Here is a 57,671-nt window from a genome sequence, read left to right as displayed (position 1 = left end):
CTGTTGCGGCTGGTGGAAAAGGAACCATCTTTGAAAGGGCAGCACGATATTGCCGCAATTAAGGCTTGCCGTAATAAGGCAATTGCTCCCAGATTCGAGATTGTCTTTGCGGGGACGTACAGTGCTGGTAAGTCGATGCTGATCAATGCTTTGCTAGGGCAAGATTTGCTTTACAGCAGTACAGGTCATGCTACTGGCATCGAATGCTACATAGAGTATGCCAAGTCGTCCGAGGAAGAACGAGTTGATCTTACCTTTCTTAGCACCTCAGAAGTGCAGGAAGAGGTAAATGACAGGTGCAAGACTCTGAAACTACAGTCAGTTGACATTACTCAAGAGGGGGCAATTAAAAAGTTAAGGGAACAATGTGAAAAAATCACTCAAGAGCATAAGGGATCTGGCAAAACCGAGAAGGAAGGCGAAGCAGATGGACTGCTGGCATTACTTAAGGGATTTGAGGAGAACCGCGAATATATCGACTCATCGAACAATAAAACCTATGGGATGGAAGAGTTAAATCTTTCCAACAAGAAGGCACATGATTATGCTCGTCGTGGCAAAAACAGTGCTGTTCTCAAGCGCATTAAATACTACTGCCATTATCCCCTGTTAGAGGATGGTAACGTCCTAGTTGACTTGCCAGGGATTGATGCTCCAGTGCGAAGAGATGCAGAATTAACCTATCGCAAGGTTGAAGATACTAACACCTCTGCTGTCATCTGTGTGATGAAGGCTGATCAAGAAGGGGAGGCAATGCAAGCAGAACAGAAACTAACAGAAGCAATACGGGAAAACTCAGGAATTGGCGATCGCGTCTTTTACGTCTTTAACCGCATCGACAAAACTTGGCGTGACCCCAAACTGAAACAAGAACTGGACGATCTGATTAGTGAAGATTTCAGTAATACACGAAGGGGAATTTATGAAACTAGCGCATTGCTGGGTTTCTGGGCTAGTCAACTCAAAAATATAAGTGAAAGCGATGATCGCTGGGGACTAGATACTATATTTGAACCCGAAACCAGTAAAGGCTCAGATGGGGTTGAAGGAACCCCTTCATTTGTCTTGGAGTTCCTTGATTATTGTGATTCCGATAAACTACCAGTTGATAAATTTACTGATATTGTACGGCGTAAAACTCAAACTAAAAATGAGCAATATTTGGAGATTATTAATCGTTATAAAACCAGTATAATCGAGCAGTTAATTCAGGATAGCGGTATTCAGGAATTTAGTAATGCTATCACCCGCTATCTAACCGAAGAAAAGCGACCCGAACTATTTGCCAACCTAGCTAGCGATATTAGTGAACTCTGTAACGACTTGCGTGAATTTTACTTAGAAGAGCGCCGTCAGTGGAAAAAGAAACCTGCAAATATTGCAGAAATGACAGAACGAGATTTGGTACAGATCGAGAAAGAAGTATGGGAGGTGGGCGAAGCATTTTACCGACAAATAGAAGAAGAAATTAAACTATTGGTGATGGATAGTTGCGAAGATTTTCAGCATGATTTTAACAACCTTCGCCAGAATATGCAGGAAAATCTCACCGAGTTGATAAAAAACTTTTCTATATTAGATGCCTTCGCCAATACCTGCCGCAATCATCGTCATGTCACAGCACCATTGGTAGCCATTTTGGGACAAGCCTTTTATGACATTGCCAATGGATTAGAGGATGTTCTGGTTAAGGAATCAGAAATTTTGATTGTTAGCTTTTTCCAACGCTTGATTAAGCGAGTCCGTAAGCAAAAATACCACCGTCAGCTTGGTAATTTATTGTTAGGTGATGATTGTGGAATTGTCCAAGATATACAGGATATACAAATAAAAATTATCGAGGGAGTAAAGGTATTGGCGAGTGCAGAATGTGTCTTTTATATCATCGAAAGCCCAGATCTTTATGATTACGAAGATAGCGTTTGGCTCTATCAATTCCGGGAAACTTTGCAAGAAGCATCTAACAGTCGAGATGTCAAACGCATGGTAGAAGCAGAAGAACCTATACGTCAACTGCTAGAGATTGATTTTCAAGCTAAATTCAAACAAACAATAGAAGTAAATTTTGGTTCAAGAATTATCAAAATGCTGAATAAATATCTGTTGTCGATGGCTGAAAATAAACGGCAATTGATTTGGCAGCAATCCGCTCGCGCTCGCGCCAACAAACGGCAAGCGATAGAAAAAGAGGCTCAAGCTAAAATCGACGAGCGTAACCAGAAGTTGAGAGAAGTGGAGCTAAAGATTTCCGACTATAACCAAGCTGTTGAAGGTATCAATAGCTGCTTAGAGGCTATGAAATTAGACGACTACAAGCTGGGTATAATACCGGAAGATAATTCGAGCGTAACATCAATTCTCACTAACACAAATTCTGTTGATTCAAATAACATCCCACCAGAATCGGCTTCCAGTTTCGACTCAGAAAATGATTCGAGTGCTACACAAAGTTATAGTGAGATAAATCCTGTAGAGTCAGATGACAGCCCCGAACCTGAAGCGAGTGCCAATCAGCTAGCGCGACCTAATTACCAGGCTGCTCAATCCGAAAGTTCCAAAAAATTAGAGAGGGGTGAACTTGTGGAGGGGAGAGTTACTAAAGTCACGCCAGATGTCGTAGTCGTCGATTTGAATGGTACAGTTGGGTTGCTCCACATAAAGAACGTTAGCGACGCCTTTGTTAAATCTCTCCCGGATCTATTTGAGGAAGCTCAGCTAATCAAGGTAATGATTGTTACACTGAATGATGATAAGGGTCGGATTTCTTTGTCTACTAAGGTTTTGGAAAATTATAAGGGGGAGATCCTGGAAAATATGGAGCAGGTGATGGCTGATGCAGAGGCTCGTGTTCCTAAAGCCCTTAAAAAACTGCCTAAGCCATAAGCATTTGTACAGGGGCGTATTGGCAATATGCCCCCACATAACCAGCCTGGAAGTGTCTGATTTTATAATCTCTACCAAAAATGTCTTTGACGAGAAAAACTCCGCGAATTTTAATTCCACCAAAGGTGAGAAAACTTGTTTTTGAGCGCGATGAAAATTGCTGCAAAAGCTGCTGCAGAACAGACCAAGAGACTAATCTTACGATCGATCACATCATTCCCTTAGCTCTTGGAGGCTCAAATGACATCAGCAATCTGCAAACGCTTTGCTTCGATTGCAATAGACGAAAAAAAGACCGTATTGACCCCCGGTTCAAGCGTAGATTCAGCAAATGAGAAGGAAAAAGTATGCCTGAAACAACTCCTAATTATTCGCCTGCTATCTTGGGTACAAGCATAGCTGTTTTATGGTTTATTCATACAGGATTATCCATTGGATTTAGCAAACAGTATAATAATTATTTATCAAAATCGAGCGATTTTTTTAATAAAAAACCGATAATATTACCTTCATTAATAGTGTTAATATCTCCGTTTATATTGACTCGTCTTGCGCTGCCTGAGTATGAACTAACCGGAGCGTTTAAACAAGTTTTATCAATATTTACTTTTCTTCTAGGTGTAGTGATTGCCCGGGGAAAAGAAAAATCCGACTCAATAAAAAGAGATAAGATTTTAGCAAACTCTCTTTTACTAGAGTGCTGGGAGAACCTTAAGATATTGAACACAAATACAACAAGAATTCAAGAGAAAGTCGATTCTCCCTTATTAGTATTAAATCTCATTAAACTAGAATCTCTAGTTAATCTTATTGCTGAAACGCAAGAAGTGAATTCAATTAAATTGGTAAAACTATATTTTAATACAAAAAAATATATTCAGCCTCTGAAACTTCTCAACTCTAAAATTAGAAAATACAACGCTCAACTCTCTAAAAAACTTGCTAACTCTCCAGAAGACTCCCAAGAATTACTACCTCAAATTTCTGAAATCCGAGAAAAAATATTGAAAATTATAAAGGTTTTAAGTAGCTTTTAGACTAATTAGCGACGACAGCAAGGGGAAAAAATCAGAGATTCGCGCAAAATATAACACGATTCGCCTAGCAGCAAAATTGCGCGAAATGGGGATTAATCCTGATGAGGTGTGATTATTTTTAGGTTGTTAAATGGGGTGCGATTCCCTTCGGGATAGCTTCGCTGGCGTGTACTTTTTAAACAGCAGAAATATCAGAAACCCCAAAAGGGATCTCGCACTTTCGATCTCCTCACCCCATTGTTTATATTAAGATTTCCTTAATTGCTTTGATCTGGTACAGAAATCGGTGATACAATCAACAGCTTAGCTAGGGGTGCCCGAATATCCGGGCTGAGAAAACACCCTTAGAACCTGAGTCTGGGTAATACCAGCGGAGGGAAGCTGTTTATCAAGGAAATTAAATATGCGTACCGAATGGATCGCTAAGCGTCAGGGCCAGAGCAATGTATCTCAAATGCACTACGCCCGTCAAGGTGTAATTACTGAGGAAATGCACTTTGTTGCTAAGCGAGAGAATCTCCCGCCCGAACTTATCCGCGCGGAAGTAGCGCGGGGACGGATGATTATTCCCGCTAATATCAATCACCCGAATTTGGAACCGATGGCGATCGGCATTGCGTCTAAATGCAAAGTCAATGCTAATATCGGTGCATCTCCCAACTCTTCCAATATGGAAGAAGAAGTTGACAAGCTTAAATTAGCAGTGAAATACGGCGCTGATACCGTGATGGACTTGTCCACCGGTGGCGGTAATTTGGATGAAATTCGCACTACGATTATCAAAGCTTCACCAGTGCCGATCGGTACTGTACCAATTTACCAAGCTTTAGAAAGCGTTCATGGTAATATGGAAAGTCTGACGCCCAATGACTTTCTTCACATCATTGACAAACACGCTCAACAAGGCGTTGATTACCAAACAATTCACGCCGGAATTTTGATCGAGCATTTGCCGTTGGTAAAAAATCGGTTGACTGGGATTGTCTCTCGCGGCGGCGGCATTTTGGCGCGGTGGATGCTGCATCACCACAAACAAAATCCCCTCTACACTCACTTTAACGACATCATTGAAATCTTCAAAAAATACGATGTTTCGTTTAGTTTGGGAGATTCTTTGCGCCCCGGTTGCACTCACGATGCGTCGGATGATGCTCAATTAGCTGAACTCAAAACTTTGGGACAATTAACTCGCAAAGCTTGGGAACATGATGTGCAGGTAATGGTGGAAGGGCCCGGCCACGTGCCGATGGATCAAATTGAGTTTAATGTCAAGAAACAAATGGAGGAATGTTCGGAAGCACCCTTCTATGTTTTGGGGCCGTTGGTGACAGATATTGCGCCTGGGTACGACCACATTACCTCAGCAATTGGGGCGGCGATGGCTGGTTGGTACGGTACTGCAATGCTGTGTTACGTGACACCGAAGGAACACTTAGGATTGCCGAATGCTGAGGATGTCCGAAACGGGCTGATTGCTTACAAAATCGCGGCTCACGCTGCAGATATTGCACGGGGCCGTCCGGGTGCGCGCGATCGCGATGATGAACTCTCGAAAGCGCGTTACAATTTCGATTGGAACCGTCAATTTGAGCTGTCATTAGATCCAGAACGGGCAAAGGAATATCACGACGAAACTTTGCCGGCGGATATCTACAAAACTGCTGAATTCTGTTCAATGTGCGGGCCTAAGTTCTGTCCGATGCAGACTAAGGTTGATGCCGATGCTTTGACGGAATTAGAGAAGTTTTTGGCTAAGGAACCTGTAGCCCAAAGCTAATTGGATTAATTCGTAGGGTGGGCATTGCTCACCTTACTTAATCCTAAAGCTGTTTCGTTTCTTGTGGGGCGGCCATCCTGCCCGCTCAAAAGTAGGGTGCTGATGGCGCACCTTACTTAAGGTTAGATTAAAAGCAGTTTCCGAAAAGGAGAATTGCGATGTTCCCTTGCAGGTACTTTTTTGTTACCCAGGAATCCAGAATTTTATCGAGATTGGGAAGAGCAAAAAAAGTAGCTATTTGCTCTTTAGTTAATAGTTTGCCATCTTAGTCATGCCCAAATTCTTTATTTCGCCTTGTCGATATAAAACTCTTCATCAACTCAATTTCGTCTAAACTGCACTAGCCTCGCAAACCCAGTTTGCAAGAATGAAGAGAATTGCTACCGCGATAGTCAATTAGCGGCCTACCCTGTACTGGTAAACTAACTGAGCGTCGGGATTGATTTCGCTGCTTAAGAGGCATTCCGTTTCCCGATTCAAGGAACTAGCGGCGGCTTCAAACGCTAATCTCATGCCGCCTCTTCCTGAGAATAAGTCAATAAAACGGATTTTTTTCATGGCTATTAAGCCGGTGGTGAAAACTCATATTTTGTGCTATTTTTTAAGGGAGGCAGAGCCTCTAGATATTCATTACCAGGCAGAGCCTGGTAACGAGAAATATGGAGGCAGAGCCTCTAGATATTCATTACCAGGTAGAGCCTGGTAACGAGAAATTTTCAATTCGTAGGGTGCGTTAACGCCGTGTAACGCACCGCCAGCCTCATGCACCATTTGAGCTAGGTAAAAGATTTACCTGGATATGTTAGCTCGCGCTGTCTGTTGACACGTTGAAAGAATGCGGCGATCGTTTGCGCTAATTGTGCGAATAGAATGCAGATTTGTTAGCTGAGTATTGACTTCAACTGTTTGAATTTGTCCGCCTGACATGGTTTTCCCGTACAGTGTATTTCCCTCAATTTTACCAGTGAAGCACGCAAAGTCCGATCGCGGCGCGTAGATTGCACCAACGACGCGATCGTTCTGACGTTGAAACACGATATAGTTTTGAAGAACTTGGTTGGGCTGTGGCGAATCTCCGTACAGGTAAATACCATCTGGCAAAGCAGCAACATTAGTCTTAGATGGATTTTGTTGTGCTTGAAGCGGTTGTTGCTGAATCCCAACACCAATTAGTGTCAGAGGACAAATAAAGGCTGTTGCCAGTAGTTTCCATTTCCTTTTAATAGATGCAGGTAAAATCATTACTGCTTCTCCTTGCGCGTCATCTAACATATTAAAACAGTCTTCTCTAGTTAATATCTCGCTCAGGTTATAATTTCCCTCTGCTAAAATCAGCCGATTGGTAGAGATTCTGAACCTGAAAGCTTGCGCTTGCTTAGCACCGAAAACTTTATTTTCCCTTGTCCTGCAAGTGCCTGAGCTGATTTTGATAAAATTAGAGCAGGCATAGTTTCTAATGCCACCCCATAAAATACCGATCTAAGGTTGATGCCGATGCTTTGACGGAATTGAGAAGTTTTTGGCTAAGGAACCTGTAGCGCAAAGCTAGTTGATCGGGTGGGCGGAAATACTCGGATCACCCTTCCCAATTAACCAGGAGCTAACTTTTTGTTTGGTAGAGTACAAAACATTCTGAATAACTTCTAGAGCAACAGCTTTAACTACATTAATACTTACACTATTACCCAGTTGATGATAAGCTTTATCATCATTAGGATGCAAAATAAAACTATCGGAAAAACCTTGTAACCGCGCCGCCTCGCGGGGAGTAATCCTGCGGACTCGGTTATGAGAGTAAACTCCTAATCTATTAGCATCACTGGCAACAATTGTTACAGAAATTTTATGCAGATCGAGAAATTTATAGACTTCAAAGGAAAAGTTACCGGATACAGGTTTGTATTGATTGTTGTTCCGTTGCAGGTACTTTTTTGTTACCAAGGAATCCAGCATTTCATCGAGATTGGGATGAGAAAAAAAAGTAGCTATTTGCTCTTTAGTTAATAGCTTGCCATCTTGGTCAGCTCCAAATTCTTTATTGCGCCTTTTCAATATAAAAAGATTCATTAATTCAATTTCGTCTAAACTGCACTCGCCTCGCAAACCCAGTTCCCAAGAATGAATCGAATTGCCACCGCGATAGTCAATTAGCCGCCTACCGTGCAAGCGACTGAAATCATTGTTAACTATTTGTTTCAAGGCATTAACAAATTCTGGCGAACAATCATATTTTGGATCTGGATTGTCTTCCAAAATATCTGCAACTGTAACAGGTTGACTTAACGGGGAAAATAACGATAGCTGTTGATGACTAGAGGAATGCGAATCTTTTGGGCCTAAGTCAGAAATTAAGCCAAATTGGGGCGAAGCATTTAAAATTCCTACTAGGTAAACTCGGACACGGTTCTGAGGTAAGCTAAAGTTAGAGCTGTTAAGCAAGAAATAATCGAAGCTGTAACCTCGGCTTTTGATTTCGCCCTTAATAGTTTCGAGGGTTCTGCCGCCGTCGTGGCTGACAAGCCCCCGCACGTTCTCGAAAATAAATGCTTGAGGTTTAAAGGTATCAATTAACCTTGCAATCTCAAAAAATAGGGTGCCTCTGGTATCTCCAAAGCCCTCTTTTTTGCCAGCATAGGAGAAAGACTGACAAGGAAATCCCGCTAGTAAAATTTCATGTTCAGGCAGTTTGTCAATTAATCGGATGTCGCCTAAAGGTGTGTCGGCAAAGTTTTTCTGGTAAACTAATTGAGCGTCGGAATTGATTTCGCTGCTTAATACGCATTCTGTTTCCAGATTCAAGGAACGAGCGGCGGATTCAAAGGCTAATCTCATGCCGCCTATTCCTGAGAATAAGTCAATAAAACGGATGGTTTTCATAGCCTTATTCTCGCTGGTTAAGATTGATATCTTGCACTATTGTTAACATGAGGCAGAGCGAAAATATCTGCGTTACCAAGTTCTACCTGGTAACGAAGGGAATCGCACAAACTGCTATTTCTTGCTACTAATCCATTCCTTAAGATCGTTAATCGTAAAAACTGTTTCAAAGTCCAATCCAACAGATTGATAAAACTGGGCACCACCTTGCTCCCTGTCAATCAGCGACAACACGCGATCGACTTTATAACCCGCACCGCGCAACCGTTCCACCGCCTGCATCGCCGACTTACCCGTCGTCACCACATCCTCCAAAACCGCCACATTCGTCCCCTCTGGCAACAGCGGCCCCTCAATGTACGCCATTGTCCCGTGTCCCTTCGTCTCCTTTCTGACAATTAGCGCCGGAATCGATCGACCTTCCAGAGCCGAAACCACACTCACAGCAGTTACAATCGGGTCAGCACCCAAAGTCAAACCGCCCACAGCTTGCACCTCCGACGACAACATCGACAACAGCAAACGTCCCGTTGCCAAAGCACCTTCAGCGTGCAGCGTCACCGGTTTGCAGTTAATGTAATAAGAACTTTTCTGCCCCGAAGACAGCACAAAATCGCCTTCGCGATAGGCAAACTCGCACAACAAATCTAGAAGTCGATCGCGCAACACCTTTAAATCCGCAGCATCCATAACTCACACCCTATAAAAAACACAAATAATCCGCCGATAATCAGTTTATCAAAAAATTGGGTTGAAAATCCCGTCTTTCGCTTGACCGAAGGCATCCAGGATAAAAGCCCCCGGATTCATTCCAACGCGCCAACTCAGGACCGGTGAAATAAAAAACCTGTCTCCGATGAAACTTGCCCCCGAATTTATCCGTGGGGTCAATGCTTCAATTCTAAAATCTAAAATCTAAAATCTAAAATCGCTTGACGGCTTTTTGATAGAATACACATGGTTGTAATTCCCAAGGTGGGCGGTTGTGAAGCGGCTTTTAGTCGGCACCCTCGAACCTGAAAGCTTTTTAAAAGCAAAAAGAAGGGTAGCGAAAACCTTGTAAAACAGAGCTGGGGAATCAACGCATTCTCACCCACCAGAAAATCAATAATTTGTTTCAATCAAGTAGGGTGGGGCACACCCGAACTCTAGGTTCGTACCCTAGTACGCTTTTGGAGATAGACCCTCTGGGGTGGTTGTGAGTTAAGCTGGTCAATTGGTGCAATTGCACGGTTGAAAAGTTTGAGTATTGCCGAAAGGACGCAACATTTTAAGGTCAGTCGCTGAATTAAGAATCCCTGTCCTTTAGGTCAGGGAGTGTCAAAGTGGAATCGGAATTAATTAAGGAGGCCCAAATATATGAGTCAAAAGTTAAAAAGCCTGAGCGGCGCGTTGATTCTCGCTGTCGCCTCTGCTGCAATGGCATCCGTCAAACCAGCTCAAGCACAAACAGAGCGATTTCATCCAATTGCCGACGACTTCAACCGACAATTTTTTCAAGCTTCAGGAGACTTTTACCACAACGTCAGCTTGCAAGGTTACTTGGGCGACTATTTAGGCATCGGTTCCCCCAGCGGCGTCGTTGCCTTTCCCGAAAAAGAAATTGAGCGGGATGCTAGTCGCGTCAACGGCTTCTACCGACGAGTAATGCAGCGGCAAGTTTCCAGCGATCCGATTCTGCGCGTCCCAGATGCCGTCAATCCCTTCGATGCCTCAATCATGGCACTGCCTCCAGCTTGCCAGCTAGCACCTCAACCGAGCGGCTGTTTCCCCACTCCCGCCGGACTCCAAGATCAGTTTACACTTCCAACACAGCAGGAAGGTTCACCGACTGATCAAGGGCCCGTTAGAGGACTTTATCAAGTATCGCCCCCTGGCAAAAATTAATCGATCGACAGTTGCGAGTTTTGAGCCGAGGCGGGTTTACTCTCATCTCGGATTTGTATTAGAGAGAAAGTCTGAACCCGCCCCAAAAATTCATGTTTTGGCAATCCTTTCGGTAAACGCGCCACTGGCTTTCTTTTAACTATCGCGGTTATTTTACAGGACTAAATATTATCCAATATTTATCGAACAATGCTGCCGTCAGGCATGATTGTTCCTTTCAAAATAGCTTCCCCCAAAATCGCTCCCGCCAAGTTCGCTCCCCTAAGATTTGCCCCGGTCAAATTCGCCCCTCTCAAATCAGCTTTGCCAAGGTTTGCCCACCGGAAATCTGCCGCGCTCAACTGTGCAAAACTGAGATTTGCCCGGAAAAGATATGCTCCAGTGAAGTGAGATTCTCCGAGGTTAGCTTTAGAGAAATTAGCTGCATAGCAATGTGCTTCAATCAATTCGGCTTGAGTCAGATTAGCTTGACTGAGATTAGCACAGTTGAGGTTCGCGCCCATCGCATTAACTCGAAACATCACCGCACCGATTAAATTCGCATCTGCGAAATCGGTTTGTTGGAGATTTGCACCGCTAATATCCGCCCCAATTAAATTAGCACCGCTCAAATCAGATCCTCTGAAGTCAGCCGCTTGGAGGTTGGTTCCCGTTAAATTAGCTTTAATTAAATTAGTTTCGAGCAGTTGCGCTCCAGCAAGATTTGCTAAACTGATGTTGGATTCGGCGAGGTTGGCCGCAATTAATTTAGCCTTAAACAAATCGGTCTTAAAAAGGTTAGACCGCCAAAGATACGCACCTCTGAGATTTGCTTCGGCGAGGTTAGCTTCGCTGAGATCCGGTTCTATATTTGGGTTGAGAGTTCTCCATTCAATCCAAGTAACTGCACCTTTTTTTAACAGCGCTAAATGCTGTGTATTTGCCATAATTGCATCTCCTTTAACGGCTATTCCTTGCGACCAAAAATTGTTGGATTTTCTCGACCCGTCACGTTTTCCACCGCCGCAATTGCTGCCTGGGAACCTGCTATAATATCTCGTTCTGCGCCGCCGAGGTACAGCCGTCCGAAACTGCCTACAGCCTGAACCTCTAAGATGTTAATAGATGCGCCTTTTTCTGCTTCATTGGCCGCCAGCGCTGCATAGGCCGCCGGTTCTACTTCTAATACGTAAAGCGTTTGTCCCGCCAGCAGCAACTGTCCGCGGCGGGTGCGGTTGATTAATTGTGTTTGGTGGGGGTCAATGTTGCGAATAATTTGACTGGAAATCACTCGCGGTTTGATACCTTCTTCTCTGCGGACTCCCATGAATTCTAGAATTGCTTTGCCTGCGGCCCGCGTTTCCCCCTGCTGGCCCGAGTGTACTTCCAGAAGGCCGTACAAGCGTTCGACTATCTGCACTCCTGGGCGCACGGAGGCAGATTTGAGGGCGACATCGGTAATTCGGTTAATTTCGATACCGGGGGAGATTTCTATCCACAGCGACGCATCCCCCGGCAGCGGCAAGAATCCGGCGGCGATGGTGCCGATGTATGCTGCGTGCTGCGGCTGCAAGTTGTCTAGAAATACGTAGCTGCGTAGCTCTATACCCAAAAGTTTTTATCTCCGTCGATCGAGTTCCAACACTTATCTGTGCAATATCTGAGTTTACCTTTTTTTGTAAACAACACCTTGTCTATTGTCGGGACTGCCGGAGTGCCTCATAACCGAGTGAGGTGCCAGACCCGCGATTTCTAGTGCCGGAGTGCCTCCGCGAGCAATCTTATATTTTGTGCGCCCGCTAAAAATTTGATATCAATCTCTAGTTATACGTAGAACCTAACAATGTTTACTGCTAGAGGTGGATTTAAATTTAAAAGCCAATCGATATAGTTGTGATAGTTAAAGATTTTAGCCAACAGAGAGCATTTGAATTATGAAACGTTCTGATTTATCCAAAGCAATCGGTGCAGGTATTATAGCTGCTGGTTTAGCCATAGCACCAGCTCATCTGCCTGCTTCAGCTCAGACAGATACAACTGGCGGTACTAACAACACTACAACCACCACCACTCCTCGCTCCGATGTCTACAATGCTGAAAGCGATCGCGATTTTGATTGGGGATGGTTGGGCTTACTCGGCTTATCTGGCTTGTTAGGTTTAATACCCAAAAAACGTGAAGAAAATGTCCGCTATACCACTACAACAGCCGATCGCGACCCAGCAGTCCGCACTGACTACCGCTAAGAATCGAGTCTTAGTGCTGTGGGCATCCTGCAGGGACAGGATGTTTTACCCTGTCCGACGATAGCCAATAATAATCAAAAAACCTCCATCTGTGGGGTTTTTTTATTGGAGATGATGCGCGATCGAACGACCATAAAATTGGTTAAATCTGAGATATGGCACTATTGTCAATAAGCTTTTTATGAACAGGCTTTCCGGCCTGTTCCACAAGAAAATTCACTTTTTGTGGAACAGGCATCTTGCCTGTTCCTGACAATGGTGCCACATCTCAGATTTAACCGAATTGAGATTATTAAATTCTTCCTTTCTTCTTCCTTTTTTCCTTCAAGTTCTTAGCGCCTTCGCGGTTCATTAAATAAAGACTTTTCAGACACAAAAAGAGCTTAAATAATGTTTTTGCCCGATCGATCGAGTACCTCCCCAATCGCCTGCACCAACTTGTCGGGGTCTAAAGGCTTACAAATGTGTCGCTGGAACCCCGCAGCCAGGGCCTGCTGATAGTCAATTTCTCCAGCATAAGCCGTGAGGGCGATCGCCGGAACCAGTCCCCCTTTGTCAGGCGCCAGAGCCCGAACCTGTCGCATCAACATATAACCGTCGGTATCGGGCATTCCAATATCGCTCAACAGCAAATCCGGCACAGACTGGGTTAAAAACGCCAAGGCATCGGCGGCGTTAGCAACTGCTGTCACACTTGCCCCACAATCCTCAAGCAGAAAAACCACTAAATCTCGCGCATCGGCATCATCATCCACCGCTAACACCTTGATACCGCTCAAATTGAAGGATTGGCCCGGCGACGCAGTTCCCACAGGACTTGTCGGAGATTGCACGGGCATCAGAGGTATCCTGACAGTCAAGGTTGCACCTTGTCCTTCGCCGGCACTGTCGGATTTCACCGTGCCGCCGTGGAGTTCGACGAGATGGCGGACGATCGCCAATCCTAAACCCAATCCGCCAAACTTGCGGGTAGAAGTGCTGTCAGCTTGCCGGAAGTAGTCGAATACATAGGGCAGAAAATCAGGTTCGATACCTTTTCCCGTATCAGTTACAGTAATTTGGGCCAAGGTGTCCACCCGATCGAGAACGACTTCGATTTTGCCTCCCGGCGGGGTGAACTTGACGGCATTTGACAGCAAATTCCAGACTACCTGCTGAAGTCTGCCCGCATCGCCCAACACCGGGCCGAGATTCGGTGCAAATTGAGTGCTGATTGGAATCGACTTGACTTCCGCCGCCAGACGCACCGTTTCAATAGCAGCGCCGATGACCCCGGCTAAATCCACAGGTGCAATATTCAAGCTGACCTTGCCTTGTAGAATCCCCGACACGTCGAGCAAATCTTCGATAAGCTGGGTTTGCAGTTTGGCGTTGCGCTCGATCGTCTCTAAGGCATAACGCTGCTTTTCCGGTGTCAAAATGTTCGATTGAAGCAGCTTCGCCCAGCCCATAATCGGGTTTAAGGGAGTCCGCAATTCGTGGGACAAAACCGCCAAAAATTCGTCTTTGACGCGGTTAGCCTGTTCTGCCTCTTCCCGCGCTGCCTTTTCCCGCGCTAGAAGGCCTTCCCGTTCCGCTTCTGCAACTTTTCGATCGGTAATATCGGTGTTGGTGCCACACCAGCGCATCACCTTGCCTCGATCGTCGCGAATCGGCACGGCGCGGGAGAGAAACCAGCGGTACGATCCGTCTTTGCCGCGCAACGGGAAAGTATCTTCCCAGAGTTCGCCTGTTTCAAGGCTGCGCCTAAATTTTTCGACAACGCGATCGAGGTGTTGTGGGTGGTGTACCTTTTGCCAGCCCCAGCCTCGCATTTCTTCTAGGGTGGTGCCGGTGTAGTCAAACCAGCGCTGGTTATACCAGAAAATCCCCCCTGCAGCATCTGTCATCCAGGCCAACTGAGCGATGTTGTCAGCTAGAGCGCGGAACCGAGCCTCGCTTTCGTGCAGCTCATGCAGGGCTCGCGCGTGCAGGATCACCGTCCAGAGGCGAGCCACCACTTCTTGCATCAGCCAAACTTCATCAGGCCGCCAGTGCCGAACCACCCTTGATGTCACCAGCAAAAGAGCCACCCAGCGCCCTTCCTGAAGGCAGGGAACATCGACCAAAGCGCGAATTGACACGGCACCGTAGTTATCGAATAAATGCGCTGTATGGGGGTAAGTAGCGATATCTGAGATGACAAGGGTTTGACCTGCCATAGAGAGAGCTTTCAGTTCTGGCGTCTTAAAGTCTGAGATTTGATAGGTGCCGACGGTGCTGGCGAGGTCGGACTGGTGCCAGTCTTGCTGGACAATTGCCCGATCGGCTTCTACATCGATTTCGTGCCACACGCAGCGATCGACCTTTAAATATTCTCCCAGACTTTTCATGGCTTCCCACAACATTTCTGCGGGGTTGAAGCGCTGCCGCAAGCGGGCTTCGAGATCAGAGAGAAACTGCTCGTTGAGTTGGGCTTGTTTGCGATCGTGAATATCAGTATTCGTGCCGATCCACTCGACAATCTGGCCCGCTGCGTCGCGAATTGGCACGGCGCGGGACAAATGCCAGCGTTCCATTTGGTCTGCTGCCCGCCGGAGGCGCAGCTCAACTTGATAAACTTCTCCGCTGATTAGACATTCTTGCCAGCGGGCCCAAGATTCTGCCAAATCCGAGGGCGGGACTAGGGATTCCCAATTGCTTTGAACGGCTTCCTCGTAAGACATTCCCAGATATTCCAACCATTGTTGTTGATTGGTAAAGCGAATTTCCCCGGCGGAACTTACGTTCCAAATCAGGTGGGGCAGCGACTCAGCCAGGAAGCGAAAGCGGCGGTCGCTTTCTGCTAAGCTTTCTTCTGCTCGTTTGCGATCGTCAATATCAATCCCTATCCCGGCCCATTGCACCACCTTTCCCCCCCTGTCTTTGACGGGAACAAGTCGCGCTAGATGCCAGCGATAATTACCATCAAACCTGCGTACCCGACACTCGAATTCGTAGGCTTCCCCTGCTGCAATCGCAGGAGTGCGCGTGGCGACAACTGCTGGCAGATCATCAGGATGAAATAATTGCAGCACCGGTGCAGCCAGCGGCAATTGTGCTGGGCTCATGCCCGTATAGGTTTTCCAGTGTTGGTTGGCAAACTCTAACCTGCCGTCGGCGGTGTTGATCCACATTAATTCCGGAACCCCATCGGCGAGGGTGCGGTAGAGATTTTCGCTGTGTCGCAGTGCTTCTTCTATTTGCCGGCGCTCGGTTTTGTCCTGCATAATTTTCAGGAAACCTTGCACCTCGCCGGCTGCGTCGCGCAGGGGTCTCACCAGCCCGCTGCCCCAAAAGCGACTGCCGTCTTTGCGGACGTGCCAGCGCTCGTTTTCTGCCTTTCCCTGAGTCAGGGCGATGTGCATTTCTGCTTCCGGCTTTTTGGCTGCAGAGTCTTCTGGGGTGAAGATGATTCGTCCGTGCTGCCCGACGATTTCAGCTTCGGAATAGCCCAGCACTCTCTCGGCCCCTGCGTTCCAACTGGTAACGTGTCCGCCGATGTCGAGGGTGATAATGGCGTAGTCTTTGGCGCTGTCGAGAATCAACTGCAGGTGGGTTTCACGATCGCGCAGTGCTGCTTCTGTTTTTTTGCGCTTGGTAATGTCGCTGGTGAAGCCGACAACTTTGGTCACTTCACCTTGCTGGTTGCGGATCAAACAGCCGCGTTCCCAAACATCGATCCAGCGCCCGTCTTCGTGCCGGACTCGGTACTCGATTTCATAGCGATCGGGAATATTCAAGATTGATTGCCCCCCGGCTTGGATGCGTGCCAAATCGACGGGATGGATGCGTTCTCTCCACCACTCTGCTGTTGCGGGTGCATCCTCTGGGCAGACACCGACGATCGAGCACAGTCCCTCGGAACGGTAAACTGAGTTTGCTACCAAATCCCACTCAAACACCATGCCGTCGATCGCTCTTGTAGCTAACTGAAAGCGGTTGTTGCTTTCTTCCAAAGCGAGTTCGGCCTTTTTGCGATCGGTAGCATCAAATAATACTCCGATAAACCGCACTGCTTCGCCTGCCGCGTCGTAGAGATAGCGCCCGAACGCTCTCAACCAGCGGATTTCTCGTGTGTCGGCCCGGATGATCCGGTATTCGGGGGAGTAGAGCGTTCTCGTTTGCCGAGCTGTTTTGGCTGCTTGCATGACTTGCTTTAAGTCGTCTGGATGCACGCACTTTTCCCACACATCCGCGCTTGCTTCGCCGCCCGGTGTCTGTTCGCAGCCCAAAATGCTGAAATGGGTCGCCGACCAAATTACTCGATGTGTTCGCACGTCAAAATCCCAGGTTGCCATGCCTGAGCCTTCGATGGCGACGCTCAAACGTTCTTCGCTTTGTTTCAAGGCAATTTCAGTTTGTTTGCGATCGCTGATATCTGTCAGGGAACCCACGGCCCGCACGGGATTGCCTGACTCGTCCCAAATTGCTCGCCCTCTGGCTAAAACCCATTTGTAGCGCCCGTCCCCACAACGGATGCGGTACTCGCAGCAGTAATGTGAGGTTTCTCGATGCAAGTGCTGCTGCCAATTGCTTTGCATTATCTCCACATCATCGGGATGAATGTAGCTCAAAAATTGGCTGAAGTTTTTGACTTCTTCGGGCCCACGTTCCAAAATCTCTAAAAAGCGATCGCTCACTACAGAGCAATTTGTTTGCAGGTTGTGATCCCAAATGCCGTCGTTGTTGCCGGCACAGGCTAGCTGCCAGCGTTCTTCGCTTTCTCGCAAAGCTTCTTTGGTTCGATCGGCGCGATCGATTTGTAGGGCGGCAACGGCAAAGTCTGCTAGGGCGATCGCAATCCGCAAGTCTTCGGCATCGAATTGGCGATCGGAATCGTGAGATACAATCCATATTGCCCCCAGCGTTTGATTTTCTGCTTGCAGCGGCACAACTAACGCTTCGGCGATCGGCTTTTCTAGCTGCTGTAAGTCGGTGAAGTATTTTTCTGGAGCGAAGTAAAGCTGGGGAGTTTGGCGATCGAGACCGACTCCCGACAAACGCAATGTGCGGGGTGTGTTTCTGTGTTCTGCGGCTTCCCACGCGCCCGCCAAGGCTTCCCACCGAAAGATTTGTTCTGAACTGGCATTTTCTTCTAACAAGCAGACTCCGACGCTTCCTGCGTCGCACAAATCTTGAGCGATCGCAACCAGTGTTTTGAGCAGCGTGCGGGGGGAGGTTGCCAGTTGTCGGGCCAGCGTTTGCAGCGCTCGGTTTTCTGCTTTGCAATCGTGGGATCGAGGGATGCGGCGCGACAGTTCATCGGCGATCGGAATGTCGGTTAAATTAGTTTGTGGGGTTTGCCAAGCTTCCATCAATTAGTCATCTCTACGTCTTTCGGTCTGAGCTGGCGAGCGTATATTATCAGCGCCCTCTTAAAGCATCTGCTATATTATAGGCTCTACCCACATACAGAATATGCGCTCTATCTGGGAAATTACTTTTTAGTTTTCAGGCTAGGGCGTGTTTTCTCTCCCCAGAATTGCCTTAAATTGTAGGTTGGGTTGAGGAACGAAACCCAACATTTTTCGTAGATTTGTTGGGTGGCGCTACGCTTAACCCAACCTACAGAATAGGCAAGAAAACACGCTCTAGTTGACTGCCTTGGTTGCCTATGCTCTTGCCGCCACCTTATGCACAATTTTATTCCAGAATCGCGCTTTTTTCCATATCTGACTTGGACAGAAATTGAGTCTATGCCGGATAAGGAAAATATAGTTATCATTCAGCCGCTAGGTGCGATCGAACAGCACGGCCCCCATTTGCCTTTAATTGTAGATGCGGCAATTAGCGCGGCGGTGATAGGCAAAGCGCTGGCCAAGTTAGACGCAAATATTCCCGCGTATGCTTTGCCGCCTTTGTACTATGGCAAGTCGAACGAACACTGCCATTTTCCCGGTACAATTATGCTCAGTGCTCAGACACTTTTAACAGTATTAGGTGAAATTGCTGACAGTATTTATCAGGCAGGATTTCGGAAATTAGTGTTAATGAATGGTCACGGCGGACAGCCGCAGGTAGTGGAAATTGCGGCGCGGGATATTCATCAAAAATATCAGGATTTTTCGGTTTTTCCGCTGTTTGTTTGGCGGGTTCCGAATGTGGCTGCTGAATTATTAACTGCGAAGGAGTTGGAGTTGGGAATTCACGCGGGTGATGCAGAAACGAGTTTGATGTTGTCAATTTTGCCGGAACAGGTGAAAATGGAACTGGCTGTTTGCGAGTACCCGCAGGGTTTACCAACAGACAGTTTGCTGAGTATGGAAGGGAATTTGCCTTTTGCTTGGCTGACGCGAGAGTTGACACAAAGCGGTGTGTTGGGCGATGCGACGGCGGCGACGAAAGAAAAGGGAGCTCGTATTCTCGAATCTCTCTCTGACGGTTGGGCACAAGTTATCAAAGATGTTTACAAATTTCGCCAGCCGCGTAGTAATTAAAAATTAAGAATTAAAAATCAAAAATTGTTCTAATTTGTGTCAAAATGAGTCTAAGAAATTTTTTGAGTTGGAAAACTAACGATGAGTGTAAATTCTAAATTGCAGCGCGCTTTTGAGCAAGGTCGCGCCCTGAAAATTATCAGCGGTTTAAATAATTTTGATGCTGCCAACGTTGCGGCTGTCGTCAAAGCAGCGGATCTCGGCGGTGCTTCCTTTGTCGATATTGCTGCAGATCGAGATTTGGTATTGATGGCAAAACAGTTGACAAATTTGCCAATTTGTGTATCGGCAGTGGAACCGGAAAAGTTTGTGGCTGCGGTAGAAGCCGGCGCTGATGTGATTGAAATTGGTAACTTTGATGCTTTCTACGCAGAAGGCCGTCGCTTTGAAGCTGAGGAAGTTTTGCAGTTGACTCGCGAAACTCGATCGCTATTTCCGAACATCACTCTTTCTGTGACAGTTCCCCACATTTTGGCACTCGACAAACAAGTGCAATTAGCAATTGAATTAGTCAAAGCTGGGGCTAATATCATCCAAACCGAAGGTGGCACCAGCGCTCAACCAATTCACGCCGGCACATTGGGATTAATTGAAAAAGCAGCGCCTACTTTGGCTGCAGCCTTTGAAATTTCCCGCGCCGTATCCGTCCCCGTACTCTGCGCTTCCGGTATCTCCAGCGTCACCGCACCCCTCGCTATTGGAGCCGGTGCTGCAGGTGTTGGTGTCGGTTCTGCTGTGAGCCAACTTAATAGCGAAGTGGCGATGATTGCGGCTGTTCGCAGTTTGGTTGAAGCTTTGGCTTTGGTTTCGCGATCGCACTTGTCGGCTTCCATTTAATTAAGAAGGAAGTTCGGCAACGGATTCTGTAACGGATGTAACGGATGTCAGGGAGAAGGAAGAAGGATGTTCGGCAACGGATTCTGTAACCGATGTCAGGAAGAAGGAAGAAGGAATATTTTTTCCATCCCCACTCTCCCCTTCTCCCACTCTTCCCCTCTTCCCCTCTTCCCCTCCTCCCCTCCTCCACTCTTCCACTTTTCCACTCTTCCTTAATAATTGATAAACCACACGGCATAATCATCTAATAACTGATTGTTGCGGGAGGTTACATCAACTGATTCTAACTCAGATAAAGGCAACATAAACTTTTGGCGATCGCTGACGCGCTGCACTTCCACAAATATGCCTTCTTCCTGAAGCACCAAATCCTCCAACCGATTAATTGTGAATCTATCAGTATAAGAAGGTTGAGTTTTTTTGAGCCGTGCATATTCTTTTTTGCTGCCCCCACCCATTGTATATTCTTCTTCCCATTCAAACTCTTCTATGCCGGTAACGTGGCAGGGTAGTTGAATATTTTGCTTGATGTAATCTAGATATTTGACGGAATTTTTTAGGCTGAAATCAATATTTTTTGACCCCAAAATCTTGCTGATTTTAGTTTCAAATTGCGTATTATTAAATGGCATATTTTTATCGATATGCGCTAACATTTCTGGATCGAACCCCGCTCTCAATTCGGATAATTCCTCCAGCAGGCTCTGAAAGTCGTTGACCGGTTTCGGTCTTCTGCCTGCTACAATGGTTTCATCAAGCTGAACTGGAGGAAGTTCGGATGGTAAAGGAAGGGATTGGCTTTGATCGGGGCGATCGTCCACTTTAGGCTTGTTAACTTTAGACTTGTTAACTTTAGACTTGTTAACTTTAGACTGGTTAAGTTTAGGCTTGTTAAATTTAGGCATCGCTCGGTCTCGCTGGCTCGGTTTATCAATAAAGTATATCTTGGCAGAAGTACATTCGTGTATGATAGGAGGAATCTGTAATGCAACTACTGAAATCACCTGATGAATCGCCAGTCTATCAAGGACAATTCGGCGAATTTACAATTACTCAAAACGATCGCACGGGAGTGTTGATTTACCGCGCTGGATTGGGGGTGGCGGCGCTGTGTTTTGCGATCGGCACTACTCTGGTGCTACAACAGGGCGACAACCCGATGGCAATCCAAGCTGTAACGCCTGTTTTTGCTTGTTTCTGGATAGCTTTAGGCGTCAGCTTAGCAACTATTCACATTTACATGATTGCGCTGCACCGAACACTACAGGCGTTTTGGGCGATCGGCGGCGCGGCAGCATTGTTTGTCGCCCTACAAAGCAGCCAACCTCTAGCTTTAGCAGTGTACGAACATCCCGCGACTTTGTGGGGAATTGGCTTTACTTTTGCGGCCTTAAATGGCATTTATTTTAAGGAAGCATTCTGCTTTAATCGCCTCGAAACTAAGTTTTTGACTCCGGGAGTTCCTCTCTTAATTTTAGGACATATTTTCGGTTTTTTGTCAGCCGAAAATGAACAATTTTTGCTGGCTATTTGGGCGGCTTTGTTTATCATCTTTGCTGTACGCAAGTTTTTTCAACCAATGCCGCAGGATATCGGGGATAAAAGCGTTTTTGAGTATCTGAAACACCAATAATTTGGGAATGAGGCATTGGGAATGGGGCATTGGGCATTGGGAAATTCTATCACTTTCCCACTATTTACCTCTTCCCCAGTCTCGCCGCATCTGCCTCCATACCCGAAAACATCTAGATCGAGTTAAAATGAGAATTCGTCTAATCCGCCGCCGAGAAATGTGGGCAGTTACCAGGGAAGGTTGGGTAATTGCTCTGATGGGGTTAATAATTGCAATGATCTTAATTCTCACAAAGATCCATCCATTTTTGGCGGTAAATGCGCCGATTAAAGCAGATATATTGGTTGTCGAAGGCTGGTTGCCCGATTATGCGATCGAAAGTGCGATCGCCGAATTCAAAAAAGGTGAATACAGCCAATTAATTACCACAGGAATTCCTTTAAATAAAGGTTACTATCTCGCTGAATATAAAAATTATGCCGAACTGACTGCCGCGACTTGTATTGCGCTAGGATTTGATAAAAATAAATTAGTAGCAGTACCAGCCGCGAATGTTTTGAAACACCGCACTGCAGCTTCTGCGATCGCACTTCGGGATTGGCTGGCTGCTTCTGCTATAAAAGTTGACTCAATTAATCTTTATTCTTTTGGCCCTCATGCCCGCAGAAGTTGGATTGTTTTCAAAGAAGTGCTGAATCCTGAGATTAAAGTCGGGATTATAGCGGCGGAACCGCAAGATTATAATTCCCAAGAATGGTGGAAATCGAGCGAAGGTTTTCGGACTGTGATCGGAGAAATTATTGCTTATATTTACGCCCGTTTTGTTGATTGGAAAACCTAGCCAGTAATTGTCAAATTTTCTCTTAATTCCCTTCGCGTTCTTCGCGCCTTCGCGGTTCGGAAAAAAATATTTATATAACAGTTTGAAATCCGTGTAAATACAGGACACGGCAGTGCTATTTCTGTACCAGGCTATCTGTGAAAATACAGGCCACGGCAGTGCCGTTTCCCTACCCAAGAAATAGAGGACACGGCAGTGCCGTTTCCCTACTATATTTAACCGAAGATGATAAAATTATTCTCAGATAAGTTGAGGGTAACTCGTTGCTAGAAGAACGCGCTTACTGGTTGGCATGGTCGCAGATTAACGGTATCGGGCCGATTTTGTTGCAAAGATTGCACCAAAATTTCAATAGTTTGGCAGAAGCTTGGACGGCAAGATCAGTAGATTTGATGCGAATCGAAGGCTTTGGCAAGCAGATAATTGAAACCATTGTGCAAGAACGAACTAAACTTAATCCTGAAGAATTTATCGAAAAACATCTTATAAAAAATCCCTGTTTTTGGACGCCTGCAGATCCAGATTATCCCCGCTTATTATTGGAAATTCCCAATCCGCCACCAGTGTTGTATTATCGCGGTTTAGTTGATGTAAAAGAGAATCAAGGAATTACGCCGACGGTGGCAATGGTTGGTACTCGCAGCCCTTCGGAATACGGCAGAAGGTGGACTCGCAAATTTAGTACGGCTTTGGCTAGAAGCGGTTTTACTGTGGTTTCGGGATTGGCTGCGGGCATTGATACAGAGGCTCATATAGGCTGTTTGGAGGCGGGAGGAAGGACTTTCGCAGTGGTGGGGACGGGAGTAGATATTGTATATCCTAAACAAAATGAGAGGTTGTGCGATCGCATTTTGCAGCAGGGATTGGTAATTAGTGAATATCCGGCGGGGACTCAACCGAATAAAACTAATTTTCCCCGCCGAAATCGCATAATTGCTGGCTTAAGCCGCGCTACAATCGTGATAGAAGCTCCGCATAAATCGGGTGCTTTAATTACTGCTTATCAAGCTAATGATTTTTGCCGGGATGTGTATGTTTTGACGGCAAGATTGGATGATGAGCGTTCGTTTGGGTGTTTGGAGTTGCTGAGTAAAGGTGCTCATCCGATTCTGCCTGGTCGCGATCGACTGTTAAGCGAAGACAGGTTGTTGGAAATGCTCGGAGCTATGCCAAAATTGGATAGAGCCGAGCAGTTGTCGCTATTTCCTCCAAATCCGACGGTTGAGAAGCAAGGGCCGCCGTTGGAGCCGGAATTGGCTAAGGTGTTAGGTGCGATCGTATCTGGGCCGATTTCTTTTGATGTAATTGTGGAAGCAGCGGGATTAGAAGCGGGAACAGTTTCTAGTATACTTTTGCAGTTGGAATTGTTGGGATTAGTTTCGCAGTTACCGGGAATGCGATATCAGCGGTGCTGATGTGAAAGAAAACTGGGCGGTTGAAACGGCGTCTACACAGACAAAATCCGCCTGCGCGGATTGAAGGCAACGGAGGACACGGCATTGCCGTTTCCCTACCCCAAAATAATCAATTTTCGTCGCTCGGATGTAAGCATCACGCGATCGATTGTAGGGACACGGCACTGCCGTATCCTGATTTCGGGTAACGGGTAAAATCAACCGGATTGGATGATGAAATTGCCCGATTGGGCGATCGGATATAACGATCGAGAACACGGCAATGGAGGACACGGCAACAGCGCAACTGGTGTCAACTTAAGGTAAAACCGATAGTCCGACAGGGAATGAATTCCCTGTCTCAAAGCTAAAGTCCTCGCTATGAGGACTGAAGAACTCATTAGTCCTCATAGCGAGGACTTTAGCTATTAGACAGGGGTTTCAACCCCTGGCTGGCGGACTGACGGATGAGCGAGAAGACTAACGGACTAAAAGCTTAAGTTGACACTAATGGGCAATGCCGTTTCCCTACCCAATCTCAAATCAATCCGAAATTAACAGCACTAATACTGCTAGCAGAAACACCATTGAGAGAAGCTAAAATCTCCCCAGTCTGTGCAAACCGGATTAAAGTTGCACCGCTATCTTGAACAATCGCCAATTGCGAGAAACTCAACCCGTTACCCAATACTAACAAGTCTTGACCGACTTCAAAATCATTAATCGTATCAGTACCGGAATTGGTAGAGAGTAGGAACTTATCTACTCCCATTCCTCCTACCAAAGTATCAATTCCCAAACCGCCATTGAGTAAATCATCTCCCTTACCTCCGTAAAGAATATCATTACCATCATCGCCGTTCAAAATGTCAGCACCACGGTTGCCAAATAAGGCATCATCACCGCTACTTCCCAGGATTGTATCGCTACCTTTGCCACCGAAAATAGTGTCATTCCCCAGAACTCCGTCGAGGGAATCATTGCCCCTCATGCCCATTAACACATTATTTGCGCTGTCGCCAGTCAGGATATCGTCGCCATTAGTACCGAGAATTGCATCCGGGGAATTGCTGCCCAAATCTGCATCGCCGCTGACAACAGGAGTGGCAATCCCAACAGGCAATACTACAGCTTCAATTCTGCTATCTAAAGCAGTACCAGTATTGTCAGCAACTAGCTGGGAAATAGGTTTATTTCCCGTACCAACTTCTTTGAATTCTTGAGTGGTTGGGCCCAAGGCTACTTGTTGGAGGCGGGCAAGTGATTCAGGAATTGATGTTCCTGTTGGGTTGGAGACAGCCGCATCAATGCGCTGATTGGCTGTTGCCATTACTGTCGCGGATTGCGATGTAATTTGGCTGACTGTTTGACTGTTGAAACTGGGGTCTATTTGCTGGATTTTCGCGGCTGTTTGCTGAATGATTGGTTCTAAGGCTGCGGCATTGCTGAGGTTTAAGACTGTACCGGATTGAATTTGAGCCGTAATTGAACTGACAACAGCTTTGACAATATCGGTATTGACTGCACTGGAAGCACCGTTAATCAAACCGCTGGTTTGGGTAATGAAGTTTTGGACTTTCACCATTTCGGATAAGACTTGGACGCCGCCCGGTTGATTGTTATTGGTCGCTAAGATTGGATCTAAGCTAGTTAGGTCAACATCGGCGGGGAGAGAAAGGGCGGCTTTGACTAAAGATTGCGCTTCTTCTTGTTCAATTCCTTTGTCGGTTAAGTCGGCGACTAAGCTGGTTAGGAGGGTGACTACACTAGAATCTGGGGGTGCGGTGACAGGTGTTTCTAGGGGTAAGCCGGTGGCGGTGTCAATGCCTCCTATGGCTACTAAATTGCCTTCTGATGGGTCGATTTCTCCGTTTTTGTTGGTGTCGAATGTCTCGAAGGGGATGTTGAGATTGAATTTACCGCCTGTATCGGTTGTGGTGGATGGTTCGTTGGTGTCGAGGATGCCGTTTTTGTTGGCATCGAGGAAGAGAGTTGCACCGGAGATATAACCGTCAATGACAGTACCTCCAAAGCGGCTGTCATTCATAATCAGTTGGATCGTATCGCTGGCAGTTGCACCGGCTCTGTCTGTTGCTGTTAACTTAATATTGAAATCTTGAGGTTGAGAATTTGTGCCATTGAAAGTGCGAGTATCTGGATCGAAAATGAGCCAATCAGGTAAAGGATCGCCATTTTCAAGAGTTGCTGTGTAGGTAAGCGTGTCACCTAGATCGGGATCTGTGAAAGTGTTGGACGGAAATTGGTAGTTGAATGTCGATGGGCTGTTGCTTACAGTTTTGGACTCGTAATGCCAAGGGGTTGTATCGGGGCCGTAGTTGAGGACAGGCGGGGTGTTGGGGTCGTTGTCCGCGATCATCACAGTAGCACTAGAGGACTCGCCTATCTGGCTGTTGTAGTTGCTGATAGGATCTAAGCTGATAAACACTTTTTCGTCGCCTTCTACTAGGTAGTCGTGGTTGACATCCACATCTATGTTGACGCTGCGCTTACCTGCTGGGATGGTGATCCTGTTGCTGCCAGACGGGTTGATAGTCAACGCCTGACGGGGTTGGGATGGCTGACGGGACTCGGAGTCGGAATACAATTGGTAATCTCCATACATACCGATACCTGGTGTGGCAGTACCGGGTATAGGAGTGTAGCTATTATCGGATAGATTATCGAACTTGTAGTAGACATCCAGCGGACCAGCTAGGCTGCCACCAGTACGGGTAATAGTGAATTTTCCAGGATTGGGTTCTTCGGGTGGAAAGATGGTTTCCGCAGCATTAGCATCCGTAGCGCTGATGGTAAGCGTTGGCTTGATATCGGGGGCTGTAAATGTAAAACTTTGTCCTTCAACAAACGGGGAACCAGCCCAAGCACTGTCGATCGCCTGTACACTCCAGTTATAAGTTTGTCCAGGGATTAAGTAATCTGGTTTTAACAGCCAACCAGGCGAGTAGTAGTTACTGCTGCTGTTGGCTTGGTTGGCATTTCCCAACTGCACTACTTGCCGAGTCCCATCATCCAGGGACATCGGGCCAACAATGTACTCTTTAATAGGGTCGCCACCGGCGGGATTGAAACGAGTAGTCCAAACTCGCAGGTTGTAGCTTAAACCCTGATTTGGAGTTTGAGCGTCGATCTGATTCCCCCATCCTGGGGGCAAACTTAAGATAACTCCTTCGGGAGTAATCTGAGGGAAATTGAAACCTTGAGTTTGAGGTGCAGAGGGTGGCGTGTTCGCATCAGGGGTGTTGTTGCGGTAGACTTTGACAAAGCTGCCACCGCCAACAGATGAATCATCTCTTGTCGTGAGTGCAATATCCAGTTTGTCATCTTTGTTGTAGTCTCCCCAAGAACCATTCGCGCTGGCAACATTATTAGGTAGCCCTGTATCGTCGATGGGTTGAAAATAGCCAGACTCATTTTGTCCGTAAACTTTGGGGAAATTGTAAACAGACGAATAATTTCGTTCTGTCAGCAGGATATCCAGCTTGCCATTGTTGTCGTAGTCTCCCCAAGTACCGGAACCAGCACCAAGCCCCCATGTAATTCCACGTTCCTCAAACGTAGTATCTCCTCCATAGTTTGTGTTTTGGAGCAGCAGCCTGGTAGAGCTATTAGGAATCGGCGACTGATACTGATTTAGACGCTGCTGTGTACCTGTAAGCAAGATATCGAGTTTGCCATCGTTGTTGGAGTCTCCCCATGCACCGTAATTAATAGGTTCGTTGGGGTTTTGATTTTGCAGCAATGGCTTGCTCTCTTCAGTAAAGCCATTGCCAGTGTTGCGATACAACTTTGCGACGTATGCTGAACCGGTATCGCCTGTCAGCAAGATATCTTGTTTGCCATCATTGTTGTAGTCTCCCCAAGCCGCATTGCCAATAACACCGGGCAAGTTTACCCCAGTCTCCTCCTCAAAGCTAGTGCCGTAGTTAAAGGGAATGCCACCGCCAAAGTCAATGCGTTCGTTACGGAACACTTTGGCGATGTAGCCTGAACTCGTATCGCCTGTGAGTACGAGATCCTGTCTGCCATCATTGTTGTAGTCTCCCCAAGCTGCGGAACCGTTGAACAGACCAGGCAGGTTTGCCGTGCTTCGCAAAAAGAAATTGGGGTTGATCTGCTGGGTTTGGTAAGAAGGGCGCAGATTGTTCTCAATCTTTTGGTTCACGTACAGTGTGGTGATGGGGATGTAACTCGGCGTAGCATAGGGGTTGGTCTGTGTTGGATCAGTTCTTACACCTGTGAGCAAGATATCGAGATCACCATCATTGTCGCTGTCACCCCAGGTAGCAGAAGGCTTGGAAATATGCTCCTTCCCATTTTCCTGAAGTACACCTCCGTAAACGGGAGGCAGCCCTATATCAATTGGTTTAAAGCCTTGATCACCTTCGTTGCTGTACACTCTGGGGATGTATTGCGATCGGGGAAAAGATTGATAATAGTTGTTTTGTAAACTACCTCCTTCCATCACCAACAGATCCAAATCGCCGTCATTGTCGTAGTCTCCCCAGGCATTAGGGCCGACAAAACCAGGTATCGTCAGATCCGCGAGTTCGTTGGTGAATACTGGGTGGTCATCCGCTTCCCCCCCATGCCGAGCCTTAGAGTCCGTTATTCCCAAGGGAGTTTCGTTAGAGCTCGGTATTCTGATCGGGAATATGTTTGTGCCGCCTGTTCCTGTAGTGACTGGCGGTTGCGGATTGACGACTACTGGCGGATTGACGACTACTGGCGGATTAACAACTACTGGCGGATCGACGACTACTGGCGGATCGACAACTACTGGCGGATCGACGACTACTACCGGATCGACGACTACTACCGGATCGACGACTACTGGCGGATCGACGACTACTGGCGGATCGACGACTACTACCGGATCGACGACTACTACCGGATCGACTACTACCGGATCGACGACTACTACCGGATCGACTACTACCGGATCGACGACTACTACCGGATCGACTACTACTGGCGGATCAACGACTAATGGCGGATCGACGACTACTGGCGGATCGACGACTACTGGTGGTGCAGTGTCGTTATCCGTAATCGCCACTGTCACCCCTGGAACCACGACCACATTATACTTAGCATCACCCCCACTCACACTGTGAGTGATAGTACCGCTGTGCGCGCCTTCGACAATCGTATCGTCAACAGCTTTCACCGTAACGGATTGAACGACATTCCAGTTATCGGTAGTGAAAGTGATAGGCGCGATCGCCTCTATCTCATTACCTGTTGTGAGAGTGATAGTTACAGGGGCGATCGGCTGCGATGTTAATTTGATGCCATAACTGCCATCCGCGCCACCTTCTGTAGCCGTTGTTTGCGTGGGAGAAATGCTGACACCTGCTGTCTCGTTGTCGGTAATCGCTACATTGACATCCTGAATTGTTGTGCCGCTATACTTAGTGTCTGTACTGGTAACAGTGTGAGCGATCGTGCCGCTGTGCGTGCCTTCGGCTTTGCTATCGTCGGTAGCGGTGACTGTGACTGTTTTGGCAACATTCCAATTCGTGCTGTCAAAGGTAACAGGCGCGATCGCATTTATTTCACTTGGGGCATTAAAGTTAATGGTAACAGGCGCGATCGGCTGGCTGTTGAGTTTGACTGTATAACTGCCATTCGCCCCGCCTTCTGTAGCAGTTGTGCTCGTAGGTGTAATGCTGACACCTGCTGTCTCGTTGTCGGTAATCGCTACATTGACATCCTGAATTGCCGTGCCGCTATACTTAGTGTCGGTACTGGTAACAGTGTGAGCGATCGTGCTGCTGTGCGTACCTTCGGCTTTGCTATCGTCGGTAGCGGTGACAGTGACTGTTTTGGCAACATTCCAGTTAGTGCTGTCAAAGATAACAGGGGCGATCGCATTTATTTCACTTGGGGCATTAAAGTTAATGGTAACAGGCGCGATCGGCTCCGACGTTAATTTGAGCTGATAACTGCCCGCGGCCCCGCCTTCTGTAGCAGTTGTTTGCGTGGGAGAAATGCTGACACCTGCTGTCTCGTTGTCGGTAATAGCTACATTTACATCCTGAACCGTCTGACCGCTATACTTAGTGTCGGTACTGGTAACAGTGTGAGCGATCGTGCCGCTGTGCGTGCCTTCGGCTTTGCTGTCGTCGGTAGCGGTGACAGTGACAGTTTTGGCAACATTCCAGTTAGTGCTGTCAAAGATCACAGGGGCGATCGCATTTATTTCACTTGGGGCATTAAAGTTAATGGTAACAGGGGCGATCGGCTCCGACGTTAATTTGAGCGCATAACTGCCATTCGCACCGCCTTCTGTCGCAGTTGTTGCCGTGGGAGTAATAGAAACACCAGCGGTATCATCGTCCTTATTGCTGAGGCTAACATCCGTTACATCTTTGTTGCTGTAATTCGGATCTGTACTAACAGTAGCCGCCGTGACAATGGTGTAATTAATATCGCCGTCACCAATGCTATCGTTAAGCCCTGTTACTGTCACCGGCTGCGCTGTATCCCAGTTAGCAGAAGTGAATGTTAAACTATTAGTTGAAACAGTTCCTTCGGCAACATTGTCACTGGTCAAACCGATAGTCACATCAGCAGTCGGCTGAGTATTTAGAACCACAGTAAAGTTGGCCTTGGTGCCATCTTCACCAGTAATTAATCCCGCCGTCGGATTCACCGTAATTCCCGGAGTTTCGTTATCACTGTTGGTGACGGTGACATCATCAGGATCGAGGTTACTGTAATTAACATCGGTACTCACAGCAGCAGCCGTGACAATCTTGTAAGGTATAGGGCCATCAGCTACTAAATCGTCAACACCACTGATCGTTATTGGTTGCGGTTGATCGTAGTTAGCGGTAGTGAAAGTTAAGCTATTAGTTGAAACTGTTCCTTCTGCAAGATTGTCACTCCTCAAACCGATGGTTACGTCAGCAGTTGGTGCAGCGTTTAATTTGACTGTAAATTCTGCCTTACCGCCAACTTCTGTGGTTGATATTGCCTTTGGAGTGACAGTGATGCCGGCAGCGTCATCATTTTTGATAGTAGCCGTAGCGGTAGCCGTCGCAATAGTCGGTGCGCCACCGGGTGAAACTGAATTTGATAAAGTAATGGCAACAGTTTCATCCGGTTCTATATTGCCATCTCCCAACACATCCAAAGTAATAGTTTTGGATGTTTCACCCTCTGCAAAAGTGATTTTGCCAGTGGCAGCCGTTGCGCCCGAAGTGCCGGCGATATTGTTGTAATCAGTGGCGTTGGTCGCAGTGCCGGTAATGGCATAATCTACGGTACTCCAAAGTTCCGTGCTACCGCTGCGAGTAATAGTAAATGTGGCAGGATTTTTGCCGGTATTGCCTTCGGTAATGGTGGGATTGTCGGCGACAATTGAGTAAGAACTATTCCTATCCAATATAGCCACTTTCGCTTGACTCGTACCGCCGACAACACCGCCTGTAATCGCACCCAAATTGAGAACTAACTGTTCGTTACTGTCAACGATATTGTCAGCTTTAATAGTTACTGCAATATTTTGGGTGAGAGTAGTAGTGCCGGCAGAGAAAGTAAGGGATGTAGTTGAAATAGTGTAGTCTGCATCTTGAGTAGCTGTGCTACTGGGGTCGATGACAATGGGTACATTTAAATCAGTTAAGGGAGTGCCACCGCTGATAGTAACCGGGACATAAATTATTGTGTCGGTCGTGCCTTCAGTGACGTTGTAAGTGTTACCTATTTGGGGAGGAACGAAGGATACTGTAGTGGGTGTATTCAGCAGCACCGAAACGTTGTCTGAACCGTTATTCGCTACTGCAAAATCCGGGAGAGTATCAGCATTAAAGTTGCCTGCAATAATGGAAGTTGGATCTGTGCCCGCAGCAAAGTTAATGGGTGCACTAAAACCGCCATTGCCGTTGCCTACTAAAATTGCAGCGCCGCTGGTTCCTGTTACTGCTAAGTCAAGTCTGCCATCTCCGCTAAAGTCTTTCACCACAATGCCGTTAAGCCCTGCCCCTGCGTTAACAGTAGTAGCCGGGCCAAAGCCGCCAGTGCCATTTCCCAATAGAATTGACACACTGTTAGAACCGCCGTTAGCTGTGGCTAAGTCGAGGAAATTATCTCCGTTAAAGTCCCCAGTTGCGATCGCATTTGGATTTTGCCCAGCCCCAAAATTAGTAGCTGCACCAAATCCGCCCGTGCCATTTCCTAACATAATTGAGACATTATTAGAGAGGCTGTTGGCAACGGCTAAGTCAGGTAAACTGTCAGCATTAAAGTTCCCTACAACAACGGAACCAGGAATCGCACCAACATTGAAATTAGTGGCAGCGCCAAAGCTGCCAGCACCGTTTCCCAACAAAATTGAGACACTACCCGTACCTTGAGGGTTAGCATTTACCACTGCTAAATCGAGGAAAGTGTCGCTGTTAAAGTTCCCGACAGCTATTGAAGAGGGAGTGTTACCCACACTAAAGGTGCTGGGTGGACTAATGAGTCCGCCCGTGCCATTTCCTAACAGAATTGACACACTGCTATTACTGCTATTTGCTACTGCCAAATCGGGGAAATTGTCAGCGTTAAAAAGTCCTGATGTGACGAAAACAGGATCCAAACCTACAGCCAATTGGGTAACTGTTCCAAAATTGCCATTTCCATCTCCCAACAAAATTGAAATGTTTTCGCTTGATAGGTTGGTCACTACCAAGTCTGGAAAGGTATCAGCGTTGAAAAACAATACATTAATACCTTTGGGATTTGTCCCCGCGCCAAAATTAGTCGCATCACCAAAACTATTCAAAACATACTCGTAACCCGCTAACACTTCGGCTTCAAATACCAGCGGCGTTTCTCTTGAACCGGTTCTGACTTCCAGTTCCCAGTCGCCGCCTTTTGCTACACTTCCGGTGAGGTTTTTGGAAGCGGCAACATTGGTATTTGTCAGTTGGGCAATGCGTTGGATGAAGGCTACACCGTCTATATCTCTGGCGTGTCGATCATCTATGGCGTATTCATTATCTATGGCGTATTCATCCGATCCGCCAGGGAATGAATTCCCTGTCTCATAGCGAAAGTCCTCTGAAGAGGACTGTTTATTGAGTTTGTTTTCAGTCGGTTTCAACCGACTTGAGCTTTGAGCCGGGGAATTCATTCCCTGGCGGACTTTCGGGTAAGCAGTCGGTTTCAACCGACTTTCGCTTTGAGACAGGGAATTCATTCCCTGGCGGACTTTCGGGTAAGCGCGAGGTGATGATGCGACATTACAACCGTAAATGAGAATGTCCGCATCAACACTTAAAGCACTCCGCCACTGCTGCAATTTCTCGGAATAAGTTTCCACATTATCTGCACTCAAGCAGCCATTACCCAATTGCAAGCTGCCCGGAGCACCGTGAGAAACTATGTGAATGCTGTCAATATTGGTACGAAGAGCTAAAATATCAGTAATTTGGTCGATCGCATCCCGGTTCCCATCCAAAACGACTACTTCCGTACCCGGTTTTACCCCAGCAATCAAACTTTGATAATTTTCTACTTTAGTATCGATAAAGGCGATCGCACTTGGTGAAACTTGATTATTTAAATTTGACATAATGCACCTACTAATAGCTAAAAAAAGACAATAGTTTCCCTGTTTCGCGACTTGCATCGGAAACTATTTCTGAAGGTTGTAGTAACCATAACTGTTTTTTTAGAGAATATCTATAAAGTTTTCTTCATAAACACCTTTTTATTTAAAGTTTTGATAAAGATGGGGAATTTTATTAAGTAATATTACGGGTTAGCCAGCGCGATGTGGATGAGATAACACAAAAACATTTCAATAGCAAGTATCATTATACTGAAATATTTTAGTCCCCGTGCAGAGTATGGGAAGGAGAATATAGGAGTAGAGGTTCAGAGGTTTAGTACCAGAGTTCGATCGATTGGTGGAAGACGCTGTGCGATCGCCTCTGGGCCGATTTCTTTTAATACAATTGTGGAAGCATCTCGATTAGAAGCGGGAACAGTTTCTCGTATACTTTTGCAGTTGGAATTGTTGGGATTAGTTTCTATGAGACAGGGGTTTTTAACCCCTGTCTTACTCTCGCGCTCACGAGTTTCTCGGAAGGCAGAAATCTGGGTAATAAACCCGAAATCGCTCTTAAATCAATCCGAAATTAACGGCACTGATACTGGTAGCCGAAACTCCGGCCAGAGAAGCTAAAATCTCCCCGGTTTGTGCCAACCGGATTAAAGTTGCACCGCTATCTTGAGCAATTGCCAATTGCGAGAAACTCAACCCATTACCCAATACTAACAAGTCTTGACCGACTTCAAAATCAGTAATCGTATCAGTACCGGAATTGGTAGAGAGTAGGAATTTATCTAATCCCATTCCTCCAGTCAAAGTATCCATTCCCAAACCGCCATTGAGCAAATCATCGCCCTTACCTCCGTAAAGAATATCATTACCATCATCGCCATTCAAAATGTCAGCACCACGGTTGCCAAATAAGACATCATCACCGCTACTTCCCAGGATTGTATCGCTACCTTTGCCACCGAAAACCGAGTCATTTCCAATGCCGCCGTCGAGGGAATCATTGCCCCTCATCCCCATCAACACATTATTTCCGCTGTCGCCAGTCAGGATATCGTCGCCATTAGTACCGAGAATTGCATCCGGGGAATTGCTGCCCAAATCAGCATCGCCGCTGACAACAGGAGTCGCAATCCCAACAGGCAATACTACAGCTTCGATTCTGCTATCTAAAGCAGTACCAGTATTGTCAGCAACTAACTGGGAAATAGGTTTATTTCCTGTACCAACTTCTTTGAAGTCTTGAGTGGTTGGGCCCAAGGCTACTTGTTGGAGGCGGGCAAGTGATTCAGGAATTGATGTTCCTGTTGGGTTGGAGACAGCCGCATCAATGCGCTGATTGGCTGTTGCCATTACTGTCGCGGATTGCGATGTAATTTGGCTGACTGTTTGACTGTTGAAACTGGGGTCTATTTGCTGGATTTTCGCGGCAGCTTGCTGAATGATTGGTTCTAAGGCTGCGGCATTGCTGAGGTTTAAGACTGTACCGGATTGAATTTGAGCCGTAATTGAACTGACAACAGCCTTGACAATATCGGTATTGACTACACTGGATGCACCGTCCATCAAAGCGCTGGTTTGGGTGATGAAGTTTTGGACTTTCACCATTGCGGCTAAGACTTGGACTCCGCCCGGTTGATTGTTATTGGTAGCTAAGATAGGGTCTAAGCTAGTTAGGTCAACTTCAGCGGGGAGAGAAAGGGCGGCTTTGACTAAAGATTGGGCTTCTTCTGGTTCAATTCCTTTGTCGATTAAGTCGGCGATTAAGCTGGTTAGGAGGGTGACTACACTCGCATCTGGTGGTGCGGTGACTGGTGTTTCTAGGGGTAAGCCGGTGGCGGTGTCAATGCCTCCTGTGACAACTAAATTTCCTTCTGATGGGTCGATTTCTCCGTTTTTGTTGGTGTCGAATGTCTCGAAGGGGATATCGAGATTAAACTCACCGCTGCTGTTAGTTGTGGTGGATGGTTCGTTGGCATCGAGGATGCCGTTTTTGTTGGCATCTAAGAACACAGTAGCACCGGAGATATAACCGTCAATTGCGACGCCAGAAAGGCTGTCGGCGCGGTACAGGTGGAAGAAGTCACTGACACTGGCACCCGCATTGTCCGTTGCTGTCACCTTAATTGGCACATAGAAGAATGAGGGAACATTGCCAGCATTCAAATTCACGCTAAAGGTCAGAGTATTCGGGTCGAAGGTCAGCCAATCGGGTGCAATGAAAGTGCCGGTATTGGGGTCGAAGGTCAGCCAATCGAGACGGTTGGGGCCGAAGGGTCCGTTGGGATCCGGCTCTGGAATTATTGAGTAGGAGTAAGTGAGGCTGTCACCGGGATCGGGATCAGTAAAGGTGTTGGGAGCAAGAGTCACACTGAAGTCGCGGCGGGGATTGGGACCACGTTGATTCAAGAGGGGATTAGTCACCACCGGCGGGTTGTTGTTGAGTGTAGATTCAGCATCGATAATTTTCAGACTGGCAGTGTTTTGGGTGCCAATAATGGAATTATCCCGATTGGTGATCCGAAACGCAATTTCTTCTGTTCCCTCAACTTGAGCATCCGGAAAAACGTCAATTGTGAAAGTTTTGGTCTTTTCGCCTGGGTTAAATGTGATTTCAGGAAAGAAATTGGGGGTATTCCAATCTGTTCCGAAAGTCGCTGAACCAGTAGGAGGTTCTAGGTACACCCTGGAAAAGCTGTCTATATTCCCCCCTGTGCGAGTGAGGGTAATTTGTTTCTGAACGATTCCTGTGCGACTTTCATTGACTTGGTAAGTAGCTGGGGAGAAATTAATTGTAGGAGGCCCCTCAGCATCGAAAATTTGCAAGGTAGCAGTGTTTTGGGTGCCGATATTGACATTAACCCCCCCATTGGCGATCCGAAACGCAATTTCTTCTGTTCCCTCAAACTGACCATCCGGTAAGATGTCAATTGTCAAAGTTTTGCTATTTTCGCCTGGGTTAAAGGTGATTTGAGGAGAGAAATTGGGCGGAACGTTCCAATCTATTCCCAAAGTAGCTGAACCAGTAGGACGTTCTAGCCACACCGTGGAAAAGTTGCTTTGATCCCCAGTGCGAGTGAGGGTAATTTGTTTCTGAACGGTTACTGTGCGACTTTCATTGACTTGGTAAGTAGCTGGGGAAAAATTTACCGTGGGAATACTAAGAATCTGATCGTTGCGAGGACCACCAGCAATCAGATCGTTAGATGGCGGTATGGTGTTACCCCTGTTAACAACAGTCGCATCCGGTGCATTGAGGCCGTTGTAGTTACTATCGGCACTCACAGCAGGGGCAGTCACAATCTGATAAGTCTTATCGCCGTCAAATACTCGATCGTTGACACCCGTTACCGTAACCGGCTGCCACTGATTCCAATTAGCAGAATTGAAAGTAATTGATTCCGTCGAAATTACTCCCTCTGCCTCATTGCTGCTACGCAAACCAATCGTTACATCCGCAGTCGGTTGGCGGTTGAGTTTGATGGTGAATTGGTCTGTGCCACCTGCTTCTGTAGTTACTAATCCCGATGCCGGACTAATAACAATGCCAGGACTTCCAAGTATCGGCGTGGGCGTCGGTGTTGGAGTACCAGTTGTCGGCGTCGGCGTCGGAGTGCCAGTTGTCGGCGTCGGCGTCGGAGTACCAGTTGTCGGCGTTGGCGTCGGAGTGCCAGTTGTCGGCGTCGGAGTTGGAGTGCCAGTTGTCGGCGTCGGAGTTGGAGTGCCAGTTGTCGGCGTCGGAGTCGGAGTGCCAGTTGTCGGCGTCGGAGTCGGAGTGCCAGTTGTCGGCGTCGGCGTCGGAGTACCAGTTGTCGGCGTCGGAGTCGGAGTGCCAGTTGTCGGCGTCGGCGTCGGAGTACCAGTTGTCGGCGTTGGCGTCGGAGTACCAGTTGTCGGCGTTGGAGTCGGAGTGACTGGCGTCGGCGTCGGAGTCGGCGTGACTGGCGTCGGCGTCGGAGTCGGCGTGACTGGCGTTGGCGTCGGTGTTGGCGTGACTGGCGTTGGTGTTGGCGTGACTGGCGTCGGCGTCGGCGTGACTGGCGTCGGCGTCGGCGTCGGCGTGACTGGCGTCGGCGTCGGCGTGACTGGCGTCGGCGTCGGCGTCGGAGTGACTGGCGTCGGTGTTGGCGTGACTGGCGTCGGCGTCGGCGTGACTGGCGTCGGCGTTGGCGTGACTGGCGTCGGCGTTGGTGTTGGCGTGACTGGCGTCGGTGTCGGCGTGACTGGTGTCGGTGTCGGCGTCGGAGTGACTGGTGTCGGCGTCGGCGTGACTGGTGTCGGCGTTGGCGTCGGTGTCGGTGGCGCTACATCATCATTAGCAATAGTTGTGGTAGCGGTAGCAGTGGTAAGTGTCGGTGTAGAATCTAATACCGAGGGATTTGACAGCGTAACCTCAAGGGTTTCATTGGCTTCGATCGCCGCATCGCCTAAAACATCCAGAGTAATGGTTTTCGAGGTCTCGCCCGCTGCAAAATTAATCGTACCAGTCGCAGCAGTTGCACCGGATGTGCCGCCGATGTTGTTGTAATCGCTGACGTTTGTAGCAGTACCTGCGATCGCATAATCTACTGTGCTCGCCAAGTCAGTGCAACCGCTGCGGGTAACAGTAAAAGTGGCAGCAGTTTTGCCTTCATTGCCTTCTGTAACGGTTGCAGTACCAGCGCTAATCGCGTAGTCGATCGGATTGAGCAGAATTGTCACCTTGCTAGCACCCGATCCGATGCGATCGCCTGGCCCTGAAATCACCCTGTTAAATCCGGCGTAAATCTCGGAATTGACTGGCCCAGTAGCATCAGGTTGACCGTTGAGGGCGTAAAGATATGGGGAATTCAGGCTATTTTTTAGCCCGCTTTTGTTATCCCACGCAAGTTGTTCGTTGCTCACTTCTAACTCGACGCGGGAACCATTACTCACAAAGTTAGGCACATTTCCTGGGGTAAGTTCTCCGCCAGGGGGTGTATTGTAGTCATTCCCAAAAACTGCCATACCCCCGTTAACAATCTGCATCTCGGCATCGCGGCTGTTAGTGCTGGCATCCCCTCCATAGCCATCGTTTGACGCTGAGTCGCCGAGATTTACCGTCCATCCTGACGGAGTTTTGTCGTATTCAACGATGAATTTTGCTTTTTTGATCTTGCCGTCAAAATTGATTTTGGCTACCGCTTCTAACCAACTGTCTGCGTTTGAGTCGGTCGGGGTATTTACTAGAGAAATAAACGGGTTTGGCCCACCGGTAATTGCGCCTGTTTTGAGGTCTATTTGGTACGGACTCAGGCTTGAAGGTTGACCGTTAGCCGCAATAGTTAGTGTGGTTTGTTTGGTTGTACCGGCAACGCCACCGATGATTGTGCCAAAGTTGAAGATTGCGGTTTCGGCATTTTCAACTATGTTGTCGGGTTTGATAGTAAATGCAACATTCTGGGTGAGTGCGTCACCTGTTGCACCTGCGGGGAATGTAATCGAGGTAGGCGAAAAGGTGTAGTCTGAATTTTCGGTGGCACTGCTGCTGGGGTCGATGACAATAGGCACTGTTACAGCAGCGTCAGGAGTGGCGCTGATAGTAACGGAAATATTGACTACTGTATCTGCGGTTCCTTCACTGCCACTGTAAGTTGCAGCCCCGAAATTTACCGCCGGGGTTGTATTAAGCAGAATCGAAACGTCGTTAGTCCAATAGTTCGACGTGGCTAGGTCAAGATTCCCATCCGCATTCAAGTCTGCCGCAGTGACAGTCCAGGGATTTGACCCCAAGCTATAGTTGGCGACAGGGCTAAAAGTACCAGTGCCTGTCCCCAACAGAACCGAGAGGTTATTAGCCACAGGGGTCGAGCTGCTAACACCGTTCGCTGTAGCTAAGTCAATTTTGCCGTCGGCGTTAAAGTCACCTACAGTAACGGAACGAGGCCCTGTCCCCACAGCAAAGTTAGTGTTAGTCCCAAAGCCACCTGTGCCATTCCCTAACAGTACCGATACATTATTAGAGCCTTCGTTGGCTGTAGCTATGTCAGGGTTGGCATCCCCATTAAAATCTTGCACAGCAACAGAATAGGGGTTTGTTCCCACACTAAAATTAGTGGCAGTGCCAAAGCTACCCGTGCCTGTCCCCAATAGAATCGAGACATTGTTTGAGGTAAAGTTCGCCGTAGCTAGGTCAAGTTTGCCGTCTTTGTTAAAGTCGCCTACAGATACAGACTGGGGTTTTGTCCCGACGATAAAGTTCGTGGGATCACTAAAGCTGCCTGTACCTGTCCCTAATAGAATAGAGACATTGTTTGAGTCAATGTTGGCTGTGGCTAGGTCAATCTTGCCATCTCCATTGAAGTCGCCGGACGTAACTGACCAAGGACTCGACCCGACGTTAAAGTTGGTAGCTGTACCAAAACTGCCTGTCCCTGTTCCTAACAAAATTGAGACGTTATTACTCCCCCAGTTGGCAACGGCTAGGTCAAGCTTGGTGTCTCCATTAAAGTCTGCCACCGTCACAGCAAAGGCATATTGTCCCACAGGAAAATTAGTGGGAGCACTAAAGGTGCCTGTACCTGTCCCTAATAAGATAGAAACGTTAGCGACACGATTCGGCACGGCTAAGTCAGGCTTGGTGTCGCCGTTGAAGTCTCCTACGCCGACGAATTGCGGCTGCCCCCCCGCGCCAAAATTAGTTGCAGCACCAAAACTATTCAAAACATACTCGTAACCTGCTAATACTTCGGCTTCAAATGCCAGCGGCGTTTCTATTTCCCCGGTTCTGACTTCCAGTTCCCAGTCGCCGCCTTTGGCTACACTTCCCGTGAGGTTTTGGGAAGCTGCAACGTTTGTATTTGTGAGTTGGGCAATCCGTTGGATGAAGGCTACACCGTCTATATCTCTCGCCTGTTCATCATCTATGGCGTATTCATCCGATCCGCCGTTCGTTTCAACCCCCGTCTCATAGCGAAAGTCCTCGCTTAGGGACTGTTTATTGAGGTTGTTACCAGTCGGTTTCAACCGACTTGAGCTTTGAGACAGGGAATTCATTCCCTGGCGGACTTTCGGGTAAGTGCGAGGTGATGATGCGACATTACAACCGTAAATGAGAATGTCCGCATCAACACTTAAAGCACTCCGCCACTGCTGCAATTTCTCGGAATAAGTTTCCACATTATCTGCACTCAAGCAGCCATTACCCAATTGCAAGCTGCCCGGAGCACCGTGAGAAACTATGTGAATGCTGTCAATATTGGTACGAAGAGCTAAAATATCAGTAATTTGGTCGATCGCATCCCGGTTCCCATCCAAAACGACTACTTCCGTACCCGGTTTTACCCCTGCAATCAAACTTTGATAATTTTCAACTTTAGTATCGATAAAGACGATCGCACTTGGTGAAACTTGATTATTTAAATTTGGCATAATGCACCTACTAATAGCTAAAAAAAGACAAGGATTTCCCTGTTTCGCGACTTGCATCCGAAACACTTTCTGAAGGTTGTAGTAACCATAACTGTTTTTTTAGAGAATATCTATAAAGTTTTCTTTATAAACACCTTTTTATTTAAAGTTTTGATAAAGATGGGGAATTTTATTAAGTAATATTACGGATAAGCCAGCGCGAGGTGGATGAGATAACACAAAAACATTTCAATAGCAAGTGTCATTATACTGAAATATTAAGAACGGGATTTTTGATACATATCTGCCATGCGGTTGGGCCGTTCGTTTCAAGCCCTAGCGGACTTTCGCAAGGGTGGGGGCGGGTTTACGGGATAATTGGTATTAGGCAATTATTTCCCGTAAAACCCGCCCCTAAAACTTATTCGTTACCATCTTTACGGGCGATTCCCTACGGGATAGCTTCGCACGCGCGGACTTACTTCAAACTCCGATAGAATAAGTGCTTGAACCCACATCCTTCTTAAATCAATCCGAAATTAACGGCACTGATGCTGCTAGCAGAAACTCCGGTGAGAGAGGCTAAAATCTCCCCTGTTTGTGCAAACCGGATTAATGTTGCATCGCTATCTTGGACAATGGCTAATTGCGAGAAAGTCAACCCGTTACCCAACACTAACAAGTCTTGACCGACTTCAAAGTCAGCAACAGTATCAATACCAGAATTGGTAGATAATAAGAAGCGATCGCTCCCTACATCCCCTACTAAGGTATCATCACCCAAATCGCCACTGAGGAAATCGTTACCCTCACCTCCTACCAGAAAATCATTGCCTTGACCGCCGTAGAGGGTATCGTCGGCTTTTTCACCAATTAGGATATCTTCACCCCGATTGCCAGAAAGGAAATCACTAGCCGCACCACCAGTCAAGGTATCAAAACCCTTTCCGCCGTAAAGCGTATCGTCACCAATTCCACCATCTGTTAAGTCGTTCCCCTGATTGCCATTCATCCAATCATTGCCATCAAGGCTAAACAGCAAGTCATTTCCTTTTTTACCGCGCAATATATCATCGCTAGCGCTGCCCATGAGGGTATCATCGCCATCGGTGCTTTCGGTAGTATTTTCCCCATCTTTAACTAATTCAATACCGCTTTCTGGGAATGGTTCATCGGGTGTAGATGGTGTACTGGAGTCATCAGTATCTAAAGTATTACGGACTGTTGGATTGTTAGCTGTCGCCGACTGAATTTTGGTATTTAGAGATGCACCAGTATTTTCGGAAATTGCCGACTGAATCGTTTTATTCCCGGCTGCAACTTGCAGTAAATCTTGGGCTACTTGTCCTTGTGCAACTTTTTGGATGCGGGCGATTTCTGTCGCGGCATCTGAGGGCGAGGAATTGCTGGATGCGATCGCCTTTATTCGCTGATTTCCCTCGGCAATAATTTGGGCAGCATCCGAAGCAATACTAGAGAGTTGCGGTACTTGCAGTTGACTCGTCGCCGACTCAATAATCGCCTGCACTTGTGTGGAATTGCTGAAGTCGAGAGTGCCAGATTTAATTTGATTGGCAACCGCAGAAATTACGCTCTTGGCAATCTCATTTTTCGCGGTAGTTGAAGCACCGGTAATTAAATCGGTGACTAAAACAATGGTATTTTGTACCTGAGCGTGTGCTGCATAAACCGCCACACCCTTGGGATCGTTATTGGCGATCGCCTCCAAAGGATCGTAGCTGCCCAAATCAACATCAGCCGGCAGACCCAGCGCTGATTTCACTTGAGTTTCAGCAGTTTCAGGGTCAGTGCCTTGCTGGGCTAACTCAGCGATGACGGTAGTTAAAGGTGTCACCACCTCTGACTCTGGAGTAGAAGACAACTGTGTCTCTAGGGGCAAATAGGTCGAGATATCTATCCCGTCGGTGATGACAATTTTACCTTCGGTATAGTCGATCTTGCTATCTTTATTGTTGTCGAATTTTTCTAGTTCTATCGTGAGGTCGAAGCTGCCATCAGGGTTGGTAAAAGCGAAGGGTTCATTATCATCTTGCAGCCCATTGAAGTTGGCATCGAAGAAGACTGTTCCACCAGTGATGTAACCATCAATGGCGCGACTCTTGCGCGTCGAACCACTTCCCAATCGGAAGTCAGCCAGTTTTATTTCACCTAGGCGCCTCTTGTAAGCTGTTTCCCAGCCATCCCAGAAAGTCCAATACTCAGCCTTAAAATCTAGGGCAGCTTTCACGTCACCATTAACTTCAAACAGGCTCAGGGGGTTGCTGATGCGGGAAGTAATTTCGGAACCGCGAATTTTGCCATCACCCGTTCCTCTAAAGGGAACAAACCCTTCTCCCACGTCGAGCAAGTCTAATTTAGCATTAGCCTTAATTCCACCCGTGAGGTAGGCATTTGCCACTGCAATATCAACTCCGCCCCCAGCCGAAATACTAGCATTAAGCTTGAGTTCATTAACATCCGATCCTGTACCATCTGCATTTTCGCGATCGCTTACATAAAAACCATCAAGAACTTTATAGGCATCTGAGGCATTAAAGCCAGATTGTTTCCATTGAGAAAGTCCAGAGGTATCAAAGCCGAAACCAAAGTTAGCTTTAGCTTCAAAGTTTCCCTGTAACTTGCCGTTGACACCTACATCTACAACAGGAATGGAGTAGATAGGAAACTTTCTATTAATACTGAAATTAAAATCGAGCTTTGGCACTTTATAGTCGAACAGGTTGACATCTGGTTTACCCATCAGCAAGTCGATGGCAACTTGAGGCTCTCTCAAGATAGGAAAACTCAGCCCATCCATCTTGTCAAAGAGGGAAAGCAACTCTTGAGTGTTGCCCTTTGAATTTGATTTAGCTTGGTCAGTGGGAGATGTGGCGGTTTTGGTTTGAGTTGTATTAGCAGTTTTGGTATCAGCATTGGGATCTGTGGCATCGAAATCGATCGCGTAGTCACCTAAATCTATAGCAATTTTCTCCTCTTGAGATGAAAAACTATTGAGCAAATCACTTGCTTGGCCGATGTACTGAAGGGCATCTAGGAATCGATCATCGATCGTTGTGCCTGTGAGAGTCGCACCCATTTCGATCAGCGTCACCTTGCCATCGCGGTCTTGGTCGAAGAACTTCCTGATCGCCTTGAATTCAGACAGCAGTTTAATATCCTTCTCCAGTGCATTGATTATAGGAAGAGCCGGCTTCACAACATCATTGACTTTGGTGATGACAGGTTTAGCAAAACCCGTAATAAAGCTTCCCAAGTCGAGCTGCATATTCTTGAACTCAACACTGGGTTTTTGCGGCCCGGTTAATTCACCGTTAGCGTAATTGACGATCGGCCAATTAACTCCAAGGTCAAAGTCAAAGGAAGGGATAGCCGGATTGCCGTTAACGCTAGTTTTAGCTTGCAGACCGAGATTAGCACTACTATTTAAGGTAGGATTCAATAAGTCTGACAACTGATAGTTGCTAGTCAGTTCTGGGAAGGTTAGGCGAGATCCATCATTCGCACCTCCCAAATTATCTAAATCTTTTAATTTGACGGCAAATTTTGCTTCAACTTTGGTAGGATTGTCCTTATTGTTGGCAAGGTCTACTTGGAAAAATCCTAATTGACCTTTGGCATTGAAATTATTATCTAGACCAGCTTCTACATTTGCGTCCAGTTTGGTTTTGTTGGTGTCAACATAGAAGCCAAAATCTTTATTGACGCCAAATCCTAATGATAAGTTACCGTCAAATTTGGATTGTGCTTTGCCATTTACGTCCAAACCTAATGCTGGAAGTCCTAAGTCTCCAGAAAGGTTAACATCTGGGAATTCATAGTTTTTGTCTAGGGAAATTTGCAGATTAATGTCATCTGGAGTACCGTTACCAATTACCCTCAAACTAGGCCAATCTAAAAAGCCAAAGAGTTTTTTGGAAGGAAAATATTTGGTTAATCCTGCTTGTAGGTTGTTGGCAATTTGTTCAGAAAATTTCTGGGCAAATTGAGAAGTTAATTTTGCCCCTAATGCTTCGGAGTTGAAATTGCCATCTAGCGAGTCTTGGACAAGAGAAGTGAGGGTTGAACTGAGAGTACGATCGCTAACTAACTTCAACTCATTTATTGTACTCTCCTTGACTGTATTCAGGAAAGTCAAAGCACTAGAATCTCCGGGAATTACATCTTTTAATTTCCCTAAAATTGGCAGTTTTACTTCCAGTAAATTTTGATTGAGACTGTCTTGAAGCTGAGTCAAGCTTGTTTCCAACCCTTGTAATGTTTGCCCCCAGTTAAAAGAGGCGTTATCGATGTTAATTGTTGGATTTTGCGGTGCAGTTAATTGACCGTTGGTATAATTAATAGCCTGCCAATTAGCGCCCAGGTCAAAACTTAAGGAAGGAAAAGCAGGATTGCTGTTAATGCTAGTTTTAGCTTGGAGACCGAGATTAGCGTTAGCAGTTAAGGTAGCATTGAACAAATCTGCTAACTGATAGTTACCACCAAGTTCTGAGAGAGTTAAGCGAGATCCATCATTCGCACCTCCCAAATTATCCAAATCCTTCAAATTGACGGCAAGTTTAGCCTCAGCTTTAGTGGGTTTTTGAGGATTATTATTCAGGTCAAGTTGTAAAACGCCTAAATTAGCTTGCCCCTTAGATTTGTCATCTATTCCGGCGTCAAAATTAGCTGTAAGCTTGGTTTTGTCGGTATCTATGAAGCAACCAAAATCTTTATGAACACCCACAGCGATCGCCAAATCAAAATTTGCTGTGGATTTAGCTTTCCCATCCGTAGTCAAACCTAATCCAGGCATCCCTAAATTTTGGGCTAAATTAGCATCGCTTTGATATGCTTTACCCAGAGTAATTAGTAAAGTGCTTTCCTCTTGAGTAGAATTGCGATCGACTTTGACGTTGAAATCAGCTCCAAGTACATTGCCCAAAGTAGTTTCTAACTGCTCGGTAGTTTGATTTACCCCATTTTTAACCGCATCGACTAACTTATTTTTGAAGCTGTCAATAAAATTGGGGGCAATGTTCTTGAGGGAACCAACTATGGGTAGTTTAATTGTATTTAGCTGGTCGTCAAGGATGTTTTCAAGTTTGTTCAATCCAGCTTCTAAGCCACACCAATTATTCTGTGTGTTGATGATAGCAGGGGGTGTCGGTGTCGGCGGCGTCGGCGGCTTGACTATAACTGGTGTCGGTGTCGGTGTCGGCGGTGTCGGCGGCTCGACTATAACTGGTGTCGGTGTCGGTGCCGGCGGTGTCGGCGGCTCGACTATAACTGGTGTTGGTGTCGGTGTCGGCGGTGTCGGCGGCTCGACTATAACTGGTGTTGGTGTCGGTGTCGGTGTCGGCGGCGTCGGCGGCTCGACTATAACTGGTGTTGGTGTCGGTGTCGGTGTCGGCGGCTCGACTATAACTGGTGTTGGTGTCGGTGTCGGTGTCGGCGGTGTCGGCGGCTCGACTATAACTGGTGTTGGTGTTGGTGTCGGCGGCGTCGGCGGCTCGACTATAACTGGTGTTGGTGTCGGCGGCGTCGGCGGCTCGACTATAACTGGTGTTGGTGTCGGTGTCGGCGGCGTCGGCGGCTCGACTATAACTGGTGTTGGTGTCGGTGTCGGTGTCGGTGTCGGCGGTGTCGGTGCAGTGTCGTTATCTGCGATCGCCACTGTCACCCCTGGAACCCCAATCCCATTATACTTAGCATCAGTGCTACTCACATTGTGAGTGATATTACCGCTGTGCGCCCCTTCCAGAATTGTATCGTCAAAAGCTTTCACCGTAAGGGTTTGAGCGACACCCCAATTTTCCGCAGTGAAAGTCACAGGGGCGAGCGCCTCTATCTCATTACCTGTTGTGAGAGTGATAGTTACAGGGGCGATCGGCTCCGACGTTAATTTGAGCGCATAACTGCCATTCGCACCGCCTTCAGTAGCAGTTGTTGCCGTGGGAGTAATAGAAACACCAGCCGTATCATCGTCTTTATTGCTGAGGCTAACATCCGCTACATCTTTGTTGTTGTAAATCGGATCTGTACTAACAGTAGCCGCCGTGAGAATCTTGTAGCCAATATTGCCGTCAACAATGCTATCGTCAACCCCTGTTACTGTCACCGGCAGCGGTGTATTCCAGTTAGCAGGAGTGAAAGTTAAGCTATTAGTCGAAACTGTTCCTTCTGCAACATTGTCACTGTTCAAACCGATAGTCACATCAGCGATTGGCTTAGTATTCAAAACCACAGTAAAGTTAGCCTTTGTGCCAGATTCACCAGTAGTTAATCCCGCCGTCGGATTCACCGTAATTCCCGGAGTTTCATTGTCACTGTTGGTGACGGTGACATCTTCAGGATCGAGGTTAGTGTAATTAACATCGGTACTCACAGCAGCAGCCGTGACAATTTTGTAAGGTTTAGGGCCATCAGCTACTAAATCGTTAACACCACTCACCGTTATTGTTTGCGGTTGATTGTAGTTAGCAGGAGTGAAAGTTAAGCTATTAGTTGAAACTGTTCCTTCTGCAACATTGTCACTCCTCAAACCGATGGTAACGTCAGCAGTAGGTTGAGCGTTGAGTTTGACTGTAAATTCTGCCTTGCCACCAACTTCACTTGTAGTTAATCCCGATATTGGGTTAACTGTGAAACCGGCAGTGTCATCATTAGTAATAGTTGTGGTAGCAGTAGCAGTGGTAATTGTCGGTGTTACGCCTGGGCTGGTGGGATTTGACAGGGTGACGGCAATAGTTTCGTCCGGTTCAACTAGGGTGTCGCCTAATACATCGAGAGTAATAGTTTTGGATGTTTCATCGGCGGCAAAATTAATGGTGCCAGTAACAGCAGTTGCCCCTGAAGTGCCACCGATGTTGTTGTAATCGCTGATGTTTGTAGCTGTGCCGGCGATCGTATAATTGATGCTACTTGCCCCGCCTGTGTTGCCGCTGCGAGTGGCGGTGAAAGTCAGAGGTTTTGTGCCGCTATTGCCTTCAGGAATGCTGGGAGTATCGGCGGCAATGGCATAAGAAACTGTACCGTTGGCTGCAATAGTTAATGTTGTTTGTTTTGTTGTACCGGCAATGCCTCCGGTGATTGCGCCAAAGTTGAGGATTGCGGTTTCGGCGGTTTCAGGGAGATTGTCAGGTTTGATAGTAACTGCAATATCCTGAGTGAGAGTAGTAGTGCCGGCGGGGAATGTAATCGAGGTAGGGGAAATAGTGTAGTCTGAATTTTGGGTGGCTGTGCTGCTCTTGTCGATCGCAATTGGTACAGTTACATCGGCAAAAGGAGTGCCGCCGCTGAGGGTAACGGGAATATTAACTACTGTGTCTGTTGTTCCTTCTGTGCCGCTGTAAGTTGCAGCCCCGAAATTAACTGTATTGGGTGTATTCAGCAGAATTGAGACATCTTTAGAGGTAAAGTTCGGCGTCGCTAAATCCAACTTGCCGTCAGCATTAAAATCTCCCGCTGCGATCGAACGGGGAATAGTTCCTACACTAAAATTGACTGCAGTACCAAAACTGCCAGTACCATCTCCCAACAAGACTGAGACATTGTTATCTCCGCCGTTAGACGCGGATAAATCGGTTTTGCCGTCGCCATTAAAGTCCCCCGCAACCACAGATTCGGGAGATGATCCGACACTAAAGTTGGTAGCAGTACCAAAATTACCCGTACCATCCCCCAACAAGACTGAAACATTCTGAGAAAGACTGTTCGATGCAGCGAGATCGAGTTTGCCGTCGCCATTAAAGTCGCCTGTAACGACAAAGTGCTTCCCTGTTCCCGCGCTAAAGTTAACGGGGGCGCTAAAGTTGCCCGTACCATCTCCTAACAAAACTGAAATATTGTTAGTGGCGCTATTGTTCGAGGTGACTAAATCGAGTTTGCCGTCGCCGTTCAAGTCGGCTGTGGCAATAGTAAGAGATGCTCCTGTATTAATGGTAGCGGGAGTGCTAAAGCTACCGGTATCGTCTCCCAAAAGAATTGAAAGGTTGTTGCCACTCAAAGGGGCTGTGGCTAAATCTAACTTGCTATCTCCATTAAAGTCGCCCGCAGCGATTGATCGAGGATTTATCCCTTGACCGAAGTTGGTAGGATTGCCAAAAGTGCCAGTACCTGTCCCCAGCCGGATGGAAATGAAATTCCCGTTAGCGCCACTAAGAGGATTGGCTACAGCTAAATCGAGTTTGCTGTCTCCATTAAAGTCGCGCACTGCAATGGAATTGGGAATCTCGTTACCGGGGTTAAATAAGTTAGTAGCAGTACCAAAGCTGCCCGTACCCGTCCCCAACAATATGGAAATATCTCTGGAGTTGAGGTTGAGCACGGCTAAGTCGGAGAAACCGTCGCCGTTAAAGTCGCCCGTACCAATTGATAAAGGAGTGGCCGTCGGGGCCAAACCCGCACTAAAGTTAGTAGCCGTACTGAAGCTGGAGAGAACGTGGTTGTAAGCCGCCAGCACTTCTGGCCGAAATACTAAAGGTGTGGCAATTTTCCCTGATGTTACTTCTAGGAACCAGTCGCCGCCTTTTGCTGCACTTCCGGTGAGGTTTTGCGAAGCAGCAACACTAGCGCCGGTTAACTCACTCAGGCGTTTTATAAATGCTTTACCTGTCTCGCCTGCTGCTACGTTGCACCCGTACAAAAGAATGTGAGGTCGATTGTTGGGGATTGAGTCGGTTCGTGGGGAAAACCACTGCTGTAGAGAATTCCGATCGCACTCTATATCATCTAAACTAAAGCGAACGTCGCCGAGTTGCAAGCTGCCTGGACTGCCGTGAGAAATGATGTGAATGCTGTCAATATTTGTCCGAAGAGCTAAAATTTCAGTAATTTGGTCGATCGCATCTTTATTCCCATCCAAAACGACTACTTCTGTACCCGGTGTTACTCCGGCCATCAAACTTTGATAATCTTCAACTTGAGGGTCGATAAAGGCGATCGACCTTACTGAAACTGGAATATTTAAATTTGGCATACTGCACCTACTGGGGTTTCAAAAAAATACAAAAATTCCGCTATTTCGTGACTGGCGTCCGAAACTATCTATCAATTTTTATTTATAGAGACACACCCTTTCTCCGTACAAACCCGGTGAGTCCTCATCTTTTGTCGTAACCATAACAGTTTTTTTACAGAAAATATGTAAATTTTTCTTAAAAAATACCTGGTTAATTAAAATTTTGATAAAGATATGGAAAATACTTAAGTATTATTACTGTAACGAATGCTAGATTGATTTACCACAAATATTTGTGAAACGTAAGTACAATTGTACAGAAATTTCAAACTCAGCAATTTTGATACATACTTTAGGGTGCGTCAGCAATTAGTCGTGCAGAAAATACACTCTTCTAACGCACCTACGAAACTTGTGACTAGCCCAAGGTCCCATCTATCCCCGCTAAAATCTCATCCGCTTGCCCGCACAAAGCAGCGTGACAGCAACCGTTACTCGCCAACAATCCCCCCCACTGACTCACATCTCCCCGGTTATATTGCAAAGTAGAACCGTCAAAACGAGTAAATTGACCCCCCGCTTCAGTCAAAATTAATTCCGGTGCAGCTAAATCCCAATCCTTCGGCGCAGACTTGCCCGAAAGCGCAATATAAACATCAGCCTTTTGTTCGACAATTGTCGCAATTTTACAGCCGATACTACCGACAGCTATTTGATTTTGACAAGGCAGTTTTTGTAACAATTGATTAAAGCGATCGCCCCGGTGACTGCGGCTGGTTACTATAGATAAATCTGCCACTATATTTCGCGCCGAAACCTGCAATTTGACCGTAGAACCGTCCCGACTTTCCATAAAAGCACCCGCATCGCGGATTGCGTAATAAATCTTTTGCTGTTCGGGCCAAGCCACAACTGCCAATACCGGTCTTCCCTTGAAGGCTAAAGCAATGTGAACGGCAAATTCACCTGTCCTGTCAATAAAATCTCGCGTTCCATCCAAAGGGTCAATAATCCAAACCCAACTTTGAGGTAAGGGAATTTGACCGTTTTTTTCTAAATAAGATTTGTAAGTTTCTTCGCTGAGATAGCCAAATTCTGCATTCCCTAAAGCCGACTGCAATTCGTCGAGGATGTAAGAATTGACAGCGACATCGGCGGCGGTGACGGGGCCATCTTTTTTCTCTTGGATGTCGAGGTTAGGAGTGTTGGAGTCCTGCCGATAATAGGATTGTAGGATATCTGATGCACTCCAGGCGATCGATCGGGCAATTTCGCTGATTTCTTCGAGAGTTTTCATGAATTTCTTTTTTTTGAACTGCAGATAAACGCCGATTAACGCAGACTTCTGTAGGGGCGGTGCCCCCGTGCCCGCCCCTTACTCGTTCCCAGGCAGAGCCTGGGAATGCCTACCCGGAGGCTCTGCCTCCTTCTTCCTGTTTACTCGTTCCCAGGCAGAGCCTGGGAATGCCTACCCGGAGGCTCTGCCTCCTTCTTCCTGTTGGCAAAATCAGGCGCAGAGCTTTCCTTTTCCTATTAGTAGAATCGGAGGCAGAGCCTCTAGATATGCGTTACCAGGCAGAGCCTAGTAACGAGAGAACGAGAGAACGAGACATCTTTTATTCTCTTAGTCCGCGTAGGCGGACTTTGTATGTGTAGCAGCGAATTATATTCGCCAGCTTGATAATTACCAATTAATATGAGGATATTTCCATTCATAATAATTAGGAAACACAAAATTAGTAAACGAAACCGAAATACTAACCTCCAATGATTTTACATGATGCCACCAACCAACAGGAATAAAGATAGCTTCTCCCGGTTCCAAAATTACTTCGATGATTTTTGCATCTCTGTAAAGCGGGTATTTCTCATAATCTGGATTTTCGCCGTCCACCTTGCTGAAAACTCCGACGTGATTGTAAAGCAGAGGTGTTTGCTGCGGAGAAATCAATTTAATTAGTTTGCGACCCGACACTTGAGCTAAAATTAAATTAACTGGGTCATGGTGCAGCGGTGTAATCGTGCCTTTCGGGCCGAACCAAAAGAAAACTCTGCCTTTTGTATCCGTTGGATTGAGGTATTCTGGGAATATTTCAATGTCGTTGAATAGGGGTTTAAATTCCTCTCTTTCAAGAGTTTGGTTATTAGCAACCATGTAGTAGTCGTTGCTAGGCCCGCCCTTGACCACCATGTCTACATATTTGCGGAACAAAACAATTTTTTTGTGATTTTCTATCTTAATTTCGTAATTCGGGTCGGAATTGCGGTTGGCTTGAATTTGTACCTCTGCATTGCCGTATTTTTCTTGCAAATACTCCGGCGTCCACAACTGCAACGCTTTCCAGTTGTGCATGATATTGGTAATAATTACTGGAGTATTTTTGGCGTAGTAATTTTCGAGAAAATACTCTCTGGAAAGGCTGCTTTTGCGTTCGATTGTGCCAAACTTGGAAGACAATGCAGCTAATTGATTGTTAATCCTGAGATGCGATTCTAATTTCTGCAATAACTGCACGTAATGGCTACCTGCTTGGAAGTAGGGATGAGAGGATATTTCCCTCACTTCTGCGGTGGCTGTTTCCGCATCTATGCCGGTATTTATTAAGGCTTGAATGATTTCGGCGTCGGGTTGATTTAATAATTTGTTAGCCGCCACCCACTGTTTCATATTGTCGGGGACTTCTTGTTTGCTTGGGGTGAGTAGATTTGGCAAGTTTTGTGTCAGCCATTCTAGGTTAACTTGCTGTTGTTCTGTTAGGGTAATCCGCAAAGGGGGAAGGGTGATAGTTAGAGGTTGGGTGTCAGACATGATTCGGGTATGTTGTTTTGGGAGTGTTTTGTGTGACTTTAACTTGTCTTACTAATATAGCAATTTTGTTAACGAACCGCGAAGGCGCAAAGGGCGCGAAGGAAGAGAAGAGAGAAGTTCACAAATTTTGTCGAGGTTGCTGTCAGGATTTTAACTCAACAAGTGTTGCTAGTTCAACTTTTCTAGCTGGGAGGGGTTTTCCCCGGATACTTTGCTTAATTTTTAATTAAAATTAACCCTTATTCATCCAGTCGCGGGTTCCGAAGTTTTTGCAGGAATGGGAAGCGATTTTAGCCGCTGCGGTGAGAGTATCTGTAAAGTTGTTATTTTGCAAAATGTAGTGACAGAAAGCGCCGTGAAAGATGTCGCCGGCGCCTAAAGTGTCTGTGGCTTGGATTTGAGGTACTTCTATACTGCCGTAAGTGCCATTGCTGAGGTATAAAATTGATTTTTTGCCGCGAGTGATGGCAATATGGGAAATTCCGGCTGCTGACAGGTAAGCAAAGACTTGTTCGGAATTGTCGCAGTTGGGGGGATGAAAGTTATCCGAACATACAGCCCATTCAACGAAAGGCAATATTTCTTCTAATCCGGGTTTCCAACTGCCGCCGTCGAGGAGAATGGGAATGTTTTTTGACTTGGCAAGTTGAGCAATTTCTTTGCTGGCTGCGATTTGATGTCCGTCAAGCAGTACAATACTAACTGATGTTAAAATATCCTGGTTAATTGTTTGACGGTCAACCTGAGATTTCGTAGCATTGATGGAAATTACCGATCGATCGCCCGTTGCTTCAGTTACAATAATCGAGGAAACGGGTGGCGAGTGCGATCGCCCCGGTTCCAAATCAATTATCCTGACATTATACTCCGCTAAGTCTGCACGAATTAATTGGGCGATCGCGTGAGTGCCCAAAACGCCAGCCCATACCGCCGCATTCCCCAGATAGCTAAAAGTGACCGCAGCATTTGCCGCCGGCCCGCCCGCAGCAATGGTACAATCAGAAGCAACAACTTTCTGATTTTCACCCGGAGGCTTCTCGGCCAAATAAATTAAATCTAAAGTCGCCAATCCCAAAAACAATCCCGTTTTCATATCTTCTTAAATGTGTGGCATGGGCGTCTCGCCCGTGTCCCATCTGCGGTTAAAAAATCCCAATCTTAAAATGCAAGCAAATCCCAATACAGGAACACTTTACATCGTAGGAACCCCGATCGGCAACCTGGAAGACATGACATTTCGCGCCATCAAAATCTTGCAAACAGTAGACTTCATCGCCGCCGAAGATACCCGCCATACAGGCAAACTTTTGCACCATTTTCAAATCAAAACTCCCCAAATCAGCTATCACGAACACAACCAAAACCAGCGACTTCCCGAACTCATCGACAAACTGCATTTAGGCAAAGATATCGCCCTCGTCACCGATGCCGGAATGCCGGGAATTTCTGACCCCGGTTCCGAGTTGGTCAAAGCCTGCGCTGATGCTAATATTAACATTATTCCGATTCCCGGCCCGACCGCCTGCATAGTTGGCATAACTGCATCAGGATTACCCACAGAGAGATTTGTATTTGAAGGATTCTTACCCGTGAAAGGTCAAGAACGCCAACAAAGTTTAGAAGCTTTGCAAATAGAATCCCGCACTATAATATTATACGAATCTCCCCACCGATTGCGACAAACTTTACAAGATTTAGCAAATAGTTTGGGAAGCGACAGACAGATTGTGCTGGCAAGAGAATTAACTAAAATGCACGAAGAGTTTTGGCGTGGTAGTATAGAAAGTGCGATCGAACTTTACACCAATCGCGAACCCCAGGGAGAATTTACCCTCGTAATAGCCGGCATTCAAACAGCCGCCCCAATATTTTCCGAAGACGCAATTAAAGCAGAATTGCAAACATTAATTGCAGAAGGCATAAGTCGTTCCCAAGCCAGCCGCCAGCTAGCGCAACAAACATCCCTCCCCCGCCGCCAAATCTACCAACTCGCCCTCACAATAGGCGACAATGAATCACTAGAACAACCCGTGGATGACTTGTGAATAACTCTCTTCTCTTCTTCTCTGCGCCCTCTGCGCCCTCTGCGGTTAAATAAAAAAAGCTAGATACTCACACTCAGAATTATATGGTACGCGGAAACTACGATCGACAAAAACCATATTTACGCAACCCCCAAATCAACAAACCAATCGCCGAAATCTATGCAGACTTAGACGCCTTTACCTGGGAGATATTTGAAGACCAACCCCACCGCTTCGATACCGTCAGTTTCTACGTCTTGCTTCCCCCACTATTTTACGAAGGGCGTTTCATCAAAGGAATTTACTTCAGCGAAGGAGTCGAACTAATAAACAAACTATTTCCCCAACTTTCATCAGTATTTTTCTCCTTCACCTATTCCCCCGGAATCTCCTACTCCTGGGCCCCCATAGCTGACGCCTACTCCAGTTTATACAAAAACCCACAGCGAGAAAAGTGGTTTCGCGAAACTTATGTCGATCGCGCCCACAAACCAATCATACCACTGCAAGACACCGACTTCATCAACGAATACTTAATTTCCCCGCGCAACGTCCCCGCCAAAGACATCGACTTGCTAGCCGTCGCGCGAATTTCCGAAGAAAAAAATTTGCCAATCATAGCCAAGGCCTTAAAAGTTTACCGCCAAAAATATCCGCAAAAACCGATAAAACTAACAGTAGTCACCGGCCACGAATTTGATGCTAGCAACCTGAAAACTCTCGACGAGTACGCATTAAAAGAATGGCGACAAGTCGAGGAAATTTTAACCAATCCCTCCGACTACATTAACTTAGTGCCCAGAGTTGACTACTACAGCGAAATACCCACATATTATTCGCGAGCCCAAGCATTCGTCCTCGGTTCCCTCCTCGAAGGAAAAAACCGAGGAATTACCGAAGCCATGAGTTGCAACGTACCAGTAATTTGTTTTGAAGAATTTAACCAATACGCCAGAGGAAACTCGCCAGTTTTCCCGGAAGGTGCGGGTCTTTACGCCAAATTTGACCCAGAATCTCTCGCAGATACTATATATACAGTATTGGAAAATCAAACAGAATTCAAACCGCGATATCAGTATTTAAAGCATTGCGGGCGCAAGAACTTTTTCAATACTTGTATAGACAGTTTTCCTTACTACCAGCACAATATTCCAGACTATAAACCCGGAGATGCGATTAACAATTTGTGGCTGGATTTAGCAGTTCAGCAAAATTATCAAGTTAGTTTGAATAGCTTTTTGTACGGAGGTTCACACCTTTCTCACCTGCGCGGGACAAATACGATTCAGCAAAATCTCGGCGAACTCACAAAGTTTATAGTTGAGTAAGATACCCAAAGTAGGGAAACGGCACTGCCTCATTGGTGTCAACTTAAGTCTAAAACACATGAGGAATATCGCTTTCATTCGAGTCCATATCCCCCTAAATCCCCCTTAAAAAGGGGAGTAGGGGTTGACTTTGAGAAGGCTCTTGTCCCCCCCTTATTAAGGGGGGTTAGGGGGGATCTAAGTTTAATGGTCAAACAGCAATCTGTGACTGGGTTTGAACTTAGGTTGACACCAAAGCCGATCGCAATTTGCCTAAAACCGCATAAATTAGTAATTTACGATACAGTAAAAACAGCCATTATGGTATTATAAAATATAGTTAGTTTCAAAGTTGCGACAGACGGGAAACAAGATTTATTTAACTGTTATGAATTCTAGAAATAAGCTGTCATTCAGCAGGAGAAACACAGAATGCACGACTTAAAAGTTGTCATCATCGGTGCGGGAATTGGCGGCTTAACTGCGGGAATTGCCCTCGAACAAGCGGGCTATGAAGTTGAAATTTACGATCGCGTAAAAGAACTGCGCCCCGCAGGAGCCGGCATCTCCCTGTGGTCGAACGGCGTCAAAGTTCTCAACCGCTTGGGCTTAGGCGAAAACATGGCAAAAATCGGCGGTCAAATGGAGCGCATGGAATACCGCACCAAAACCGGCGAACTGCTGAATGACATCGATTTAATGCCGCTAATTCAACAAGTCGGTCAGCGCCCCTATCCCGTTGCCCGCCGCGATTTGCAGAATATGTTGCTAGCAGCTTTTAAGGGAAAACTCAAGCTCGATAGCAAATGTATTGCCGTTGAAGAAGACACCAGCAAAGTAACAGCAATCTTTGAAAACGGAGACAAAGCGCAGGGCGATTTGTTAGTGGCGGCTGACGGCGTGCGATCGATTTTGCGCACGTATATATTGGGCCGCGAAGTAGAGCCGAAATACGGCGGTTATATCAACTGGAACGGGTTAGTACCCGCAGCGGAAGAACTAGCGCCGAAAAACACTTGGGCGATATATGTCGGCGAGCACAAACGGGCGTCAATGATGCCAGTCGCGGGCGATCGATTTTACTTTTTCTTAGATGTTCCCTTGCCCAAAGGTACTCCCGCCAATCCCGACAATTACAAAGCCGAACTTAAAGAACATTTTAAAGGTTGGGCCGAACCCGTGCAATTGCTGATAGATACTTTCGATCCAGCAGCAGTGGCGCGGCCGGAAATTCACGACGTAGGGCCGATCGACAGCTTCGTTCGCGGTAGAGTGGCTTTGCTGGGAGATGCGGCCCACGCCACCTGCCCGGATCTCGGCCAGGGAGGCTGTCAGGCGATGGAAGACGGGCTGGTACTCAGTAACTACCTTTTGAGTACGAATTTGGGCGTAGAATACGCGCTCAAACGTTACGAAACCGAGCGCAAACAGCGGGCGAATGCAGTTGTTGAAAAAGCCCGACAGCGCGCGGAACAAATACACGGTAAAGATCCAGTTGTAACAGAAAAGTGGTATCAACAATTAGCGTATGAACGGCCGACTGATGTCACAGATGCGATCGTCAAAGTCATCTCAGCAGGCCCGCTACACTAATACAAACAGATAATTCCCAGGACACAGCAGTGTTGTGTCCCTACTCATCCCTCATATCATGTCCGATCGATTAACCATAATATCCCGGTTGGGGCGGGTTTTTGAGATTGTCAATTCTTGGCAAGTATTGTTGGTGAGGCGAGCCCCTACGAAAATCGCGGTCGATCGGTTAGAGAGTCGATGGCAGGGTGTCCCCTACCATCTCTCCTACAAAACCGTGCTTGCGACTTTCACCGCACACGGCT

Annotated in this window: 30 protein-coding genes and 1 riboswitch (1 of these 31 running past the window's edge); of the genes, 15 read left to right on the top strand and 15 right to left on the bottom strand. The window is 46.8% G+C overall.

Annotation, left to right across the window (positions count from 1 at the left end; all coding sequences use genetic code 11):
* From QT990_RS08665 to thiC, 4 genes are all read left to right on the top strand, one after another.
* Positions 1-2,883, top strand: the 3' portion of a protein-coding gene (locus QT990_RS08665) for a dynamin family protein (RefSeq protein ID WP_333465137.1). 51 nt of this gene lie to the left of the window's left edge; 2,883 of the gene's 2,934 nt are visible here — the last part of the coding sequence; the start codon falls outside the window, past its left edge; the stop codon is at positions 2,881-2,883.
* 80 nt (positions 2,884-2,963) lie between these two features.
* Positions 2,964-3,218, top strand: a complete 255-nt coding sequence (locus QT990_RS08660; RefSeq protein WP_333374453.1) for an HNH endonuclease — start codon at positions 2,964-2,966, stop codon at positions 3,216-3,218.
* Between the two features lie 12 nt (positions 3,219-3,230).
* A complete protein-coding gene (locus tag QT990_RS08655) occupies positions 3,231-3,920 on the top strand; it encodes a hypothetical protein (RefSeq protein WP_333374455.1) in 690 nt (229 codons plus the stop codon).
* 299 nt (positions 3,921-4,219) lie between these two features.
* Positions 4,220-4,316: riboswitch (TPP riboswitch) on the top strand.
* Positions 4,317-4,323: 7 nt separating this feature from the next.
* Positions 4,324-5,697: a phosphomethylpyrimidine synthase ThiC gene (thiC, locus tag QT990_RS08650; protein ID WP_333102218.1), complete on the top strand. Its 1,374-nt coding sequence runs from the start codon at positions 4,324-4,326 to the stop codon at positions 5,695-5,697.
* A 396-nt stretch (positions 5,698-6,093) separates the two neighbouring features.
* Here the strand turns inward: thiC and QT990_RS08645 are convergent, their stop codons facing one another.
* From QT990_RS08645 to pyrE, 4 genes are all read right to left on the bottom strand, one after another.
* Positions 6,094-6,210 carry a hypothetical protein gene (locus QT990_RS08645; RefSeq protein ID WP_333410149.1) on the bottom strand — a complete coding sequence of 39 codons (117 nt, stop codon included), beginning with the start codon at positions 6,208-6,210 and terminating at the stop codon, positions 6,094-6,096.
* Positions 6,211-6,486: 276 nt separating this feature from the next.
* Positions 6,487-6,969, bottom strand: coding sequence for a hypothetical protein (locus QT990_RS08640; RefSeq protein WP_333309184.1), 483 nt, complete (start codon positions 6,967-6,969; stop codon positions 6,487-6,489).
* A 273-nt stretch (positions 6,970-7,242) separates the two neighbouring features.
* Entirely contained in the window at positions 7,243-8,574 is a 1,332-nt protein-coding gene (gene dcm, locus QT990_RS08635; RefSeq protein WP_333139075.1) for a DNA (cytosine-5-)-methyltransferase, read from the bottom strand.
* A gap of 114 nt (positions 8,575-8,688) precedes the next feature.
* Positions 8,689-9,264, bottom strand: coding sequence for an orotate phosphoribosyltransferase (pyrE, locus tag QT990_RS08630; protein ID WP_333139077.1), 576 nt, complete (start codon positions 9,262-9,264; stop codon positions 8,689-8,691).
* Between the two features lie 669 nt (positions 9,265-9,933).
* Between pyrE and QT990_RS08625 the strand changes: the two genes are divergently transcribed.
* On the top strand, positions 9,934-10,461 hold the full coding sequence (locus QT990_RS08625) for a hypothetical protein (protein ID WP_333139079.1): 528 nt from the start codon (positions 9,934-9,936) through the stop codon (positions 10,459-10,461).
* Positions 10,462-10,640: 179 nt separating this feature from the next.
* Here QT990_RS08625 and QT990_RS08620 read toward each other — a convergent pair whose 3' ends face one another.
* Complete coding sequence (locus tag QT990_RS08620) at positions 10,641-11,387, bottom strand: pentapeptide repeat-containing protein (protein WP_333139081.1); 747 nt, start codon at positions 11,385-11,387, stop codon at positions 10,641-10,643.
* 20 nt (positions 11,388-11,407) lie between these two features.
* Complete coding sequence (locus QT990_RS08615) at positions 11,408-12,052, bottom strand: hypothetical protein (RefSeq protein ID WP_333042577.1); 645 nt, start codon at positions 12,050-12,052, stop codon at positions 11,408-11,410.
* A gap of 322 nt (positions 12,053-12,374) precedes the next feature.
* Between QT990_RS08615 and QT990_RS08610 the strand changes: the two genes are divergently transcribed.
* Positions 12,375-12,686, top strand: coding sequence for a WGxxGxxG family protein (locus QT990_RS08610; protein WP_333139083.1), 312 nt, complete (start codon positions 12,375-12,377; stop codon positions 12,684-12,686).
* 383 nt (positions 12,687-13,069) lie between these two features.
* Here QT990_RS08610 and QT990_RS08605 read toward each other — a convergent pair whose 3' ends face one another.
* On the bottom strand, positions 13,070-18,022 hold the full coding sequence (locus QT990_RS08605; RefSeq protein ID WP_333139085.1) for a PAS domain-containing protein: 4,953 nt from the start codon (positions 18,020-18,022) through the stop codon (positions 13,070-13,072).
* A gap of 318 nt (positions 18,023-18,340) precedes the next feature.
* Between QT990_RS08605 and QT990_RS08600 the strand changes: the two genes are divergently transcribed.
* Positions 18,341-19,144 carry a creatininase family protein gene (locus QT990_RS08600; RefSeq protein ID WP_333139087.1) on the top strand — a complete coding sequence of 268 codons (804 nt, stop codon included), beginning with the start codon at positions 18,341-18,343 and terminating at the stop codon, positions 19,142-19,144.
* 81 nt (positions 19,145-19,225) lie between these two features.
* Complete coding sequence (locus tag QT990_RS08595) at positions 19,226-19,981, top strand: DUF561 domain-containing protein (RefSeq protein WP_333139089.1); 756 nt, start codon at positions 19,226-19,228, stop codon at positions 19,979-19,981.
* Here QT990_RS08595 and QT990_RS08590 read toward each other — a convergent pair whose 3' ends face one another.
* Positions 19,982-20,179, bottom strand: coding sequence for a hypothetical protein (locus QT990_RS08590; RefSeq protein WP_333139091.1), 198 nt, complete (start codon positions 20,177-20,179; stop codon positions 19,982-19,984). It abuts the gene before it with no gap.
* A gap of 14 nt (positions 20,180-20,193) precedes the next feature.
* Positions 20,194-20,886 (bottom strand): calcium-binding protein, encoded by a 693-nt coding sequence (locus QT990_RS08585; protein ID WP_333139093.1) that lies wholly within the window; start codon positions 20,884-20,886, stop codon positions 20,194-20,196.
* 80 nt (positions 20,887-20,966) lie between these two features.
* On the opposite strand from QT990_RS08585, the gene QT990_RS08580 reads away from it, so the two are divergent.
* The 3 genes from QT990_RS08580 (at position 20,967) to dprA (ending at position 23,810) form a co-directional block, all read left to right on the top strand.
* A complete protein-coding gene (locus tag QT990_RS08580; protein ID WP_333294817.1) occupies positions 20,967-21,614 on the top strand; it encodes a DUF2301 domain-containing membrane protein in 648 nt (215 codons plus the stop codon).
* Between the two features lie 127 nt (positions 21,615-21,741).
* A complete protein-coding gene (locus QT990_RS08575) occupies positions 21,742-22,395 on the top strand; it encodes a YdcF family protein (protein WP_333139097.1) in 654 nt (217 codons plus the stop codon).
* Between the two features lie 263 nt (positions 22,396-22,658).
* Positions 22,659-23,810: a DNA-processing protein DprA gene (gene dprA, locus QT990_RS08570; RefSeq protein WP_333310723.1), complete on the top strand. Its 1,152-nt coding sequence runs from the start codon at positions 22,659-22,661 to the stop codon at positions 23,808-23,810.
* A 517-nt stretch (positions 23,811-24,327) separates the two neighbouring features.
* Here the strand turns inward: dprA and QT990_RS08565 are convergent.
* Positions 24,328-33,375 (bottom strand): DUF4347 domain-containing protein, encoded by a 9,048-nt coding sequence (locus QT990_RS08565; protein WP_333465136.1) that lies wholly within the window; start codon positions 33,373-33,375, stop codon positions 24,328-24,330.
* Between the two features lie 225 nt (positions 33,376-33,600).
* Between QT990_RS08565 and QT990_RS08560 the strand changes: the two genes are divergently transcribed.
* Positions 33,601-33,990, top strand: a complete 390-nt coding sequence (locus tag QT990_RS08560; protein ID WP_333465145.1) for a DprA-like winged helix domain-containing protein — start codon at positions 33,601-33,603, stop codon at positions 33,988-33,990.
* On the opposite strand, the gene QT990_RS08555 is transcribed toward QT990_RS08560, so the two are convergent.
* The 5 genes from QT990_RS08555 to QT990_RS08535 form a co-directional block, all read right to left on the bottom strand.
* Positions 33,928-40,755: a DUF4347 domain-containing protein gene (locus tag QT990_RS08555; RefSeq protein ID WP_333465135.1), complete on the bottom strand. Its 6,828-nt coding sequence runs from the start codon at positions 40,753-40,755 to the stop codon at positions 33,928-33,930. The two genes, QT990_RS08560 and QT990_RS08555, sit on opposite strands and share 63 nt — an antisense overlap.
* Before the next feature lie 502 nt (positions 40,756-41,257).
* Positions 41,258-49,711, bottom strand: coding sequence for a DUF4347 domain-containing protein (locus QT990_RS08550; protein ID WP_333465134.1), 8,454 nt, complete (start codon positions 49,709-49,711; stop codon positions 41,258-41,260).
* Positions 49,712-50,111: 400 nt separating this feature from the next.
* The gene (locus QT990_RS08545; protein WP_333465133.1) at positions 50,112-50,990 is read right to left on the bottom strand and encodes an inositol monophosphatase family protein; all 879 of its coding nucleotides are present in this window, start codon (positions 50,988-50,990) and stop codon (positions 50,112-50,114) included.
* Between the two features lie 387 nt (positions 50,991-51,377).
* Positions 51,378-52,502: a cupin-like domain-containing protein gene (locus tag QT990_RS08540; RefSeq protein ID WP_333147610.1), complete on the bottom strand. Its 1,125-nt coding sequence runs from the start codon at positions 52,500-52,502 to the stop codon at positions 51,378-51,380.
* Positions 52,503-52,734: 232 nt separating this feature from the next.
* A complete protein-coding gene (locus tag QT990_RS08535; protein ID WP_333465132.1) occupies positions 52,735-53,595 on the bottom strand; it encodes a sugar kinase in 861 nt (286 codons plus the stop codon).
* Positions 53,596-53,665: 70 nt separating this feature from the next.
* On the opposite strand from QT990_RS08535, the gene rsmI reads away from it, so the two are divergent.
* The 3 genes from rsmI to hpxO all read left to right on the top strand — a co-directional run bounded on the left by rsmI (position 53,666) and on the right by hpxO (position 57,426).
* On the top strand, positions 53,666-54,547 hold the full coding sequence (gene rsmI, locus QT990_RS08530; RefSeq protein WP_333465131.1) for a 16S rRNA (cytidine(1402)-2'-O)-methyltransferase: 882 nt from the start codon (positions 53,666-53,668) through the stop codon (positions 54,545-54,547).
* Between the two features lie 83 nt (positions 54,548-54,630).
* Positions 54,631-55,854 carry a glycosyltransferase gene (locus QT990_RS08525; RefSeq protein ID WP_333465130.1) on the top strand — a complete coding sequence of 408 codons (1,224 nt, stop codon included), beginning with the start codon at positions 54,631-54,633 and terminating at the stop codon, positions 55,852-55,854.
* Between the two features lie 411 nt (positions 55,855-56,265).
* Entirely contained in the window at positions 56,266-57,426 is a 1,161-nt protein-coding gene (gene hpxO, locus QT990_RS08520) for an FAD-dependent urate hydroxylase HpxO (protein ID WP_333147603.1), read from the top strand.
* Positions 57,427-57,671 lie beyond the last annotated feature (245 nt).

The organism is Microcoleus sp. T3_B1, from assembly GCF_036700445.1.
GTDB lineage: Bacteria > Cyanobacteriota > Cyanobacteriia > Cyanobacteriales > Microcoleaceae > Microcoleus.
Note: the sequence above shows the minus strand (reverse complement) of the source record. Positions and strands in the feature narration are given on the sequence as shown.

What these genes read in the sequence shown, in the direction of transcription:
- QT990_RS08660 (WP_333374453.1), top strand. Translation starts at nt 2,964, where the DNA reads ATGTCTTTGACGAGAAAAACTCCGCGAATTTTAATTCCACCAAAGGTG.
- QT990_RS08655 (WP_333374455.1), top strand. Translation starts at nt 3,231, where the DNA reads ATGCCTGAAACAACTCCTAATTATTCGCCTGCTATCTTGGGTACAAGC.
- thiC (WP_333102218.1), top strand. Translation starts at nt 4,324, where the DNA reads ATGCGTACCGAATGGATCGCTAAGCGTCAGGGCCAGAGCAATGTATCT.
- QT990_RS08645 (WP_333410149.1), bottom strand. Translation starts at nt 6,210, where the DNA reads ATGAGATTAGCGTTTGAAGCCGCCGCTAGTTCCTTGAATCGGGAAACG.
- QT990_RS08640 (WP_333309184.1), bottom strand. Translation starts at nt 6,969, where the DNA reads ATGTTAGATGACGCGCAAGGAGAAGCAGTAATGATTTTACCTGCATCT.
- dcm (WP_333139075.1), bottom strand. Translation starts at nt 8,574, where the DNA reads ATGAAAACCATCCGTTTTATTGACTTATTCTCAGGAATAGGCGGCATG.
- pyrE (WP_333139077.1), bottom strand. Translation starts at nt 9,264, where the DNA reads ATGGATGCTGCGGATTTAAAGGTGTTGCGCGATCGACTTCTAGATTTG.
- QT990_RS08625 (WP_333139079.1), top strand. Translation starts at nt 9,934, where the DNA reads ATGAGTCAAAAGTTAAAAAGCCTGAGCGGCGCGTTGATTCTCGCTGTC.
- QT990_RS08620 (WP_333139081.1), bottom strand. Translation starts at nt 11,387, where the DNA reads ATGGCAAATACACAGCATTTAGCGCTGTTAAAAAAAGGTGCAGTTACT.
- QT990_RS08610 (WP_333139083.1), top strand. Translation starts at nt 12,375, where the DNA reads ATGAAACGTTCTGATTTATCCAAAGCAATCGGTGCAGGTATTATAGCT.
- QT990_RS08605 (WP_333139085.1), bottom strand. Translation starts at nt 18,022, where the DNA reads ATGGAAGCTTGGCAAACCCCACAAACTAATTTAACCGACATTCCGATC.
- QT990_RS08600 (WP_333139087.1), top strand. Translation starts at nt 18,341, where the DNA reads ATGCACAATTTTATTCCAGAATCGCGCTTTTTTCCATATCTGACTTGG.
- QT990_RS08595 (WP_333139089.1), top strand. Translation starts at nt 19,226, where the DNA reads ATGAGTGTAAATTCTAAATTGCAGCGCGCTTTTGAGCAAGGTCGCGCC.
- QT990_RS08585 (WP_333139093.1), bottom strand. Translation starts at nt 20,886, where the DNA reads ATGCCTAAATTTAACAAGCCTAAACTTAACCAGTCTAAAGTTAACAAG.
- QT990_RS08580 (WP_333294817.1), top strand. Translation starts at nt 20,967, where the DNA reads ATGCAACTACTGAAATCACCTGATGAATCGCCAGTCTATCAAGGACAA.
- QT990_RS08575 (WP_333139097.1), top strand. Translation starts at nt 21,742, where the DNA reads ATGAGAATTCGTCTAATCCGCCGCCGAGAAATGTGGGCAGTTACCAGG.
- QT990_RS08565 (WP_333465136.1), bottom strand. Translation starts at nt 33,375, where the DNA reads ATGTCAAATTTAAATAATCAAGTTTCACCAAGTGCGATCGCCTTTATC.
- QT990_RS08555 (WP_333465135.1), bottom strand. Translation starts at nt 40,755, where the DNA reads ATGCCAAATTTAAATAATCAAGTTTCACCAAGTGCGATCGTCTTTATC.
- QT990_RS08550 (WP_333465134.1), bottom strand. Translation starts at nt 49,711, where the DNA reads ATGCCAAATTTAAATATTCCAGTTTCAGTAAGGTCGATCGCCTTTATC.
- QT990_RS08545 (WP_333465133.1), bottom strand. Translation starts at nt 50,990, where the DNA reads ATGAAAACTCTCGAAGAAATCAGCGAAATTGCCCGATCGATCGCCTGG.
- QT990_RS08540 (WP_333147610.1), bottom strand. Translation starts at nt 52,502, where the DNA reads ATGTCTGACACCCAACCTCTAACTATCACCCTTCCCCCTTTGCGGATT.
- QT990_RS08535 (WP_333465132.1), bottom strand. Translation starts at nt 53,595, where the DNA reads ATGAAAACGGGATTGTTTTTGGGATTGGCGACTTTAGATTTAATTTAT.
- rsmI (WP_333465131.1), top strand. Translation starts at nt 53,666, where the DNA reads ATGCAAGCAAATCCCAATACAGGAACACTTTACATCGTAGGAACCCCG.
- QT990_RS08525 (WP_333465130.1), top strand. Translation starts at nt 54,631, where the DNA reads ATGGTACGCGGAAACTACGATCGACAAAAACCATATTTACGCAACCCC.
- hpxO (WP_333147603.1), top strand. Translation starts at nt 56,266, where the DNA reads ATGCACGACTTAAAAGTTGTCATCATCGGTGCGGGAATTGGCGGCTTA.